This is a genomic window from Bacillus sp. SRL543 (assembly GCF_984799205.1).
The window spans coordinates 1,464,341-1,522,011 of sequence record NZ_OZ481794.1 but is presented as its reverse complement, the minus strand read 5'-3'; the positions used below and the strand labels follow the sequence as shown (position 1 = coordinate 1,522,011).

The following is a 57,671-nucleotide window of genomic DNA, read 5'->3' as shown; positions in this document are numbered from 1 at the left end:
TGTATTGTAGCATACTCCATTCCCCTTATCTAAACCTTATTTCTTATTACTCAACAATGTGCCATTTGTAGAACTCATCTGTGCCGCCTGGAGTTACTTTAACTCCGCCAACACGTTTGTTGATTGCCCATGCATCTTCCCTTTGGTCGAAGAAGATTACAGGAAGCTCTTCGTTAACAAGTTTCTGCCACTCATTGTATACTTCTTTACGGTATTCGATTACATCCTGGTCTTTATCTTCAGGGAATTGAACACCCTTCTTGATAAGTGCATCGGACTCTTCACTCAACCAGCGCCACATATTCCACTTGTCAGTTGACAGCCAGATGCCGGATGGATCTGGATCATATGACAGTCCCCATGCACCGTGGAAAGTTTCAACAGATGGATCATCTGCTTCGATAGTGTCATAGAACAGGTTGAAGTCTTTCAGGGAACCGCCGTTAAGCTGAGCCTTGACTCCAACTTCACCCCATGATTGAAGGATGAACTGGGCACGTGCTTCAGATGTTTCCGCACTTGCCATTGCATCGAAATTGATTGAGAAAGGCTTTCCGTCTGGATCTTCACGGAATCCGTCGCCGTCAACATCTTTATAGCCGGCTTCGTCTAACAGGCTCTTTGCCTTTTCTGGATCATAGTCATAAGTGTTGATTTCTGAATCGTCGATCTTAGCCCATGAAACGGATGGGAATGGAACGTTAAGCGGTTTACCTAAACCGTTTGTGAAAGCATCGATATAAGCCTGGCGGTCCAATGCATAAACCAATGCCTGGCGTACGCGCTTATCAGAGAATTTAGGATTGTCCATTACAATTTTTCCTGCTTTTGCATCATAGCGCCCTTGGTCGATACCGATGTAGCTGTAAGACATAGCATCGATTGTTACAGGATTGATATTGCCAAGTTCTTTGATTTGTCCCCACTGGTCAGAAGGAGCCTGGATGACATCAACTTCACCGTTTTCAATCAGACCGGCAGCAAGTGATGGATCAATGATTTTGTAGACAACGCCGTCAAGCTTGGCAGGGCCTTTCCAATAATCATCATAACGCTCGTATTCGATCATTTCGCCAGGAACGATATTTGTTACTTTAAATGGTCCGACACCGATTGGGTTTTTACGGACTTGGTCAGAGTCAGGAAGTTCTTTAGAAGAAATATCCCCATAATAATGCTTTGGTTCTGGAATAGACCAGATGTTGTCAATCAGGTTTACAGCAGGTTCTGTAACTGTTACTTCTACTGTCAGGTCATCAATAACCTTAATACCTTCGATCTTGTCAGCTTTTCCGTCTTTGTATTCCTGTGCACCCTTGATCATCGCCACGTTTGCGAAACGCGCTCCCTCATATGTAGGATCTGCGATCAGGTACCAGGCATATTCCATATCTTCAGCAGTTAATGGTTCGCCGTCATGCCATTTTACGCCGTCCTCGAACTTGAATGTGACAACAGTGTTATCATCATTAAACTCCCAAGATGCGAGGTTAGGGATCGGCTGCAGTTCATCATTGTAAGCAACCATTCCTTCGTGCATGAACTGAAGGGCATTTGCATCATCTTCCCCTTCGTAATAGGCATAAGATAAAACGCCTTTAAACGCCTGAGTGTAACCAAATGTTACTTTTCCGCCTTCTACTTCAGTTGTTTCTGCATCTTTGTCGTCGTCTTTTTTCCCAGTATCAGTGCCCGACGTCTCTTTATCTCCAGAGCAGGCAGCAAGGAACATGGACATTACCAGCAGGACTGAAAATAGCCAAAATGCTGATTTCTTCATCGTTTTCCCCCCATAATTATCGTTTCTTTTTTTTCAAAATGGCCAAGCTTAGTTATATAAGTGACATGCAACCCTATGCCCAGGCTTCACCTCCTTTAATTGAGGCTTGATCTTGGAGCACTCCGGCATTGCATGGGCGCAGCGCGGATGGAATGTGCAGCCGGAAGGCGGGTCGATCGGACTTGGGACGTCGCCTTCAAGGATGATCCGGTCTTTCTTCTTGCGGGGATCAGCCTCAGGAATAGCCGAAATCAGAGCCTGTGTATATGGGTGGAGCGGCTCTGCATATAAACTGGACTTATCAGCGACTTCCACAAGGCCGCCAAGGTACATGACGCCAATCCGGTCGCTCATATGCTTCACGACGCTCAAGTCGTGGGCAATGAACAGGAATGTAAGGTCAAACTCCTCCTGAAGCTCTTTCAAAAGGTTCAGCACCTGCGACTGGACTGATACATCCAGGGCCGAGACCGGTTCATCGGCGATGATGAGCTTTGGCCTCAGTGCCAGGGCCCGTGCAATCCCGATCCTCTGCCTCTGCCCGCCGGAGAATTCATGCGGATATTTATAATAGGCGTCTTCCGGAAGGCCTACCTTTGCCAGGAGTTCCATGACCTCTGGCTTCAGGTCCTTTTCTGAGCGTTTTGTATAGTTGCGTATCGGCTCGGATATAAGATTGCCTACCATCATCATCGGATTCAGAGAAGCATATGGATCCTGAAAGACCATCTGGAAGTCCTTGCGAATCTTCCTGAGATTCGTTCCCCGGAGGTTTGTAATATCCTGGCCGTCGAAAATAATTTCTCCTTCAGTAGGCTCCAGAAGCCTCAGGATCGTTCTTCCTGTTGTCGACTTCCCGCAGCCGGACTCGCCGACAAGGCCGAGGGTCTCGCCTTTTTTGATTTCAAAAGATACATCATCTACTGCTTTTACGGCAGCTACTGTCCTTCTCAGGATTCCGCCTTTGATAGGATAGTAGGTTTTCAGATTCTTGACTTCAAGCAGCGTTTCATTGGCGCTTTTGTCTTTTTTCAGTGCCGGAGCTGTTGCTGGTGTCGTCATTATACTGTCACTCCTTCTTTCGGCCTGCTAGTTTCGTAGAGCAGGCATGCTACCTCATGCCCTTCTTCATTTTCAGCCAGCAGCGGGGTGACGGACGTGCATTCCGGCATTGCCTTAGGGCACCTTGCTGCAAACTTGCATCCCGTTTTAGGCATATTCTTAAGGGATGGGACAATTCCCTTTATTGTGCTTAGCGATTCGACTTCTTCATCCATTTTTGGGATGGCGCCCATCAGAAGCGTTGTATATGGGTGCTTCGGATTATGGAAAAGGGTGTCGACATCTGTGCGTTCCACAATTCTTCCGGCATACATTACAAAGACATCATCGCACATTTCTGCCACTACCCCCAGATCATGCGTGATCAGGATGATCGACATATCATTTACTTCCTGGATTTCTTTCAGGAGCTCAAGGATCTGGGCTTGTACGGTTACATCCAAGGCGGTCGTCGGCTCATCTGCGATCAGAAGCTTCGGCTGGCAGGCAATCGCCATGGCAATCATGACCCTTTGCCTCATTCCTCCGGACAGCTGATGCGGATATTCGTCGACTATCTTTTCCGGCCGGGAGATGCCGACGCTCTTCAAAAGGGCGACGCTTTTCTGCCTGGCTTCCTTTTTTGATATTTTCATATGATTGAAGAGCACTTCCTGCAGCTGGAACCCTATTGAAAATACCGGGTTTAGCGAGGTCATCGGCTCTTGGAAGATCATTGCAATATCCTTGCCCCGTATTTTATTGATCTGGCGCTCGCCCATGTCTTCGAGATGAACTCCGTCGAAGACAACCTCTCCTGATTTGATCTTGCCGATCCCTTTCGGAAGCAGCTTCATGACGGAAAGGCTCATAACAGATTTTCCGCAGCCGGATTCCCCAACAATGCCTACTACCTGGCGGGGCTTGACTTTAAAAGAAACATTATCGACTGCATTGTAGTATTGTCCATCGATTGAAAAAGCAGTCTCTAAATTATTCACCTCTAGCAAAGGTGCATCTGAATTGGAGTGTGATTTAAAGCTCATGGGACACCTCTTACCTTTTTGAATTGTCTGTTAATTCATTGTATTTGATTAAAATACTATTACAGATTTATTACAATTGCAAGATTTTTTTAAAATTTATTAACTTTCACTATTTCAGAAAAAACAGAAAGCCCTTAGTTTAGGGCTTTAAAGCGTTTAATATACTAAATAATTTTGATTTGTTTTTCCAAGTTTCCGGGTTCCAGGGTAAAAGAAACTTTTGTAGAAAAGTTATTTTTACCGAAATATTGTTTCACGATCCAATACCCTGCAGCATATCCGAGCAAATCCGGGTATCTGCCTCTTCCGAAAAGGATCTGATCATGTGCAGGCTCTTTTTTCGTTTTTCCCAGATGTTCTTTAATGTATTTGCCCCACCATTTTCGAAGCTCTTTTTCTGAATATCGGCCGCACCAGGATGCAAGATAGTCATTGCCGCAATTTATTTCAACGGCATATTCCGCCATCCCTTCCAGCACGATCGAATCCAGAAGGGTATAGTCCTGAAGCTTTTTCTTTTGCTCCCTGATCCGGCAGACATGATGGTACTCATGGACAAAGAGTGATTCCAGCTCTTTCTCATCCTTGGCATGCTCAAAGAAAAGAAACATCTTATCGGGAAATGAAACTCCTGATTTCACCGTCCCTGAACGCCCGGCCCTGCTCCCGCTCCTATTCACCGGGAAGATATAAACGGGGATATCCGGCCCGTTCCACTTTTTCCGGTACTTCTTTAACAGACGGCCTGCTGATTCCCATATTCCTTCTCCTGCCAATTCTTCGTACACCCTGAAATTCATACGGTCCGGCCTGTACATCCCAAATCGTGCCAAATAACCGTAAATAGGCTCCGGCTCTTGTTCCCCGAACTCATCCAGAAGCCGGCTGCAAATTTTCTCAGGCTCCCAGAAATCCTTTTCAAGCCATTTATCTGTTTCCATGATCCCCAAAGCCCTGCGCCTCCCTGTAAGATGATCTTTACATTCTATTGGCAGGCGGCAGGAATGTTTCCCGGAAGACTTATAGAAACGCAAAAAAAGGCAGGACAGGCCGGGTAATCATCCGGCTTGTCCTGCCTTTTTTGTTTGTGTGATTTATTCTGTATACTGTTTAAAAACGATGGTGGCATTATGGCCGCCGAAGCCCAGAGAGTTGCTCATGGCAGCTCTGATATCCTTCTTTCTGGATTCATTCGGCACATAGTCCAGATCGCATTCTGGATCAGGAGTCTCATAATTGATTGTTGGAGGGAGAATAGCATCCTTCATCGCAAGAAGCGTAAAGATTGCCTCTACCCCGCCTGCTGCCCCAAGGAGATGGCCTGTCATTGATTTGGTGGAGCTGACTGCCAGTTTGTAGGCATGGTCACCGAACACTTCCTTGATGGCAAGCGTTTCAAATTTGTCATTATAATCTGTGCTTGTGCCATGCGCATTGATATAGTCGATATCCTGCGGCGAGAGGCCGGCATCATCAATAGCCATTTTCATCGCCCTCGCGCCTCCCTCACCGGCAGGCGCTGGAGCTGTAATATGATAGGCATCCCCTGTTGAGCCGTATCCGACGATTTCCGCATAAATTCTGGCGCCTCTTGCCTTTGCATGCTCAAGCTCTTCCAAAACAATGATTCCAGCGCCTTCCCCTATGACGAATCCATCTCTGTTCTTGTCAAAAGGACGGCTGGCTGTTTTCGGATCGGGATTTGTCGATAATGCAGTATTGGCACAGAAACCGGCAACAGACATGCGGGTAATCGGTGCTTCTGCCCCTCCTGTTACCATGGCGTCCGCATCGCCCCGCTGGATGACCTTGAATGCATCTCCAATGGAGTTGGTCCCTGTCGCACAGGCTGTGACTGTACAGGAATTAAAGCCTTTCGCACCAAGGGTAATCGATACCTGGCCTGTCGCCATATCCGGAATCATCATTGGGACAAAGAAAGGGCTCACCCTTCTGTATCCTCTGTTGAGGAAGGTTTCAAACTGGTTCTCGAAAGTCTCCATCCCGCCGATCCCTGAACCGATCCAGACGCCTACCCTGGGCGCATTCTCATCAGTGATCGTTAAATCTGCATCCTTAACTGCCATCAGTGCCGATGCTACGGCATAATGTGTAAAGCGGTCCATCTTCCTTGCTTCTTTTTTATCAATATATTCATGAGGATCAAAATCCTTGATTTCGGCTGCAACCTTTGCAGGATACTCATCGCTGTTCAGCCTTGTCAGAGGCCCGATACCCGAAACTCCCTCTGTTATATTCTTCCATGCAGTTTCTGCATTATTACCGACCGGAGTTACAGCTCCGATTCCTGTTACGACAACTCTTCTATTTTCCATCATTTACACATCTCCTTCTTTGCCAAGGATAACTTTCCTGCATATATTCTTCAGCCCGGCCTTGCTTTCAGGCAGGCATTTTGCTATCTGCCCCAGCGCATCGCGATGGCGCCCCATGTAAGTCCGCCCCCGAAGCCCACCATGACGAGGAGATCCCCGTCCTTGATTTTTCCGGCTTCCAATTCATCGGCGATTGAGATCGGAATGGAGGCTGCCGATGTATTTCCATACTTATGAACAGTTTTGGACATTTTCTCTTCAGGGAGCTCAAGGCGCTGGCGCGCTGCTTCCATGATTCTTATATTAGCCTGGTGCGGGATAAGGAAATCAACATCTTCCTTTGAAAGCCCTGCTTTTTCCAGGACATTCAGGCTGCTTTCCCCCATTTGCCTGACAGCGAATTTGAAAACTTCGCGACCGTTCATGTAAATATGATCATTTCTATTCTGATACAAGTGCTTTCCGCCGGTGCCGTCCGCCCCAAGCTCGAAGGACAGGATCCCCCTATCATCCGAAACCGGGCCGATCACTGCGGCTCCTGCGCCGTCGCCAAAAAGGACTGCAGTGTTGCGGTCTTCCCAGTCGGTTATCTTTGACAGCTTCTCCACGCCTATGACAAGAATATGCTTATATGCGCCGGTTTCAATGAATTGCTTCGCTGTTATCATACCATACATAAAACCGGCACAGGCAGCGCTTATATCCATAGCGGCAGCCTTGACGGCTCCAAGCCTTTCCTGCAGCATACAGGCAACCGTTGGGAATGGCTGGTCCGGAGTGACAGTTGCAACAAGAATCATATCCAGGCTCTCAGCAGAGACACCTGCATTTTTGAGGGCTGCTTCTGCCGCATTAAAGGCCATATCGGATGTATCCATATCGTCACCCGCGATCCGCCTCTCTTCTATCCCTGTTCTTGTTCTGATCCATTCATCGTTTGTATCCACCATTTTTTCCAAATCAAAATTAGTCAATTTCTTTTCCGGAACGAACTTTCCGATTCCTAGTATGCCTGCATTCATGGAAACCCACTCCTTTTCACATTTTCATAGCCTGCCGGCTGTTCAGCCGTATTTATACACATATTATTATCAATTATTATGACTTGGTACTAATTTTAGCAAAAAAATTAAGAATTAGGCAACCTTTTTACTTTAAAATTTCTTCCACACCTTGGCTTCTGCCCTATTCACCGGGATATTCCCGAGCATAGCTTATTATATATAGACATTTAGGGAAGGGGAAAGCAGATGGACACGGACAGCAGGGAAGAAAAGCAGCATACGGAGCTGGACGGATTCTCCAGGTTCATGTTCGGCCCAAGACAAAGGATGCAGGATGAATCTGCGGCAAGTGAGATTCCGGAAGGCAAAGACCCATCAGCAAGGCCGATGGGTGATTGGATTTTAGGCGGACCGGAGCGTGTGCCAGCAAGCAGCCGGGAAGACGCCCGGGAGCCAGGACAGATTGAAAAGATTCTCGACGGTGTTGATCTCGGACAGCTGATGGACAATATTGATTCACTGATGACTTCAGCTGGGCAGCTGAAACCTCTTTTTAAAAAAGTGACGCCTTTATTTCAGCAAATCCTGAAAAAAGGATAATGTGCTTTTCTTAATCAAAAACTAAAGAGGTCTTCATCTCATTGCATCAAAAAAACAAGCTGCCGGGTTAAGGGCAGCTTGTTTTATGTATGGATCCGTTCTTATTCCCCGCTTTGGGCGTCCTGCCTGCCAAGCTCATATGCCTCATTCATCACTTTAGTGAAAAGTGTCATAAAAGGCTGGATCATCTCGAGCGACAGCTCGATTCCTGCCTGTTCCAGCTCTTGCTGGGCTTCAGGCATATATTTCATGGCTATTTGCATAAACTCCATCGTTTTATCATTGGATTGCATAAGTGCAATTCCTCCTTTTCTTCAACTTTGGCCAGGCAATTTGCCTGTTTCCTTATACCTTTCAATAGATGAGTTTAGCTTATCCCGATAATTTGGGTCAACATCCGGGCTGTATTTTCCAAGCGAAATCACACCATCATCAAAATCAAATGACAGATTTCCCGATTTAAGCTCCCCGTTATTCACCCTTTCAGCCACCAGCTCATAAAGTGCATCAACATGCTGGATCGTACTCGTAAGGACGGTCGATTCCCCGAGGTCTGACTGGTCGGAAATATAGCCGATCGCATACAAACCCAGTTCTTTCACTTTTTCAATCACTGGCACATTAAAGCCGTCGCCGGCAGGGTAAATCACATCAGAATGATTCCTGGCCATAACATCGAGAAGCTCCAAGGCCCTCTGTTCATTATCCCATTCACCGACATAGCGGATTTCCACCTCGGTATCTTCATTCTGATAGATCGCTCCTTCATAAAAACCCTCGACCTCCGGCTGCCATTCAAAGGCTGCCATCACCCCGACTTTATTTGTTTCTGACATCTCTGAGGCAAGCATCCCTGCAAAATAACCCATGGCATACCCCTCAAAGTTCAAGCTGGTGGTGTTTTCATTATTGGCATCTCCATTAAAGCTGACAAAATGGATATCAGGATATTCATCCGAAATTTCATTAAAATACAGGGCATATTCATTTCCGTGGCCAAAAATAAGATTTACCCCTTTCTGGGCGTACTCCCTTACAGCACGCTTAACAACAGGAAGAGAGTTCATCCCTTCTTTGTAGAATACATCCACATCGAATTTTGATTGAATCTTCAGCATTCCTTTATAGCCCTTCGTGCCCCAGACCTGGTCATTGATCGTATCGGGCACCAGCAGTCCTGCTTTCTTCAGCTCTCCGCTGGGAGATGCCTGTCCGCAGGAAGACAGCACCAGAAAGAGCAGCAGTATTGGACTTATGAGTTTTATTAATCGGAGCATGTATATCTGACCGCCTTTCCAAGCGCACTGATAAAGGCTCTATAAATGGTGCCGCTGGCCGGGAAGGCAGGCCAGCAAAAAAGGCAGTAGTGCAGCTTCAGTATTTAAGGGATGGCACCGGCTGTTCCGGGACCTGATAAAAGAGCCATAAGACCCATTATTTCTTTTTCTTTTTTCATTTTACCCTTAATTCAGCGGAATGAAAATATATTTCCTCCATTAGAAATCTTTGGGGCTGACTGGCCCGCTTGGCCGGCTGAAAGGATCATGACCTCTTTTCACATATTCCAGCTGCTTATCCAGCACAGTGTGATAAGGGGTTTGTTCTTTGATGATTTTCTTTTCTGCTTCGGGAAAAATCACGGAGCTGCAATTGGCGGGCTCCTTCATGCCAAGATGTTTCGCACATTTTCCCCAGCGCCCTTCTTCCCCGCTTGAGAACAAGAGAGTCCCGGACTTTGTTTCTGCCGCTTCAATGATCCCTGCTGCCGCTTCCGCAGCATATATTGCATCGCCTTTATGCTCAAGCCTGGTATTATCCTTATTGTCCAGCCCCTCGATAACCTGCTGAAAAGCAAAAGCTGAAGGCTGCCAGCGGCCGAACAGGGTAGGAAGGTAAATTTTCAGAGCACCAGATTGACAGCGGCTTCCCTCTGCACTGCCTTTATAAAATTGGACCGGCATCAGGATAACAGGCTTGGAGCCTGTTTCTTCTATAGCTCCCTTGAAATGGCCGAACAGTCCTTCCCATGACGGGAGTTCCGGTTCTTCCCTGAAATAATAATCATAAAGTGAAACAAAAATGAAATGCGGTTCTCCCACGGAGCCCTTATCCTTCCAGTCTTCTGCACTGTACTCTTTAAAATTTGCATTCCGTCCAACCAAAAGTCTTTTTTCTGCTGTATACCTATCATCCTCCCGGGAGCCGGGAATAATCCCTGCCACTTCCAGGCCCAGGTCAAGCAGCTGCATTGTCAAATGAAAACCTAAAAATTCATATGCGCCCACCACAATTGCCCGATTCATTGCAAATCCTCCCTGATACACTCACTTTTAGTATCCTATGCCGGGAAAATGGAAATATTTCTTGGAATGGCGGCCCCTTCCCTGCAGGCTCCTGCGATAAAAAAAGAAACCTATTGGATAATAGGCCCCTATAATATCTTTTCGTATGATTTTAAAAATTTGGCCATCTGGCTTCCCAGCTGCTGTTTTTTGTCAGGGAGCATATAGCAGATCGATATGGGCGCCTTTTCATCCTTCCACTTAACAGAAAGTTCGTTCAGCAGGCTTGACTGCTTATATGCCCTGCCTCCTGACAGTACATGGATGATTTTCACAGGAATCAACGTGCGGTCCATTATTTCCTCCGCCGGCATGCTTCGTTCCGCCAAAGCCCGGGGCGAATCAGACTCGTGTGATACGGCAAGCTCCTTAAGAAGCTTTTTATAAAAGAATTTATGTTCTTTTTCCTGCTCCAGATGGTCCTTGAGAGAAAGAATAGGGTTCAGCAGGATGACAGAGCGTATTTTCCCTTCCATTTCCTTCATGAGCTTCAGGGCAGCCAGTGCTCCCATACCTTCTGCGATAATATGAATTTTTTCATTGATGATTTCTGTCCTCAGGATATGCTCGTATAAATTTCTCGCCATCTCTACTGCTTTATCACTGCCCCAATTCCTTCCATACAGATTGGAATAGAACACTGTATATCCGGCTCTCCTCAGAAGGCGGATGATCGCTGCCTTCCCTTCATTCTGCGTCCAGAAGCTGCTCTTTTCGTCAACGAAATGCCTCTCATCCCCAATGATCAAGATACCGAAACCTTTTGGCCGTTCAGGATAGTGGATCATATTCCATTCGGTATCAAGTTTGAAGTTTCGGTGTTCCATTATAAAAAACTCCTTTTACATATGTGATCATAATTAATGTATGAAAAGCATGGATAAATGCAAGGGAATTTGCCCACCATCAGCGAAAAAGAGGAAACAGCCCCCGGCCCTTGAATAGCCATGGCTAAAAGGCGTTTATTATTTTTTCAGGTTGTGGTAATATGATATAAGATTACATAATGAGGTGAAAACAGTGAAATACTTTTGGACTCTTTTCTGGACTTTCCTGCTTGTAGAAATGCTGACATATGTAGTCAGTTCCATGATTGGCTCAACATTCGATTTTGTAACCGGTGCCATCCTCGCTGCAGGTGCCACTATCCTTATCCTTGTTCTAACTGCCGTTATCCCTGAGGAATCAGCAGGCAAACAAGGCTTGCATTAATAGGCCGCCAAAAAAACCAGGTCATCCTGCTTGAAGCAGGATGACTTTTTTTTGGCTGCGGCCCATCAGGACTTCCGGGAGACCGTAAGTCTGATTTCCCCATCTCCAATTCCAATTTCGACAGTGCTGTTATCCCTGACCTTTCCCGAAATGATCTCCTTCGCCAGCCTGGTTTCTATATTCCTTTGGATGAATCGTTTGAGCGGCCGCGCCCCATATACTGGATCAAATCCATTTTGTGCAATATATTCTTTTGCTTCATCCTTTATACTTATTTTAATATGCTGGTCCTCAAGCCTCTTCTGCAGGTCTGCCATCAGCTTTCCTACAATCCCTTTAATGTCTGCGAGCGACAGGGGCTTGAACAGGATCATTTCATCGACTCTGTTAAGAAATTCAGGGCGGAACCGGCTTCGCAATTCCGTCATGACCCTGTCCCTTGCATCACCGGAGATTTCATCGCCTGCCTGTTCGAGCAGGTAAGCAGAGCCGATATTGGAAGTCATAATGATGACTGTATTCTTAAAATCAACCGTCCGCCCCTGAGAATCTGTTACACGGCCATCATCGAGCATCTGCAGGAGCACATTGAAAACCTCCGGATGAGCCTTTTCGATTTCATCAAGAAGAATCACTGAGTACGGCTTCCTCCTTACTGCTTCTGTAAGCTGTCCGCCTTCCTCATATCCTACATACCCGGGAGGTGCGCCGATTAGTCTTGAAACTGCATGTTTTTCCATATATTCGGACATATCGATCCGGATCAGCTGTTCTTCATTATCAAAAAGAGAATGGGCGAGCGCCTTCGCCAGCTCAGTCTTGCCCACTCCAGTAGGGCCCAGGAAAATGAACGAACCGATCGGCCGGTTCGGATCCTGTATGCCGGCTCTTGCACGGAGGACCGCATCTGCTACAAGGCTGACCGCTTCATCCTGCCCGATCACGCGCTGATGAAGGGTGTCTTCAAGCTTGAGGAGCTTTTCCCTTTCGCCTTCTACAAGTTTTGTTACAGGAATTCCGGTCCATCTAGCCACAATGCCGGCTATTTCATCCTCTGTCACCTCTTCGCGCAGAAGGCGCTCTCCCTGCTTCCGGCTTTCCTCCGACTCCAGCTGCCTCAATTCTTTCTCCAGTGCCGGGATAGAACCGTGCCGCAATTCAGCTGCTTTATTGAGATCGTAATTATTCTCAGCTTCCTGAAGGTCCAGGCGGTATTTTTCCAATTGCTCTCTTTTTTCCTGAACCTTATGGATGGCTTCTTTTTCAAGCTCCCATTTCGATTTCATGGAGTATGCCTTTTCTTTCAACCCTGCCAGTTCTTTCTGGAGGGCTTGGAGGCGTTCGCGGCTTGCATCATCGTTTTCTTTTGCAAGAGCCGCCTCTTCAATTTCAAGCTGCATGACGCGGCGAGACACTTCGTCAAGCTCAGCAGGCATAGAATCTATTTCTGTCCGTATCATGGCGCATGCCTCGTCAACAAGGTCAATCGCTTTGTCAGGCAGGAAGCGGTCTGTGATATATCTGTCAGAAAGGGCTGCCGCAGCGACCAGGGCACGGTCATGGATATTGACGCCATGATGGATTTCAAACCTTTCCTTAAGGCCCCTCAGAATGGAAATGGAATCCTCCACATCCGGTTCGCTAACAAGCACCTGCTGGAACCTGCGCTCAAGCGCCGGATCTTTTTCAATATATTTTCGATGCTCGTTAAGTGTAGTGGCACCGATGCAGTGCAGCTCTCCGCGCGCGAGCATAGGCTTCAGCATATTCCCTGCATCCATCGCCCCTTCGGTCTTACCCGCCCCTACAATCGTATGAAGTTCATCAATGAACAGAAGAATCCTGCCCTCACTTTTTTTCACTTCATTCAATACCGCTTTTAGCCTTTCTTCAAACTCGCCCCTGAATTTTGCACCTGCAACAAGGGAGCTCATATCGAGTGAAAATATCGTTTTATCTTTCAGGCCTTCCGGCACATCCCTGCGCACGATCCGCTGGGCCAGCCCTTCTACGATGGCAGTTTTGCCAACCCCCGGCTCGCCGATCAGCACAGGATTGTTTTTCGTTTTCCTGGAAAGGATGCGGATGACATTCCTGATTTCGCTGTCCCTCCCAATCACAGGATCCACTTTCCCTGACTTCACTTCAGCTACAAGATCTCTGCCATATTTCTTCAATGCTTCATAAGAAGCTTCCGGATTTTGCGAGGTCACTTTTTGATTCCCCCTGATAGCCATTATGGCTGTATTTAATTCGTCGGGACCAGCCCCAAGACCGGCCAGAAGCTTGCCCGCCTGAGTATTCCCCCGGGCTGCGGCTAGCATCAGATGCTCTGCTGAAAGATAAAGATCTTCAAGCTCCTGCATCATTTTCTCTGCCTCAGCAAGAAGCCTTTGCAGGGCAGCTGTTATATAAAGCTTGCCTTGTTCGGCTCCTCCCCCTGATACCTGGGGCTTCTTTGCGAGGCTGTCCTCGAGTCCGCTGCTGAAGCTTTCAGCAGAAGCCCCTGCTCTCTCAAGGATGCTGCTGACAAGGCTGTCTTCCTGTTCCATCAGGCTCAGGAATAGATGCGCTTCATCAACTTCCTGATGATGCATGATTGCAGCCTTTGACTGGGCATTCATGAAGCCCTGCTGCATCCTCTCCGTCATTCTGTTCAGATCCATGCATAATCCCCCTTTGACCTTTATTGACCTTTATCTATATTATAGACTTTTGTACATTTATGTAAAGAATTTAGGTGCCCTCTTATCTATTGCCTTTTCACTCCCGTTAAAAACAAGCTTTTACAGATTGGGCACCAGTAAAGCATACGGGGCGGGCAGCTATGGGAACATATGAAAAAACGAGGGGAATGATCCCCCCGCTTCTTAAGGTTTTCGCTGGTATGTCCAGATCCGGTTATGATTGGAAGCTTCCGGAAATGTGTCTCCCGCTTTCATTTTCAGCTGCTTCGGGTTATTGACATTGCTCCCGGTTTCACCGATTTCGATATATATCCCGTTATTGGGAGCCTTCTGGCCCGGACGGAATTGGCGGTTCTGCCCCATCGTGCAACTCCTCCTTTTAATTCAAAATCATTAATTATTATGCCCATCGGCAGCCTTGTTAAAGGAAGAAACAATTCCCACGCCCTGATATCGCTTTACACATCAAGCCGGTTATAGTTAAATGAAAAAGGATAAATTAGAAAATTGGAGGATAAACATTTGGAGGATTTTTACGATTTAGTCAAGTATCTGTTTTTAGGATTATTCCAGGGATTCACTGAGCCCATTCCCATCTCCTCCAGCGGTCATTTGGAAATAGCCGAGCATTTCCTGGGATTAAAAATAGAAGGCATGAGCTTCGCCCTGCTTGTTAATGCCGCTTCTTTGATCGCGGTACTGATCATTTACAGGGAAGACATCATAAGGCTTGTTAAAAACGGCCTCGTTTACATAACAACCAAGGATAAAAGGGCAGAAGCTGATTTCCGTTTTATCATTTATCTGATCATCGGCACCATTCCTGCCGGCGTCATCGGCATCCTGTTTGAGGATTACATCGATGAGCACCTTGCCAATATCAAGACAGTCGGGATCACCCTTGTAGTTACAGGACTTGCTTTATGGCTGATCCGCAATATGAAGGGGCAGAAAAATGATGCCGGGCTTACAGTCAAAGATGCCATTATTGTCGGAATCGCACAGGCGGTTGCACTCATTCCCGGAATCAGCCGGTCAGGGGCAACCATCGTTGCTTCCATGGGTCTTGGGATGAAGCAGGAAACCGCGCTCAGATTTTCATTCTTGCTGTATATTCCAGTCAGTGCCGGAGGAATGATCCTTGGCCTGAAGGACCTGCTTGGCGATCCGAATTTAAGCTCACTGGCCATTCCATATGCCATTGCCTTCATTGCTTCTTTAGTGGCATCCTATTTTTCACTGAAGTGGTTTATGAATATCATGGCTAAAGGGAATCTGATCTATTTTGCCATCTACTGCTTCATTGTTGGACCAATAGTCTATTTTCTCTCATAAAGAGAACAGGATTCACCATCTTAAAAAATTTGACAGTACACAAAAACCCAGAGTCCGCGGACTCTGGGTTTTAAGCGTTTATAAAAGCTCCGCAAGCAGCGCCTTCTGGGCATGGAGACGATTCCCCGCCTGCTGGAACACCGCAGAATGGCTGCCATCGATGATATCGGCAGCAACTTCCTCACCCCTGTGCGCCGGGAGACAATGGAGAAAAATATAATCTTGTTTTGCCGATGCTGCAAGCTGGCCATTTACCTGGTAAGACTTGAATATCTCAAGCCGCTCGGCATTTTCTTCTTCCTGGCCCATGCTGGTCCAAACGTCAGTATAAAGGATGTCAGCGCCTGCAGCTGCTTCAAAGGGATTATTCACTACTTCAATTTCCGCGCCGGTTTCTTTGCCAAACTGCTTTGCCAGTGCCAGCACCTTTTCCTGGGGTTCATATCCAGGCGGTGCTGCAATTGTCAGATTCATACCTACCTTGGCTGCTGCAATCATCAGGGAGTGGGCTACATTATTCCCATCACCTGCATAAACAAGCTTTAGTCCTTCAAGCCTTCCTTTCACTTCATAGATGGTCAGCAAGTCGGCCAGCGCCTGGCAGGGATGGTAAAGATCCGTCAGACCGTTGATTACCGGAATATCAGCATGCAGTGCAAGCTCCTCAGCCATCCCATGGGTAAAGGTCCTGATCATAATCGCATCAACATACTGGGAAAGAACTTTTGCTGTATCTGCAACTGTTTCCCCGCGTCCTATCTGAAGATCATTGCTGTTCAGATATAATGCGCTCCCGCCCAGCTGTATCATGCCTGCCTCAAACGACACCCTCGTTCTTGTTGATGGCTTTTCAAAAATCATCCCTAGTATCTTTCCGTTCAGAGGCTTTGAATCCTTGCCGAGCAGGGAGGCATTCTTCATCTTCTTTGCCTTCTGGACAAGGCCGGTAATCGTATCTTTTGAAAAATCAGCCAAAGTCAAAAAGTCCTTCCCTTGTATGTTAAGGCTCTTATCTGATGTTTGCGCGGTTATCATACTAGTGTCACATCCTTATTGAGTTGGTTATGCCATTCCTGCAGCGGGCATACTGCCCATTCCTTGACCTGGAGGGATTCCAGGAAGACATAGAGCGTTTCCGGCTGTGTAAAGACAGGGAGACGGTTTTTGACGGCAAATTCCCTCAGCAGAAAATCTTCTTGTGCTTCTCCCATGCTGAAGACAGCGAGTATGTTTGCATCCATATCCCGGTCTTCACCTGCCTTCTGAAGACTTATTCCAAAATTGGCCAATGTCTCATCAAGACCTTCCATACTATCTGTTTCGCCTCTTCCCGTCATGATTACAGGTGCTGCTGCAGGCTTCATTTCTTTATGAAATGCTTTTTTAACAGCTTCATTCAAGGAAGGGGCCAAGGCTATTCCTTCCCCTGTCGACCTCATTTCCGGTGAAGTTTTCGGATCCAGCCCTTTAAGCGCATAATTGGAAAACACCGGATACTTTACGCAGACGAACGGCAGATGATCGTACAAAGGCCCTTCTGAGTGGGGCAGTTTATATTTCCCAAGCAATATTTTTGTCGCAATTTGTACGAGAGGAACATTTGCCACCTTGCTGACAATCGGCACAGTCCTGCTTGCCCGCGGATTTACTTCAAGGAGATATACATTCTCACCGTCAACGATATACTGGATATTCATCAAGCCTTTATACGCCAGATGCTTGACGATTTTTTTGCCATAGTCGAACATTTTTTTCTTAGCTGCCCCTGAAAATGACTGTGCAGGCAATAAGGAGAGGCTGTCTCCGGAATGGACCCCGGTTTTTTCGATATGCTCCATGATGACTGGGACAAGTATGTTGTCCCCGTCAGCTGCAAGATCCAGTTCCGCTTCTGCTGCATGCAAAAATTGATCACAAAGCACCGGGTAGATGATTTCCTTTTTTCCCAGTAAGCCTGAAAGCTCGCTGCTGCTCCTGATTATGTGCATCCCTTTTCCGCCGATGACAAAAGACGGCCTGATCAGGATAGGATAGCCGATCCTTTCTGCTGCTTCTTTCAGCTCTGTATCCGATGAGGCAGTCTCCCCCTTGATCCGGGGGATCTCGAGAAAATCGAGGAGGCGGTAGAACAGATCCCGGTCCTCCAGGTCATCAATGACCGCCGAACGGCTGCCGAGAAGGTTGAGACCTGCCTTCTCCAGCTTGTCGGCCAGGTTAAGCGCGGTCTGCCCCCCAAGCTGGACAATGACATCTTTGATGCCTTCAGATTCTGCCACATTGAGGACAGCTTCCGGTGTGAGCGGTTCAAAATACAGGCGGTCGGCTGTGGCAAAATCTGTACTGACCGTTTCAGGGTTATTATTGATCATCACTGTTTCAATGCCTTCTGCTTTCAAGGCAAATACCCCGTGGACAGAGCAATAATCGAACTCGATTCCCTGCCCGATGCGTATCGGCCCGCTGCCGATGATCAGCACCTTCTTGTTTTCGCTCGGCAGCTGTTCGTTTTCCCCATAATAACTTGAGTAATAATAATTGGACTGTGCCTCAAATTCAGCTGCACAAGTATCCACCATTTTGTAAGAAGGCAGTATCCCAAATTGCTTTCGCTTCATCCTGACTGACAGGGCCTCTTCCTTCCACTCAGACGCAAGGTATTCATCGCTGAATCCTTTTTCCTTGAAAAGCTGCAGCTGTTCTTTACTTACAGTTTCAAGGGAACAGGATTCAATTTCCTTTTCCAGGCTGGCAAGGCTGGCAAAGCATTGAAGATAAAAGAGATCGATTTTTGTCAGCTCATGGATAAACTGGATATCATACCCTCTGCGCAGAAGCTCCATCACAATAAAGAAACGTTCATCTGTCTGACCCTTCATCCTGGTGACGAGGCTATCATCCGCCAAGCCTGCCAGCCCCGGGCTCTTCAGATCCAGATTGTCAGATTCAAGCGACTGTACTGCTTTCAGCAGGGCCCTTTCGATATTGCGGTCGATCCCCATCACTTCCCCTGTTGCCTTCATCTGGGTGCCAAGCCTGCGGTCCGCTCCTGAAAACTTATCAAATGGCCATCTTGGGAATTTCACAACCATATAATCAAGTGCTGGCTCAAAGCTTGCATACGTATCGCCTGTAACCGGGTTGATGAGCTCGGACAGGCTGTATCCTGCTGCCAGTTTGGCAGCCATCCGGGCTATCGGATACCCTGTTGCTTTAGAAGCAAGGGCAGAAGACCTGCTGACCCTCGGATTGACTTCTATCAGGTAATATTTTCTGCTTTCGGGATCAAGGGCAAATTGAATATTGCAGCCTCCGATAATCCCGAGTGCTGAGATAATTTTAATAGAGGCAGAGCGAAGCATCTGATATTCTTCATCAGTCAGAGTCTGGGAAGGTGCGATGACAATTGAATCCCCGGTATGGACGCCGACAGGGTCGATGTTTTCCATATTGCAGATGGTGATGCATGTGTTATCTTTGTCGCGCATCACTTCATACTCAATCTCTTTATAGCCGGCAATGCTTTTTTCCACAAGGCATTGGGAAATCGGGCTTTCGAGGAGCCCTCCCTCGACGAGAAGCATGAATTCTTCCATTGAATGGGCAATTCCGCCGCCTGAGCCGCCGAGCGTGTAAGCAGGGCGGACAATGATTGGAAAGCCGGAAGCTTCGGCAAACCGCTTCGCTTCTTTTGCTTCCCTGACGATTTCGCTGTCAGGGACAGGCTCATCAAGCTCTTTCATCAGCTGGCGGAATTCCTCCCTGTCCTCGCCCTTTTTGATGCTTGCAATCGGGCTGCCGAGCATTTTGACTTTATATTTTTCCAGCACCCCTGTTTCGCTCAGTTCCATTGCCAGATTCAGGCCGGTCTGTCCTCCAAGGGAAGCCAGCACGCCGTCCGGGCGTTCTTTTATAATGATTTTTTCAAGTGAATCCGCAGTGAGCGGCTCAAAATAAATGGTATCCGCATAGCTGTGGTCTGTCATGATTGTCGCAGGGTTGTTATTCACCAGGATGACTTTATAGCCTTCCTCTTTCAGCGCCATGCAGGCCTGTGTCCCCGCGTAATCAAACTCTGCGGCCTGCCCGATGACAATAGGGCCTGATCCTATTACAAGTATTGAAGTGATCGTCTGGTCTTTAGGCATAAGCTGTTACTCTCCCATGTGCTGCATTGATTATTTCGATAAACTCATCAAATATATACTCTGCATCCTGCGGCCCGGGATGTGCTTCCGGATGGAATTGGACTGTGCTGAGCGGAAGTGACTGATGGACAAGGCCTTCAACCGACCGGTCATGAAGATTATGGAATCTTGTCTTTAAGCCGGTTCCCTTCAGGCTTTTTTCATCCACAACATAACTATGATTCTGAGATGACATCATGACTTTTCCTGTCCGGGCATCTGCTATTGGATGGTTGGCCCCCCTATGGCCAAAAGCAAGCTTCTTTGTGTCTGCACCAAGCGCCAGGGCTGCAAGCTGATGGCCCAGGCAAATTCCCAGTACCGGAAAGTTGAAAATCAGCTTCTTGATATCCGGGAGCATCTCTGTCAGCTGCTTTGGATCTCCAGGTCCATTTGAAAGCAGGATAGCATCCGGCTGCATAGCCTTGATTGCCTCAAAGGTTGTGTTGTAAGGAACAGTGGTGATCCGGCATCCGCGCTTCAGCAGCGATTCAGCAATCGACTTCTTGTTTCCATAGTCGATGAGGACGATATGGATGCTGCCGCTGCCAGCCGGATGATGCCCGGCAGGGGACACGGCACTCACCTTCATTGCACTTTTTTCCTGTAAACTGCCGGCTTTTTCTTTTTGAAGTGACATAACTGCCGGCATGGTGCCCGCATTTCTGATTTTTTTTACGACAGATCTTGTATCTATATGGCCAAGGAGCGGTATGCCCCATTTATCCAAATACGCTTTAAGGCTGTATTTCGACTGATAATGGTAGGCCTCTGCAGGAGTACCATAGACAATGACTCCCGCCGCATGCGGCTTTCGGCTCTCAAAATCTGATTCATTGACTCCGTAGTTGCCTATTTGCGGATATGTGAACACAATAATCTGGTCTTTATAGGATGGATCTGTCAAAACTTCCTGGTAGCCGGTCATACCCGTGAAAAAGACGATTTCCCCTTCTGTATGAACCGGCTTGGATTCAGAAATCCAGTTGCCTTCATATGTTTCTCCGCTGTTTAAATGTAGGTAGCCCTTCATTATGCACACACCTCTTCTGACGCATAAATATTATTTTAAATTTATTTTTATACATTATCATTAAAAGAAAACAGCCTTGTCAGCTGCAGATTACACTTTCTTGCTTTTTATGAAAGGATAGAGGCAGATGCACGCAAAGTATCTGCAATTTTGCCTGCCGCTTTTTTTATCTGTTCCGCTGTGCAAGTTAGAGGAGGAAGAAGCCTGATGACATGTGCTCCAGCCGGGAGGGCAATCAATCCTTTATCCCTCAGCTCCTGAAGGACAGGCTGTGCTTCAGCAGCCAGCTCGATTCCTGCCATCATTCCAAAAATGCGGATATCCTTCACACCTGGAATATCGGCCAGCTCCTTCAGCAAGATGTTTTTGAAGCTGCCGCTAAGTTCAGCAAGGCTTGACTTGAATCCTTCATCCATTACGGCCTCCAAGGTCGCTGAAGCCGCTGCGATGGCTATCGGGTTCCCCCCAAAGGTGGATCCATGGCTCCCCGGCCCAAATGCCTCTGCCAGATGGTCTTTTCCAAGCATGGCACCGATCGGCAATCCGCTGCCCAGCCCTTTTGCCGATGTTACAATATCAGGCTGGATGCCAAAGTGCATATATGCAAAAGGCTTCGCCGTCCTTCCAATCCCTGTCTGGATTTCATCGATGATCAGGAGGATGCCCTTATCTTTGCAAAATGCAGCAAGCTCACTGACAAAATCTTCATCTGCTATATGGATGCCGCCCTCTCCCTGCACCATTTCGAGCATGATGGCTGCTGTTTCCCCATCCGCTGCCTTTTTCACTTCATCTATATCATTGAACGGAACATATACAAATGTATCCAGCATCGGTCCATAGCCGTGTTTGATTTTCTCCTGCCCTGTTGCGGACATGGCCGCAAAGGTCCTGCCATGGAATGAGTTTAGAAAGGTAATGATTTTCGTTTTTCCGGTCGCCTTTCGTGCCAGTTTGATCGCTGCTTCATTTGCCTCGGCCCCGCTGTTGGCAAAATACGCCCGGTCCATTCCGGCATATTCACATAACAGAGAGGCTGCTTTCTCCTGGCCTGATTGTTCAAAAAGATTGGATACATGCCAGAAGTTTTCGAGCTGTTCCTTGACAGCTGCTTCTACCGCCTCTGGACGATGCCCCAGATTGCAGACGCCGATCCCTGATGTGAAATCGAGATATTCTTTTCCGGCCTTGTCGATGAGTATGCACCCACTTGCTTCTGCTGGTTCGATATCCCAGCGCTGGTATACAGGAAACAGATTGCTCATGCCATGGTCCTCTCTTTGCAGTTGATTTGTGTTCCTCCCCAGGCACCGCCTGTATAAAATGGCTTCACACCTGAAATGATCCGGACGCTTTTGACTCCCTGCCGGATGGCTGCCAGGGCCGATTCCACCTTTGGAATCATCCCCCCTGAGATGGTCCCATCCTGAATATAGGCTGAAGCCTTTTCATCATCCAGCTTATCTATTAAAGCCCCCTCTGCCTTAATGCCTTCAACATCAGTCACAAACAGGCACTGCTCTGCATTCAGGGCCTGGGCCACTGCCGCCGCCGCATAGTCTGCATTAACATTCAGCTTCAGGCCTTCCCCCGTTTTTGCCAAAGGAGTAAGAACAGGCAGATACCCGTTATCCAAGAGAAGCTGCAGCAATTCTGCCGAAACATGGTCAATTCTGCCGACAAAGCCCAGCTTATCCTTATCAACGAAGTCGGCGTAGAGGATGCCGTCCGGCCCATTAAGCCCAAGGGCATTAAATCCGTTCTGCTGCAGGAGATCCGCCAATTTCCGGTTGGACTGTCCGGCAAGGACCATTTCAGCTGTTTCAAGTGTTCTTTCATCCGTTTTTCTCAGCCCCTGGACAAATTGGGGCTCTATGCCTTTAAGCCTCAGCATATCATTGATCTCCGGACCGCCTCCATGGACAAAAATGATTTGATAGCCCTGCACATTGAGATTCCTCAAGCTGCCAAAAAAATCACTTGTCAGCCTGTCTAGGATGCTGCCTCCGCATTTAATGACAATTAACTTCATCACTTCCCCCTTATGTGCGATAGCTCGCATTGATTTTGACATAATCATAGGAAAGGTCACAGCCCCATGCTTTTCCGCTTCCTTTTCCAGAATGAAGGTCGACCAAAATTTTTATAGTTTCCTGCTGGAGATAGGCATTTGCCTCTTCCTCGGAAAAAGCCTGCAGCTCACTATTTTTCAGCATGCATATCGGGCCGATCCAGATATCCACGGTATCAGGATTCAAGCTGATGCTGCTCTGGCCGAGGGCGCCGATAATCCTGCCCCAGTTCGCATCAGCACCATAGACAGCTGTCTTCACCAGATTCGAACCTACGATCTGCTTTGCTGCTGCTGCTGCCTCCTGATCGGACACAGCACCAGCCACTTCTGCCTCTATCAGCTTAGTCGCCCCTTCACCGTCCCTTGCGATCTGCTTTGCAAGGCTTTCACAGCAGGAACATAGGAGGTCGAGGAATACATTCCATTCAGCGTGCTCAGGAGACAGGGGCTGATTCCCGGCAAGTCCGTTGGCCATCACCAGGACCATATCATTTGTGGAAGTATCTCCATCAACAGTGATCTGGTTGAAGGTGCTGTCCGTCACTTCCTTCAATGCCTGCTGCAGGACTGGAGGGGAGATGCTTGCATCGGTTGTAAGGAATCCAAGCATTGTGGCCATATTAGGATGGATCATGCCGGAGCCTTTGGCTGCTCCGCCCATCCTGATGACCACCCCGTCGATTTCCGCTTCATACGCACAGCTTTTCATGACTGTGTCGGTTGTTAATATAGCAGTCTGGAAGTCTTCGGCACTATCTGCCCCGCTTCCTGGGTCCAGTGCCTTGATACCCTCCTGGATCTTCTCCATCTGCAAATATTCGCCAATCACCCCAGTTGAGGCAACTGCTACTGAATATTCCTCAAGGTCAAATTCCAAAGCGGCCAGCTTCCTCATCTCAAGTGCATCCTTATACCCCCGCTGCCCGGTGCAGGCATTTGCGCAGGCACTGTTCACGATCACTGCCTGCAGCACTCCTCCTCCATCCAGGCTTTCCTGCGTCACCTTCAAAGGTGCTGCCTGAAACAGGCTTGTTGTATAAACAGCTGCACTGCTGGCCGGGACAGTGCTGATGATGGCCCCGACATCCTTTTTGCTGTATCTCAGTCCGGCATGTACGCCTGCAGCTTTATATCCTTTGGGACTGGTAATGCTTCCATCCAAGATTTTTTTTACTGCACTTTCTTGTGACAATGCTTGCATGATTTACCTCCTCAGAAATTCCTATTAAAAGAACCCGCTGTGCTGATAGGGCACTGGGATTTAACCAGTTGAAATACAAGCGTTCATCTTTCTTTTGAAAAAGGCGGCCGGCCAGCCTATGCGTTATGGGTATACAGGGATGAACCCAAGCCCCGCATTTTCCGGCAGGCCGAACATCAGATTGGCATTCTGTACTGCCTGGCCGGCAGCCCCTTTCATCAGGTTATCAATGACTGCTACAATGGTAAGCCTTCCGGTCCTTTTATCTGCACTAAGGCCGATATCACAGTAATTGCTTCCTGTTACTTCCTTGGTGGCAGGAAAATTGCCCGGCGGCCTTATCCTTACGAACTGGGCATTTTCATAGGCTTCCCGGTAAGCCGAGACAGCGGCTTCTGCTGAAACGCCTTCCATCAGTTCTCCATACATGGTCGCCATGATTCCCCGCACTGCCGGGATCAAGTGGGTACTGAAAGTAACCGGGGATGCGTCTTTATTCCACAGCTTCAGCTGCTGTTCAATTTCCGGTGTGTGCTGGTGCTCATTCACTTTATAGATCTTGAAGTTTTCGCTCATTTCAGCAAACATGGTCCCTTTTGAAGGCGAACGGCCGGCACCCGAAATCCCTGACTTTGCGTCGATGATGATGCCGCTGGGCTTTATCAGCCCCCCTTTGAGCGCCGGGGCAAGTCCGAGCAAGGCTGCTGTCGGATAGCATCCGGGATTTGCAATGATGTCTGCCTCCTCAATTTTCTCCCTGTTCCATTCGCTCAAACCGTAAACAGCTTTCTCTATCACTGAACGGTCTGCCGATTCCTTCTTGTACCAGGTTTCATACTGATCCACCGGAAGCCTCAGATCCCCGGACAGATCGATGACTTTGATATTTCTTCCTGCAAACTGGCCGGCAAGCTTTCCGGATGCACCGGAAGGAGTTGCCAGGAAGACCACATCAGATTGCTCTGCAATCTTTTCTGTATCAATTCCTTCTAAAGTCTGGGTGTTTATATTCAGCAGATGAGGATATTCATACGAAACTGGAGCTTCACCTCTGGTCGAGTGTACCGATTGAATCTGGAAATTAGGATGGTGCTGCAAAATGCGGAGAAGCTCTGCCCCGCCGTATCCTGTCGTCCCGATGATGGATGCCTTCATGGGATCCCCCCTCATAAGTTGTATATTTAATCAAATATATTAATAATTATGTATAATGTTTCTCTTATTATAGGAATTTAGCATACCAAAATCAACCTTAATCATGTTATTTTTTTATTAAATATTCAAAAACTTGAATTAAAATGCACACAACCTGATTTTTTGAAATAAAAAAAGCCACCCGCAGGCGGCTTTTCAGCAAACTATTTACAATGACTTATGATATAAGATGCTAACTTCTCAGCCGCCTCTGAAATCGGCAAAAGCGGAACTTGTTCAAAGTAGGGCTGGGCCTCCCCGGGGAGGAGGGGAGTTATGACAGCATGGATATTTTCCAGACTGGACAGCTGGCTTGCCTCATCCAAATCCCGGACGATTACAGCTTTCGGATAACACTCCTTTTTATATCCTTCAATAAGTATGATGTCCGGCCCGAATACACTCATAAGCCCAATAAGCTGCTCCAGCGGCCAGTCCAGCCTGTCAGCCTGCATGAGGATGCTTCCTCCTCCTTCTGTAAGGCTGGCCATTGCACCCGCTTTGATATGCAAGGAGGAATCTTTATCCTCAAGAACATCAGGTTTTCCTCCATGTCCATGATGCTTGATCGTCACGGCTGCCATCCCCTGCTTTTGGATCTCTCTGATCACAGCCTGTACAAGCGTTGTCTTGCCGCTATTCTTAAAGCCCACAATCTGAAAAACAGAAGGCTTTACCACGGCTGGCTGCTCCCTTGATCATCTTCAAGCAGCAGCACCTGTACATCATCGCCTTTCTGGTATCCTCTTGTGCCGCCGGGAAGCACCATAAGAGCATCAGCTCCTGCCAGGCTCATGACTATATTTGATTTATCCACACCGCTTGGCCGTGCAATCAGCCTGCCATTTTCATATTCCAGCCTGCTCCGCACAAACCTTGTAAATGGATTGGGCTTTGGAAAATCTTCCCCAAGAGCAGCCTGCTCCATCCGCAGATGAACTCTATCAGTAAATAGCATCCCCCGGATCACCGGCCTTACGAACAGCTCAAACCCCACATAGCAGGCAGATGGATTGCCTGACAGCCCGAATAACATCTTTCCGCCAAGGCGCGCTACAGTTGTGACGCTCCCGGGGCGCATGGCCACCTTGTTAAAAAGCACTTCAGCTCCAAGCTTTTTGTATATCGCCGGCAGATAGTCATAATCCCCTACCGACACACCACCTGTAGTAACAAGGATGTCCGTTCTTCCAAGCGCCGCTTCTATGGCAGTAAAGCAGGTATCAAAATCGTCCGGCAGCTTCCCATAATATTCGCAGGCTGCGCCGGCGCGTTCAATCTGTGCCATCACCATATGGGAATTGCTGTTTCTGATCCGTCCCGGTTTAAGGTCTTCTTCCACATCAAGAAGTTCCGTGCCTGTCGCAAACAGCCCGATGGCAGGCTTTTTGGCAACAGGCACAGAACTGCAGCCGAAGGTGGCAAGCATAGCGATCACACCTGGATTAATCTTCTTCCCCTTACCGAGAAGAGTATCTCCTTTTTTTGCATCCTCACCCTGAAAAGAAACATTATCTCCGGATTTAAATGCTCTCTTTAAGCTCATATAATTTTTCCCGTCCCGCTCCTCTGTCCCGGCAAGCTCCAGCATCACAACAGCATCGCATTCTGCCGGCATTTGGGCGCCGGTCATGATCCTTGCAGCCTGGTATGCTCCCACCTGCACCTTTGCCACATGGCCTGCCCCTATATGGTCCACAACCTCAAATTCCACAGGAGTGCTGCTTGATGCCCCTTCTGTGTCTGCAGCCCTGACAGCAAATCCGTCATACGGAGAGCGATCAAAATGGGGCACATCATGGGCTGCCTTTAAATCTTCCGCCAAATAACGGCCATAGCTTTCATTGATCGGGACCCATTCAGCTGTCCCGGCAAAATCCATCTGCAGAATTTTATCAATAGCTTCCCCAACCGGGATAGGCTTTCTCCTTTCAACCACGTCTTTCCACTCCTTATGTATTTTTTTGCTGAAGCTAAAAAACAGCAGGATGCCCCGCTGTTTTTTTTGCTTCTTATTTAAGAAATCGTCAGAACCTCATGGCTGGCGGCAAGTTCGACAAAATGGGCCATTCCGCTGATTTTGCCGGCATACAGCTTGTCCCCAAGGCCATAGTGGTCCACGCATGTCTTGCATGCCAGGATGTCGACTCCTTTTTCCTCCAGCTCTTTTGCATGAACGGAGACAAACGAATCCTCTGTCAGGGCATTTACGCCGCTATTCATGAAAAAGACTGCTGCAGGAAGCTCCTTCTGCTGCTTCAGTACGGTGAAAAAAGTTTCCAGCACACCTGTGCCAAGCTCTGCATCCCCTCTGCCGAGCTGGTCCGAGCTGACCAGCACAACCTTGTTTTTCATATTATTGGACGCCCAGGGCTATCTTAGCGTAGCGGGACATCTTATCTTTCGTCCATGGCGGGCTCCAGACAATGTTGACCTCTGTATTTTTCACTTCCGGTATATCTGACAGTGAAGCCTTCACCTGGTCGACAATCGTCCCGGCAAGCGGGCAGCCCATTGAAGTAAGCGTCATATCGACTATTGCCGTACCTTCTTCTTCCATCTTGACATCGTATACCAGTCCAAGATTGACTATATCTACACCAAGTTCAGGGTCGACCACAAGCTCGAGGGCCCCCATGATGCTGTCTTTTAAATCCTGATCCATGCTAATCACTCCTTAGCCTTTTTTATTATGCTGATTATATGATAACAAAAAGCCGCGCTCTTGAAAAAACTTATGACTCCAAACCGGCCGGTCCATCTCCTAAATATGCCTCAAACCATTCAACTGTTTTGAGCAGCCCTTCCCTTGATACTTTATGCCCGGCATTTTCATCCGTCAAAAAGACAAGTTTCTCGGGCATCTTCTCATAGTTTGTTCTAATCGATTCATAAAAATGATAAGTATAGTGATAAGGGACAACCTGGTCGTTCTTTCCGTGCCAGAATAATATCGGCCTCCCGGCAAGCTTCTCAGGCTGCTGGCTGATATCAAGCTCTTTCAGTTTTTGAAGCAGCCCTGCCAGTTCAGCTTCTTTGAATGGAAGATCGATTCCGTGCTTTTTAAGCTCATCGATCTGCCAGAGGGCAAACTTCTCATAATAAGGCATGCCCATCAAGCTGACTGCCGTTTTAATCCAATCATAGCGAGTCAGCGCGCCCATTGTAACAATGCCGCCCATCGAAGTTCCCGCAAGACCTATTTTCCCTTCATCAATCAAGCCCTCGGAAGCAAAGGCAGTTTTGAGTGTGTTCAGCTCTTCTATCTCTGTAAGGACAATTTCCCAGAATTTCACGTTCAGGTCATTCCCGGATAGGCCTGTGCTTCTTTCCCCGTGGTAGAGCGCCTCCGGAAGGACAACTCGAAACCCTTTCTCGGCAAGCAGATAGGCATAATGGAGATTATGCTCCTTTGCACTTGTAAAACCATGTACAAATATAATGAATGGCAGCTTTTCACTGAACTTCTCTTTTGCGGCAAGATGCAGTACAGGAATTCCTTCCACTTTTCTGTTTTCAATTATGATCATGGTGCAGCCCCCAAATTCTCTAAAAATAAACTTTTTTCTTTAATAATGCGATATTTTTTACAAAATAAATATTAAATTGTTACGATAGTGGTAAATACACATACAGGAACGGCTGGATTGTGCACTTCCGTAAAAAGCCATCCACGGATTTCCCTTATGTAAATTCTTTCTATATTCTTAGTGTAGCATGATGACATTTATTTGCCTAAAGCTTTACACTGAGATTATCCTAATACAGAAATGAGAAGGAGACTTTATGGCAGAAAAACATTTAATTGCATTGGACTTAGATGGAACCTTATTAAAAGACGATAAAACCATTTCTGCAAAAACGAAGCATGTGATCCAAAAAGCCCGCGAGGCGGGGCATGTTGTCATGATTGCAACAGGAAGACCTTTCAGATCAAGCCAGATGTATTACCATGAGATGGGGCTGGATACTCCTATTGTTAACTTTAACGGTGCCTTTATCCACCATCCAAAGGACAGAAATTGGGGCATGTACCATACGCCGATGGATATAAAGGTAGCAAAGGAGATTGTAGAAGCCTGCAGCGGCTTTTCATTCCACAATATCATTGCAGAAGTGATCGATGAGGTATACTTCCACTACCACGATGAGAAGCTGCTTGACATTTTTGGCATGGGAGACCCAGAAATAACGACGGGAGATTTGAGGAGATTCCTCACAGATTCACCGACCAGTATGCTGATCCATACAGATGAGGAACAAGTCAAGACCATCCGGAATCATTTATCAGATGTACACGCCGAGGTGATCGATCACAGGCGGTGGGCGGCGCCATGGCATGTCATTGAGATCGTAAAATCCGGACTTAACAAAGCGGTTGGATTGAAAAAAGCTTCAGATCATTTCGGGATTCCTCCTGAAAGGATCATTGCTTTCGGGGATGAAGATAATGACCTTGAAATGCTTGAATATGCCGGTCGCGGAATTGCCATGGGCAATGCCATCGATGTGGTGAAAAATGTCGCCAATGAGATGACGCTGACCAATGAGCAGGATGGAATCGGCGTTTATCTGAATGATCTGCTGGGCCTGAACGCAATGAAATAACGAAACCTGGGCCCTGCCGCTGACCGGCAGGGCTTTTCCTCTTGTTCCCTCCTTTAATTAAACATGCCCTGGCGCATAATAAAAAGGAGGCAGCAGAGCTGTTTCATATTTCCTTAGGAGGGGATCCGAATGGGCAAACGCAACAAATCGAAACGCTTTGTACAGCAAGGTGCAGATACAGTAAGCAAGCATGATTCCCGCATACCTTATCACACCACATATGCTGAAGCTGAAGCGAGGAAGATGGCGAATGTACAGGAATCTTCTCTTGGAGGAATTTAAAGATGGGCAACAGGCTTTATCAGGAAGCGCAGAGATTTGTCCAGATGGCTTCACAAGCAGGACCGTCTGAACAGCAGCAGACAATTGCGAAGGCCAAAAATGCACTTCATTCAGCCTATGCCAACTCCACAAGGGCCGAACAGGAGCAGCTTCGCGAGCTGCAGGGCCAGCTGGACCAGCTGACTGGCCGCTGACAAAAAAGAGCATGCCCGGAAACAGGGCATGCTCTTTTTTCTGGTTACCGGAAGTGCTGCAATACAGCCGGATAAGAATGGATGCTTCTGCCTTCCTCATCCTTCTCGTAAAGGTTTAGGATGACCGTACCATTCTCCGGCAATGAATGTTCCGGTATATTAATTTTCACGCGGAAAGGGGACCACTTTTGTTTAGAATCAGAAGGATATTCCGCCGCGGCAAGCACCCTATGGCCGTCTTCGGCTGTATAATTAAATTCCCCTGACATTGTCCTTGCCTCCCCTTTCACCTCATAAACACCATTACCCCCGCTTATCTCCACCTTCCTGAAAGCAGGGTTCTCCTTTGGGACATACAGTACGGCCTTTTTCCTCAGCACTTCTGCTGCATGGGTTTCACCTTTCCTTTTGAGCGGGATGGACAGCTCGACTGAATAGGACCCTTCCTTGATCCTTCCGGCTGCAGTCTCATAGTCCCAGGAGTCCGTCCAGGAAACAAATTCTCCAGGATCCAGCTTCAAGTACTGTATGGCCTGCAGAAAAGACTTTCCTGCCGCGGCATCATAAACAGTTTCCCCGTCCTTATCGCGGATGATCAGATCATATCTTTGCGAGGTTGGGAATTCAAAGGTCTGCACCTGATCAGAGCTGTTGGTAATCCCCACTTGGATATCAGCCGATTCCTGGCCGGGATCCACGGTCAAGGAAACTTCAGGGCCGCCTTCTGCACCGGCGCTTGAGCCATTCATCGGAAGTGAAGCGAATATCATGAACAAAACTGCTGCAATCCTTAACATGCCAAACCCTCCTCTTTTTGTTAATCTTTCCTGAAGAAACCGAAAATCCCGGCTGTCTCAACGATATTCGTAAACGCATACGGATCGACATCCTTTATGATCCTTTCAAGGTCAAAAAGCTCATAGCGGGTGATGACAATAATCATCATTTCTTTATTTTCATTTGTAAAAGCCCCTTTGGCGGGAAGGGTCGTAATGCCGCGCACCATCTTATCGTGGATGGCCTGCCTAAGCTCCGCCGATTTTTTCGTAACGATCATCGCCGTCAGCTTTTCATGCCTTGTATGGATAGCATCGATCACCCTTGTTGAAGCATAAAGCGTCACAAGCGTGTACAATGCTTTTTCCCAGCCGTAAAGAAATCCGGCTGTAATGATGATGATGGCGTTCAAGGTAAAGAAATATGTACCCACAGGACGGTCTTTCATCCGTGACAGAAGCATGGCGACAATATCCATGCCCCCTGTGGATGCCCCCCATTTCAGTGTCATGCCCACGCCTACCGCCGCAATGACGCCTCCAAAAACAGCATTCAGAAGAATATCCTCTGATACATGGATGACGGGAATGAGCTCCAGGAACAGAGACATAAGGAACACGCTTAAAAAGCTGTAAACCGTAAAAGATCTGCCCACCTTTTTCCACGCGAGAATTGTTACAGGTATATTCAGGACGAACAATAAAATACCTGTTGACGCATAGCCTCCGAGAATGCTGGAAAGCAGCTGTGCCACACCGGTAAACCCGCTGGCATAGACATTGGCCGGAATCAGGAAAAAGTTCATCGCAATCGCATTGAGCACGGCGCCTATCAGCACCACAATAAATTTCTTCGTTTCTAATAAAAACATACCGAACCCCCTTAAAACACTTGGTGTTTCTTTACCCTATATTGTGTTTTTTCAACACATTTCATTGTATTTTTTCCCTTGTTTCTATAAACTAAAAGCATATTAATGGGCTGAAAGCAGGTGACCTATATGTCAGTAAAAATTATGGCTGACAGTGCAAGTGATTTACCGTTGCAGTTTTTCAAGGACAATGATGTCCTGCTCTTTCCTCTGCAGGTTCTGTTGGATGGGCAGGAATACAAAGATTTGATCACAATCGATCCAAAGAAAGTTTATGATAGCATCAGAAGCGGGCATATCCCGAAAACCTCCCAGGTATCCCCGGTTGACTTTGAAAGGGAATTCAGGGAGCTTGCCGAAAACGGCCGGGAAGGCATCTATATCGCATTCTCTTCCCAGCTGTCCGGCACATACCAGACGGCTGCCATGGTGCGGGACCAGGTAAAAGAAGAATATCCTGACCTTAGCTTGTCCATTATAGACACAAAATGCGCATCTCTTGGAGCCGGATTGATCGTTAAAGAAGCGGCCAGGCTATCTGCCGAAGGCGCATCCATGGAAGATATCGAAAAAGATATCCTTTTCCGGAGCCGCCATATGGAGCATCTTTTCACTGTCGAAGATCTGGATCATCTTGCCAAAGGCGGGCGTGTTTCCAAGGCTTCAGCTTTTCTCGGCGGCCTGCTGAATATCAAGCCTCTCCTTCATGTGGAAGACGGGAAGCTTGTCCCCATTGAAAAGATCCGAGGGAAAAAGAAGGTCCTGCGCCGTATGATCGAGGTTGCGAAAGAACGCGGCAAAGGCTTTTCCGGGCAGACGATTGCCATCAGCCATGCTGACAATCCTGAGACGGCCGAGGAAGTCAAAGCGATGCTGATCGAAGAGCTTGGCCCCAGAGAAATATTGATATCAGATATTGGGGCAGCCATAGGATCCCATACCGGGGCCGGCACCATCGCACTCTTCTTTTTGAATGAAATAGCATTATAATCCTACATACTCCTTCTGTTTGCGGCAGACACTAAACCGACGGCGACCAAGCCGGAATAAAGGAGGTTTTTTCTATGCCGCACACTTCAGACAATGATAAAAAAGCACAGGATAATAATGCCTTGAGGCATGAAAAAAATATGATGCGCGAGAAAAACAGAAAAGCCGGGAAGCATCAATACTCCAAAAAAACGGATCATCTCTAAAACAGCAGGGCTCTATTTAGATGACTTCCTGAAAAACAAAAAAGCAAGCGCCCGGCGCTTGCTTTTTTTCTATGATTGCTTGATATATGTCCAGCCGTCCTCCTGGTAGACCTTTCCTTCTTTCATCAGCCTGCCGAGGGCACGCTTGAATGAAGATTTGCTCATTTGGAATCGCTCCTGGATGTCCTCTGCCATGCTTTTGTCCCCATAAGGCATAGAGCCGTTCCGCTCTTCAAGATAGGAAAGGACTTTTTGCGAATCAGCGTCAAGTGCTTCCTCTTTCCGCGGCAAAAGGGAAAGATTGACTGTTCCATCTTCTTTTACATCAATGATCCGCCCTTCTATTTTTTCGCCAAGGCGCGGCTCTGTCTTCCTCTGGGATTCATGGATAAAGCCTTTGAATCCTTCTGCCGTATAGGCCCAGCTCCCGACTTTCGCGGTCCTGTAAATATGCCCGTGGACGTTCTTGTTGAAGTCCTTCCGTGTCGCTTTAATGGAAATCTCCTCAATGATCGGATCCTTCGCGTGCTTTACATACACCCGATTATTCCTGTTTACACGGAGGGTGATGTAGAGAAGATCGCCTTTCTGCGGCCAGACAGAAAGGTGCAGGGGCAAATCCTCCTGTCCTAGGAGCATCTCCTTCTGTATTCCGATGTCAATGAATACGCCAAGATCTTCCCTTACATCGCTGACCTTTGCCCAGCCATACACCCCTACCCGGATTTCCGGAAGGGTATCAGTTGCAGAGATGCGTTCCCTTGAATCTGTGTAAAGGAATACTTCTACTTTTTCATCCAAATCATACTCTTTTGCCGCTTCATTTATATGCAATAATACATCCTCATCACCGTCTGTCAGAAAATAACCGAAAGATGATTTTCTTGATACGGTTAAAGTTGTGACTTGTCCGATATAGTCTGCCAAAGGCATGCAATTTCCTCCTCAATGGCTTTATTGTCTGCTGACAATATGAAAGTTGTTTGAACTGCTATATTTTACTATAATAAACGAATAAGGTAAAACGGTTTCGGGGCAGGAGCGGCCGGCTGCAGGAATATAACCGGCCCCCGGCTTCAAAACAGTGGCTAAATACAAGGATTAACGGAGGTCAAGATATGTCAAAAGAAAGCTCATTTGATATTGTATCCAAAGTAGAATTATCTGAAGTAACAAATGCAATCAGTATTGCAATGAAAGAAGTCAAGACCCGCTACGACTTCAAGGGAAGCAAAAGTAATGTAACCCTTGATAAGGAAGAGCTTGTCCTGGTTTCGGATGATGAATATAAGCTTGAACAGCTGAAAGATGTACTGCTCAGCAAAATGATCAAACGCGGAATTCCCATCAAGAACCTTGATTATGGAAAAGTGGAAGCAGCTTCCGGCGGGACTGTCAGGCAGCGTGCCAAACTTATGCAGGGAATCGATAAGGAAAATGCAAAGAAAATCAACACCCTCATCAAAAACAGCGGCTTAAAAGTAAAGAGCCAGGTACAGGACGACCAGGTCCGTGTCACAGGAAAGAACAGGGACGACCTTCAGCAGGTAATAGCTGCCGTAAGAGAAGCCGACCTGACAGTTGAAGTACAGTTTATAAACTATCGATAGAAAAGCGGAAGGCGCTTGCCCAGCCCCGACAAGCATAAGACGCTTCAGGATAGAAGGCGTTCTTTGCCTTCAATCCTGAAGTGGCTTATGACTCGAGGGGCTAGCGCCTGGAGCTGGACAAATAGAAAAGCGGAAAAGCCTTGCTCAGGCCCGACAAGCTTAAGACAAGCAGAGCGGAAGGTTGTTCTTTAACCTTTTGATCTGATTGACTTAAGACTCGAGGGCCTAGGCTTTGGAGCTGGACAAGAAGAAAAGCGGAAGGCGCTTGCCCAGCCCCCGACAAGCTTAAGACGCTTCAGAATAAAAGGCGTTCTTTGCCTTTAATTCTGGCGCTTCTTATGACTCGAGGCTCTAGCCGCTGGAGCTGGACAATAGAAAAAAGCGGAAGACGCTTGCCCAATAAATAACCCCGGATGCCAGAGGCATGCCGGGGTTATTTATTAAACAAACACATACATCAGCAGCTCATCTGAATAGGAGCCATCACAATTCCTCACATGCCTGATCCTTCTGCCTTCCTCCTGGAATCCCATTTTCTTATATAAATGAATGCCCCGCTCGTTATGGGAGAACACTTCCAGGCACACTTTTTCAATGCCCTGCTCCGCTTTCGCCCATTCCAGGCAGGTGCCGATCAGCTGCTTCCCGATGCCTTGATTGCAATATTTTTCTTTAATGGATATGCCGAACATTCCGATATGGCTGACTTTTTTGCGTGTTTTCCGGGTAAAGTTCAAAACTCCGGCAAGCTCTTTCCCGCTCCAGGCAGTCAAAAGCAGATTTCCCGGCCGGTCATGCATAAGGATCCATTCACGTTCTTCTTCAACGGTTGCCTTAAATTCCTCTGGAACAGTCAGCATGTTCTCGGATTCCTGCAAAATCTGCACAGTATGGTTAAGCAGCGCCTCAGCATCCTCCGGCCTTCCCCGCCTGATGGTTATCATATTGATGTCTCCCCTTTTTAGCAAAAGAAATTTTTTCCATGTTTTTATCACATACTAGCATGGAATACACCTAATATCTATTAAAAATTGGAGGTTTTGCATAATGGCAAAAGAACAAAACAATAACCAGAATGGATTCGTCCCGCAGCACCAGAACCAGCAGCCGGGTGTAGAAGATAAAATGACTCCGGAGCCTACTTATATCGATCCAAATTTTAAGGGCTCTGGAAAACTCGAAGGCAAGGTGGCCATTATTACTGGCGGAGACAGTGGAATCGGCAAATCTGTTGCTATATATTTTGCAAAAGAAGGAGCTGATGTCGCTGTCGTTTATCTGGAGGAGACTGATGATGCAAAGGAAACGAAACAGGAAGTCGAAGCCGCAGGCCGCAAATGCCTCCTGCTTGCTGGCGACCTCGGAGATGAAAGCTTTGCAAAAGAAGTAGTTTCCAAGACGCTGGATGAGTTTGGCAAAGTGAATATCCTTGTCAATAATGCCGGTGAGCAGCATCCGCAGACAAGCCTGCTCGATATCAGCACAGAACAGCTTGAAAAAACATTCAGGACGAATATTTTCTCTATGTTCCACCTGACAAAAGCTGTACTGCCGCATCTGGACAAAGGAAGCTCTATCATCAATACGGCATCCATCACAGCGTATGCAGGACATCCTAAGCTGATTGACTATTCTTCCACTAAGGGAGCGATCGTTACATTCACCCGCTCCCTGTCAACAAACCTGGCTGATTCCGGCATCAGGGTAAATGCCGTTGCACCCGGCCCCATCTGGACGCCGCTCATCCCTTCTACCTTCACAGAAGAAGATGTCGCCAAATTCGGAACCGACACACCGCTTGGCAGGGCCGGACAGCCGTACGAACTGGCACCAGGCTATGTATATCTCGCAAGCGACGACTCATCCTACGTATCCGGCCAGATGCTTCACATCAATGGCGGGAAGATTGTTAATGGCTAAAATCAGTCATAACAAACGAAGAAAATAACAGAAAACCAGCCGGATGCCAGACGTCCTCCGGCTGGTTTTTTTATGCGCTGTGAGTAAAAACAAGCGGTATCCTCCCTGAATCCCCGTCAGACCCTCCAGATTTAACCATATAAAACTGCCTTTTTCTCTTAAAAACTATGCTCTGTAAAAGTCTATTGTTAAGTCTTATCCTTATTTGAGTGACCAGCAAGCCTTAAAATAAGCGGAGATTCTCCTGTTAAACTGCAGAATATGGCACGGGTGGGAATAAATAAGGGGAGATTTGAGACTGTCGATTAAGTTGTTGTTTATTCCTCTTCTACGCCTTATTTCACAGACTTTGTGAATTTTATCGTTTTTTTTCACAAACTATCATTATTTTATTGGTTTTTCCTCTTTTGAGGACCCTCTGTTTGTTCTCATTTCCCTAATTTGGACAGACGGGGGCCTTTACCCGATTTTCGCATTTTTTGTAGCGGTAAAAGGGCGGGATGTATTCAGCTACTTTTTTAACCATGATTTTCACATTAATGACCATGGCCGTCAACTTGGACGCAATCCTTAATGATTCCCTCCCTCTTGTTCTTGGCTTTCTGAGCCCGTGATGGTTGGCAGCTTCATGATTCGTCCTCTCCACATCGTACCTGGCCCTTAATGAGTTTTTTCCTTCATCGGTTTGATTATAGGATCTTCCTTGTTCCATAATTTCGTAAAAATCACTGATAAAGACGGTCCGCCCTTTTTCATTGGTCGTACATTGGGCAAACATGGGGCAGGCTTGACACGTTTGCCCTTGAAATTTGAATTGATAGCCCTGACTTTTGTTATTGCGTACTTTTTTAGAAGTCGAGTATCCAAGAGGGCAGGTGACCTCATTCAATTTTGGATCATAAACAAACCAATCGCTTTCTATTAATCCTGTCGGATTTGTACTTCTTTGTATGGGGGCGCTCAGTGAAATCTGCATCTCTGTTATTTTCTGACGATTCTCCCCTGTGCCATAAGCCGTATCCCCGATGACTTGCTTCGGCAATACAAGGTAGCGGCTGACCATTTCCTCCACCATTGGGACAAGGCGGTCTCCATCCCATTCGTTACCCGGAATGGGTTCGGTATTCAGGATTAATCCATTCTGCCTCGACTCCAGGACCTGGATTTTATCTCCAGTAAACTTCATGGATTTCGTTTTGTGCCCACCCCTGATTTCCGGGTCATAGGCGCTCCGGATGCGATCCGCCGGCTTTTCTTTTTTGGGCAATTCCTTGTATTGGGGTTGTGTCTGTCCAGCGCCGTCAGGCTTAACCGGTTTGGTGTTCTCTTGCAGGATCTGATAAAGAATTCCTTGAAGTTCTAAACAGCGAAGCTGTTGTTTATCGTTCTCCCATGCCCAGAATAAAGGCTTCACCCTCTCATTTTCCAGCCAATGTAACAGGCTGTAGGCTTCCACTGCCAGGCCGCTGAATAATACCAGTCGATCCCCTTCAGGGGCTTGGTCGGAGAGCCGTTTCAGGAAGCTTTTGAGGGGACAGTCCTGGGAAAGATGGGTATATAACTTCGGATATGTCCGTTTGATGTGTTGAATGATCTGGAGGATTCCCTGTTGGATTAGACGGTAGGCGCCCACCTTCGCAATATTGGCGTAAGTATGGAAGGAATCGATAAGCCAGCGGTCATCTTCCTTTCCCCATAGCCCTTTCGCCAAAGCCTGGGAAAGGATATGGTGATGACACGCATCAAAAAGCTCAGAACCCATGCGGTTCCGATCGAGACCCAAGGTACTGTGATCAAAACCATTGAAAGAAACGGGCACTCCCAAAAAACGTTTTAAATGCAGATGATAAAGAATGGCCTCTTCCATTTCACGGTCAGAATAATTGTGATAGCGTTGTACAAAATGGATTTTTAATTTTAAGGAGGGAGCATAAGGGCGTTGTCCCTTTGTGGAATACAGGGGGGCACAGAGTTGATCGGCAAAGGAAAAGTCAACTACCTGCTCTACCCGGCTCCAGAAAGGATGGGCAGGAACCGAAGAGAAAACTTCGTAATCTGATAAAGTTAGCTGGCCAAATGTTTTATATTGAATGTTTGCCATCATGATCACTCCATACGTAAGAATATCTTTATTTTACCGAACATATGGAGTGAAGTGATGAGGAATTTATAGAATGTAGAAAAGTGTGTGAAAAACGAGATTATCTTGAATTAATCGACAGTCTCGATTTTCCGGTTAAGCGGAGGGAAGTTGCCCATTTTCCTGCTTTTTAAGTCGTTAGCCGGAATTTCTCCCTCTATTTGAGCTGTTTTTAGAGTGTTTTTGAAATTAGGGGGAATTTTTCCGCTTATTTTTCTGCCTGTCCCCGAATCCCTCAGTCAGGTCCGGGAAGGTCCGCTCCCTATATGGGTGGGAGCGGACTGCTCTTAAATAGAGTTTGCCTATCGGGTCCGTCATTTAACAAGAAAATATTGCAAAACCAAACATCCGCAAATCATATAGTTCCATTATAGGTAATATTAACATTGAATATTAATAGAGCTAAAAACTAAAAAAAGCCGCCCCGGCAGAATACCGGGAGACAGCTTTTGAAACGTTATTTTGCAGTAGCACTGCAGGTATGCCTTTTAATGATTTGATGAGGAATGATGATCCTTTTGGTCGGCTCTTTCGGATCTTCCACCATTTGGATCAGGCTTTTAGCTGCCTGGTATCCGAGGTCGAAGATATTAATATCGACCGATGTCAGCGGCGGCCGGGACATTTCTGACAGTAGGACATTATTGAAGCTGATGATAGAAATATCATCAGGCACGGATATCCCCATTTCATCCAATGTATTCAGTACGCCGAGTGCCATAAGGTCGTCAGCCACCACCAGGGCGGTCGGGGGCTTTTCAAGAGAGAGAAGCTCCCTTACCGCCTCCTGGCCGCCTTCCTTGAGAAATTCTTCATGGATAACATAATCATTGTCCAGCTCTATGTCCGCAGCTCTCAGGGCTTTTTCATAGCCCAGCAGGCGCTCTACAGTAACTACAAGATTCAAGTCTCCCCCGACAAAGGCAATATGGGTATGCCCAAGTTCGATTAAATAATCGGTCGCTTCTTTCGCAGCCCGGAAATTGTCGTTATCAACATGTGTGATTTCCTCTACATTGCGGAACGGTTTTCCGATAACAACGAAAGGATAATGCCCATCCTGTAAAAATGACAGGACCTTGTCTTCAATCTTTGAATACAGCAGGACAACACCATCCACCCTGCCGCCCTGTACCATCTGGACAACTCCGTTATAGATTTCCTCGTCTGTTTTGCCTGTCGTCATATGAAGGGCATAATGCTTTTCATGGGCACCTTCGCTGATGCCCCTCAGAACAGTCGGGAAAAAAGGATTTTGGAATACGACGTCGGTGGAGCTGGGCATAATTAGTCCGATTGCCTGTGTTGACTGGCTGGCAAGGCTCCTGGCGATGAAATTCGGATGGTACCCCAATTTTCCCATCGCTTTCCTGACTTTTTGCTTCGTCTTTTCGCTGATCCGCGGGCTATTTGCTATCACGCGGGAAACTGTAGAAGGGGCCACATTCGCCAGTTTTGCCACGTCTTTAATGGTAACGGCCATTCCCTTCCCCCCTTATCCATAAGAGTAAACCGCTGCTGTTTCTGTTTATGAAATTATAAAGTAATGGCGGCCTTCCTCAATTTTTTCAGGGAGCAGCGTGCTGCTTCCTTTCTTTAACCGGACATCTTCTCTGCTGTGCACGGCAAGCTGGACTGTGCTCCAGCCAGGCTCAAAAGTGCCGGTGTCTGTCGAGTTCAGATATACCGTTCCTTCCTCACACTTCACTTCAAAGCAAATCTCCCTGTATTCCCCTTTTTCGTATGCGAAAGTTTCCCCATCATCTTCATACAAAGTATAAGAGCATTCAGCACCTTCTTCATAATAGAGATGAAGTGTCAGTGCACCAGCTTCCCCATGGGCAGCCATTGTCCCTTTTTTGATGAAAATCGGCAGCGTTTCCAAAGGAGCATGGATCAGATGGTGCTTCCCTCCCTCATAGGTACTGCCGGTCCAATAATCTACCCACATGCCTTCAGGCAGATAGACAGCTCTATGGAAAGTCCCCGGCTGCATGATCGGGGCAATGATGACATTGTCGCCAATCAGGAATTGATCAGAAAGATTCCAGGTATGTTCGTCCTCCGGAAATTCGAGGAATAATGGCCTCATAACAGGAGTGCCCTCTTTATGAGCCTCGGCAAATAAAGAATAAAGATGGGGCATCCATGTATGCCGGAGCTCAATGTATTTTTTAACGATGGCTTCATATTTCTCTCCGAATGCCCATGGCTCCTGCCTTGCTGATCCGAGCACGCTGTGATTCCTGAAAAATGGGGTGAATGCACCTGCCTGTGTCCATCTGGCGAGAAGCTCCCCATTGGAATCATGGGCGAAGCCGCCTACATCCGGACCTGAAAAAGGAATGCCGGAGACGCCAAGGTTCATGACCATTGGCAGCGACATTTGCAGATGCTCCCAAAAGCTCCGGTTATCCCCTGTCCATACAGCCGCATACCGCTGGACACCGGAATATCCTGCACGCGTAAGCAGGAAAGGCCGCTTCCCTTTCAAATTGCTCTTCATGCCTTCATATGTCGATTTCCCCATCAGAAGGCCGTAGAGATTATGAAGCTCCTTATGCGTCCGGGGATTTCCATCGTTATCATGCATGACTTTCAAGTCCATTGTTTTACTTTCATTGAAGACTGCCGGTTCATTCATGTCATTCCAGATGCCTTCAATTCCAAGCTCTGTATAGTAAGAGTGGAGGCTTCCCCACCAGTCGCGCACTTTTTCGCTTGTGAAATCAGGAAATGCACTGTTTCCAGGCCAGACGTCTCCGTAGTAAACATTGCCTTCCAGGTACTTGCAGAAGAGGTCTTCCTGGATGCCCTGTTTATAGACCATATATTCCGGGTCTTCCTTGACACCCGGATCAACGATCGGAACAATGTGTATGCCCATTTTTTTCAGATCACTGACCATTTTCCCAGGATCAGGAAATTTGTTTTTGTCAAATGTAAATACCCTGTACTCGTCCATATAGTGGATATCCAGATGGATGCTATCCAGCGGAATGCCTTTTTCCTTGAATGTCTCCGCCAGCTCCATCACTTCCTGCTGGCTTTCATAGCTGTACCGCGATTGATGGTAGCCGATTGCCCACTTGGCCGGCAAGGGCATCCTGCCTGTCAGCGAGGTGTATTGGCGGATAACATCCTTCGGCGCAGGTCCAGCCATTATATAATAATCAAGCTGGCCGCCATCGGCAGAAAAGGAATAAAACTCTTCTCCGCGCATATCAAACTCTGCCCGGAAAGTATTATCGAAGAATATGCCATGGGCTTTCCCTTCTCTCAAGGTGAGAAAAAACGGGATTGACTGATACAGCGGGTCTGTTTCCGGATTATGCGGAGCATAAACGTCACTATTCCACATAACCAGCTTTTCCCCTCTTTTATTAAGAAAGCCCGTTTTTTCTCCAAAGCCGTAAAACTGGTCCTTCTCCTCCATATTCTTGAAGCAGATGACTTCTTTGGAATGCTTATAGCCCATCCCTTTTTGGTTCTCTCCGGCAAGAATCCTGCCGGCAGCATCCGCCACCGAAACCCGGAGCGGGGATTTGTTAATTTTGACAGTCAGACAAGAGGTCTTTACTTCTGCCTGGCCTCCTGATTCATTATGCTCGAGCGCTGCTTCCTGCAGCCCGCCAATGACGGCAGGGCTTGTTCTCACATCCGCTTCGCCAAAAAAGTTCATAGTGATGCGGACGATATCTTCTGCAAAGAATACAATCCTGAGTTCCCCTGTTTCCGTCCGGACCTTCAGGCCATTCCTGCATTTTTCTATAGCCAGCACATCTCCTGCTTCTTGGTAATCACTGTTTTCTATCTTTCTGCTCTTTCCTGGATGTATGGCAAAACTTGTATCTTCCATATAGCCGACTCCTCCTTCTAATCCCATCTGTCATGACCGGGATATGGAAGCTGCCGGCAGTGCCGGATGTGGTCAGGAAACAGGCTTCCTCTTTTTCGACCTTCTCCAAAGAAGGAAAATAAAGACGATGAAGGCTGCATAGACCAGCCCCATTACTGCCAGATATGGGATATTCAAACCTGTCTTTTCTGACAGCACATAGATTTCGGCTTCCTCACGGTCAACGATCAGCTTGTATGTTCCATTATCAGACCGTACAAGGTCCCCTCCCAAAAGCCCTTTCAGCTGCTTATCTTCTTCAAGCAGGCCAGATTCAAGGGAGACGGTCTGTGTTTTGACTGTATTATTAATGGCTACGACAGTGGTTTCGTCCTCATAAGTCCGCTTGTACACTGCCATGCCATCTTTATTGTATAAAGGCTCCATTGTGCCCCTTGTGAGAGATGGGAGCTGCTGCCTTAATGTCCCGATATCCGAGATATATTCCACAAGCTCCTGGTCTGTCCGGAAGTCCATCTGCCGGCGGTTGTCAGGATCTTCCCCGCCATCAAGCGCTATTTCACTTCCATAATAAACAATGGGAATCCCCGGGGACGTGTACAAATATGTGAGGGCCAGACGCCATCTCGGGCCTGGATGCTCATTGTTGCTGACTGCATCTCGCGTAAAACGGACGGTGTCATGATTGTCCATGAATGTTCCCATTAAAAAAGGATTATCATATTGGGCCTGATTTCTCTCCCAGCTGGCAAACAGCCAGTCAAACGGCTGCCCGGGCTTTTCAAATGCCGTTCTCAAATGCCCGTTCAGCGGATAATCGACAAATCCGTCGATCCCTGCTTTCTCATACTGTGCAATATAAGCAGGATCATCTGTCCATACTTCACCGAGAAGATAGAACTCCTCCTTGGCGCTTTTTACTTCTTTCGCGAAATCCTCCCAGAAGTCAACAGGCACATGCTTGACCGTATCCAGGCGGTATCCGTCAATATCGGTCTCTTCTATCCACCATTTGGCTGCATCCAGAAGGTATTTCCTCGTTTCCGGGTTTTCCTGTGCAAGGTCCGGAAGATTATAGATCCAGCCATTTTCAAGCTCGTCCTGATTTTCCCAGTTGGTTATTTCCTTCTGTTCATGGAACCAGTCCTGCTTGTCCGGATCATTCACCCAGGGATGATTCGGTCCTACATGATTGACAACAAAGTCAAGTATGATTTTCATATCACGCTTATGGGCTTCTTTTACAAGCTTTTTAAACGTTTCGATAGATCCGAAGTTTTCCTCTGTTTTATAAAAATCATTGATCCAATAGCCATGGTAGCCGCCGGCTTCGTTTTCAAAAATCGGCGTCAGCCAGATGGCTGTAAAGCCCATATCCTTCAAATAGTCAAGCTCGTCAATGATCCCCTTGAAGTCCCCTCCATGATAAGCTTTCGGATCACTTGCGTTTGTTTCCAGATCATTGCTGAAATCACCGTTATTAAAACGGTCGACCATTAGAAAATAAATTGTTTCATCCTGCCATTTACGCTCTTCTTTTTCAACTGCTCCTACCGGTAGGGCGCAAAAAAGAAGAAACGGAATTAAGATGAGAGCCATGACTCCTTTTTTCATCTCCGCTCCTCCTTAAATATCAAGCTGAGCTGCCATAAGGAAATAACCCTTTAAGCAGCCCAGCCCTAAAGTCACTAACCCTTTAAGATTAGCCTTTTGTGCCCCCGGCAGTCAAACCTGAAACGAAATATTTCTGGAAAGATAAGAATAAAATTGAAATCGGGATCGCAATCAGGACAGATCCGGCAGCGAAAGTAGTAAATTCGGCTCCATACTGCCTTGAAACAAGCTCATACAATCCGACGGCAAGCGTATATTTCTCAGGTGTCCTTAGCATGACCTTTGCCAGGATGAAGTCCGTAAACGGTGCAATGAACGTAAAGAGCGCAACAACTGCAACGATCGGTTTCGCGAGCGGCATGATGATCTGCCAGAAAATCCGGAAGTGGCCTGCGCCATCCATCCTTGCACTTTCATCCAGCTCTTTAGGGATGCTGTCCAGATAGCCTTTCATCAGCCAAGTGTTCATCGGAATTGCTCCGCCTACGTAAATGAGGATGAGCCCAAGATGGGTATCCAGCAGGTTTGTGACCTGGGCAAGTACAAAGATGGCAATCAATGCGGCAAAGTTAGGTACCATCTGAAGGATCAGGAATGTGGTAAGCCCATTTTTCCTGCCGACAAAGCGGTACCGTGAAAAAGAGTACGCCATCAAGCTGATGGTGATGACAGATGCCAGCATGGTGATCACACAAATTTTCAGTGTATTCCAGTACCAGATCAGATAATTGCTTTCCTCTGGATTAAATATCGTCTTATAATGGTCAAATGTCGCATTTTTCGGTATGAGTGATGAATTGGTCAAGCTCGTACCTGGATTCAATGATGCACCAATAGCCCACAGAATCGGATAAATGATAATGACCGCCATAAAAAGAATGACAAGATAAGTCAGTGACAGCCTGATGAATTTTTCTTTTTTGGTCGTCATATCACATCATATCCTCCTCTTTGAAAGCTTTCGTCCTTCTGAATTGCCATAAAGCCACACTAATGACAATGGCTGATAGAATCATGGTGATGGCTGCAGCCATGCCATATTCCGATTTCGTGACAGTAAGGTTATAAATCCACGAAATCAGTATATCGGTTCCTCCTGCATTTTGATCCGAGATAGCAGGGCCTCCCATATTGAACAGGTAAATAATATTGAAGTTATTAAAGTTAAATGTATATTGCGTAATCAGGATCGGTGCAATGGACAGCATGATCAGCGGGAAGGTAATATTCTTAAACTTCTGCCAGATCGTTGCCCCATCCACCGTTGCCGCTTCATAAAGCTCATCCGGAATAGCCTGGAGTACACCTGTGACCATCGCAAAGATGAACGGGAAGCCAAGCCAGGTCTGAATCATGATAAGAGCGATCCTTGTCCACAGGGCCTCAGTCATCCACGGGATTGGACCGATGCCAATGAAATCAAGCACTACATTATTGATGGCACCGAACGTTTCATTGAACAGGCCGGAAAAAATAAGGATGGATACAAATGCCGGTACGGCCCATGGCAGGATCAGGATCGTCCTTATAATGGCCTTCCCCTTTAGATCCTTCTGGTTGACAAGAACTGCCAGGAACACTCCGAGGGCGATCTGGAACGTTGTCGCACCAAATGTCCAGATGATCGTCCAGGCAAACACGTTTACGAAGGTATCGCGCCAGATATCCAATGTCACCAGTTTGGCGAAGTTCTCCAACGCCACCCAGTCCATCAGCTTCGCGGGCCATTGATGATACAGATTGTAGTTAGTGAACGAAAGCAAAAGCACAAACACAATTGGCAGGATGACAACGAACACTAGAAGAAAGAATCCCGGAGTTATCATCAAGTATGGGAACCCGGAATCTATCAATGTATGATATTGCTCTTTAATCGAGCTCAGGTGCTGGCCCAAGTCCCGTTTCTTTCCATTTTTATAGGCGTCGCGGAGATTGATGAACATAAACCCTGCCGCAAACAAAATCAGGATGACGGAAATGATTCCGTATACCAGGAGGAAGATGGAATTATCCCTCGGCAGCTTTTCTCCGAGAGTGACAAGTCCCCAAAGACCGATGTTGAGGAAGTCTTTAAACGCAACGATGAATGATAAAGACAGGATTAAAAAGGCGATGCCTTTGACAAATTGTTTATTATACATTTGGCCGAGTCCCGGGATGATGGACAGGCCTGCAGCAATTTTCCGATGGTTTGAACGGTATGCTTCTTCCATTGAAAGGATGCCCCTTTCTATCTGATTCCCATAAAGGGCGATTTTTTAGTGGATTTTTCTTTGCGGCACTATTGTCTTCTTAAAGAGCAAAGAGCATTTCTCTTAAATTATGACTCTCTTTGGCTGCTTAATAAAATGGGAGGCAGTACTCCACCAAGGAGTACCGCCTTTTCCCTTTATTGCTATAGATCAGTTTCCGCTGTGGTTTGCTTCAATCTGCTGTTCAATAGTTTTCACAGCATTATCAAGCGCTTTTTTGGATTCTGATTTACCTGTAATGATCGTTTCAACCGCTTTTTTCATTGGATCCCAAACCTCAGCCATTTCCGGTACACTTGGCATTGGAACAGCATACTGTGACTGTGCCATTACGGCTGCAGCACCTTCGTTATTCTTAACGAATTCAGGATCTTCCATCAGTGACTTCAGCGGCGGGATTTCGCCAGTCAGCTCAAAGCGCTTCTTGGCATTTTCTTCATTTGTAATGAATTCAACAAATTTCTGGGCCCATTCCTGGTTTTTGCTGAAGTTAGTAACGAACCAGCCTTTAACACCCATGAATGTCTTGACAGGCTCGCCATTTGGAAGCTTCGGCATAGCCGCTACACCATAATCGATGCCTGCATCTTTATAATCCTGGAACGCCCAAGGGCCGTTTTGGACCGCAATGGCTTTTCCTTCTTTAAAGAGGCCGTTCATATTGTCGTTTGATTTTTCTCCGATGATTCCTTTCGGGAACAGCCCTTCTGCATACCACTTTTTGATATACTCTGCTGCTTCTACAGAAGCATCGTTATTCAGGCCGATGTCAGTTACGTCCACCTTGCTGTCTTTCTCGCCGAATACATATCCGCCGTATCCGGAGAATACACCGTGAGCATGGTAGAAGTCATCCCAGATTGCCAGGAATCCGTAGTTGCCGTCTTTAGTTACTTCCTGTGATTTTGCATAGAGATCTTCCAGGTTTTCTGGAACCTCAGGAAGCAATGCTTTGTTATAAATGAAAACCGGTGTTTCAGTAGCTTTCGGAAGTCCGTAAAGCTTGCCTTCATATTTCAGTGCATCTACTGAAGAGCTTGTAAATTGATCAAGGATCTCGTCGCTTACTTCAAGCTCCTTAATATAACCTTTTACCATCGCAGGGCCAGTGCCGTCATGAGACATTGTGATAACATCCGGAGCATTGGCTGTATTGCCGTCAAGTGCAAGGTTTTCCTGCATCTTTGTTATGTTCAATTCCTTGAATTCAATTTTGATTCCGTGTTCTGCTTCAAACTTGTCAGCCGCATCTTTAAGAGCGACTCCTTTATCTGTATCTTCCCAGACAATCAGCTTTTCCGGTTTTTCTGAACCGCCTTCTGTTTTTTCTCCTGCAGTGCCCTTTTCTTCATCTTTAGGACCGCAAGCAGCCAGCACTCCAAAAACCAGGACGATCATCATAAATAATGATAAAGCCTTCTTCATTTTGACCCCTCCAAAGAATTTATATTTTTCTAGTACAACCGTTTGCACAAATCGCTGCAAAAAAAGGCCGCTGAAAGCGTTATCAGCATATTCAAAAAAAATAACAGCTGATCATTTTCAGGACAGCCGCCTGTGAAAACGATTGCACAAACTTTAACTTTATTATACTTGCTATTTTCATTTTGACAACCCCCTTTTTAACATTATGCCGAAAAAGTTTTTATCGCATAAAAGTGCTCCAGCTTGAATGACAGCGCATTATTTGATAAATTTTAAAAAAGTCAACTTGCAATGCAATCGATTGCACCAGAGAGGGGAAAACTTATGCTTGAAAGGTCGTCAATCTTTCACCGTCCTTCTGACAGCTTTGCGTATGCTTATAAGGAAAATACACTACATATCAGGCTGAAAGCCAAGAAAGGCAATATTGAAGAAGCTGAGCTTATTTACGGAGACCAATATGAATGGAATGAAGACGGCTGGGCAAACCGCCGGATCCCGATGAAAAAAACAGGTTCGGACGAATTATTTGATTACTGGCTGGCTGAGCCAGAGCCTGAGTTCAAAAGGACACGGTATGGCTTTTGCCTGAAGTCAGGGGACGAGGAGGCAGTTTATACAGAAAAAGGCTTCTTTGATAAGGTTCCCGAAGATCCCGGAAGCCTTTTCTGCTTCCCCTATCTTCATGCAAGCGAGGTTTTCAGGGCTCCGGAATGGGTGAAGGATACTGTATGGTATCAAATTTTCCCGGAGAGATTCGCTAATGGTGATGAATCATTGAATCCGCCGGATACGAAGCCTTGGAGAAGCGAGGAGCCAAAGCCTGATAATTTCTTTGGCGGGGATTTCCGGGGTATCATCGACCATATAGACTACCTTGCCGGCCTGGGCATTACTGGGATTTACTTCACACCTATATTCAAGGCATTTTCCAATCATAAATATGATACAATAGACTATTATGAAATCGACCCGCAGTTCGGGGATAAAGAAACCTTCCGCGAGCTTGTGAAGATTTGCCATGAAAAAGGAATCAAAGTCATGCTCGATGCTGTCTTTAATCACAGCGGCTATCATTTTGCCCCCTTCCAGGACCTCCTGGAGAATCAGGCGGAATCAAAATATAAAGACTGGTTCCATGCTGAAAAATTCCCCCTTGAAGGCGGGGAACGCCCCAACTATTCCACCTTTGCGTTTGTCGAGTCCATGCCAAAGCTCAATACGCAGCATCCGGAAGCAAAGGAATACCTCCTGGAAGTCGGCCGCTATTGGGTCCGGGAATTCGATATCGATGGCTGGAGGCTGGATGTCGCCAATGAAATCGACCATCAGTTCTGGCGCGAATTCCGGGCTGAAGTGAAGAGCATCAAGCCAGATCTTTATATACTCGGGGAAATCTGGCATGATAGCATGCCTTGGCTCAGGGGCGACCAGTTCGATGCTGTCATGAATTACCCGTTCCTGACGAATGTTCTTAATCTGTTTGCGAAAGAATCGATCAGCCCCCGGCAATTTGCCGAGAATATGGCTTCTGTCATTCATATGTATCCTGATAATGTCAATGAGGCTGCTTTCAATCTGGCTGGAAGCCATGATACTCCGAGGGTCCTGACCGAGTGCGGGGGTTCGCTTGAGAAGGCAAAGCTGATTTTCACATTTATGATGACTTATATCGGGACTCCCTGCATTTATTATGGAGATGAAGCGGGACTTTCCGGCGGCATGGACCCGGGATGCCGGGAATGTATGCCATGGAATGAAGAAGAATACAGCATGGAGATGTACAATCATACAAAAAAGCTCATTCAATTGCGCAAATCCGAGCCGCTGCTGGCAAATGAGGGAGTTCTGGAGTTCCTGGAGCTTCCCGAGGAAAGTACGGTTGTCGCATTTGCCAGGAGTTCAGGGAACAGGAAGATTGTCATTCTCTTGAATGCCTCAAGTGAAGAAGCATCATTCTCCCTCCCGTTTGCTCTAAAAGGGAAAAAAATCACCGATCTGCTGACGGAAAAAGAATATGGTGCTGAAGCAGATTCCCTGTCTGCAGAATTGGAAGGCTACGGGGCAGCCATATTGTCCTTTGAACTTTAAAAATTTCAAAACACAGTTTATATGGCTGGCACTTTTGCCAGCCCTTTCTTTGCGCAAAATGACTTCCCGGAGGAGGCTCACTTTTATTTCAAAGAATTACACCGAATTGTTTAGGAGATATACATTATGAAACAACCGAAACAAAATTTGACATTATTTGCTCTTACCTGGCCTATTTTCATTGAAATACTGCTTCATATGCTGATGGGGAATGCTGACACGCTGATGCTATCGCAGTATTCCGACAACTCTGTTGCTGCCGTCGGGGTTTCCAACCAAATCCTTTCCCTCATCATTGTGATGTTTGGATTTGTAGCAACAGGCACCTCCATCCTTGTGGCTCAGAACCTGGGGGCAAAACAGCCTGGGAAAGCCGCTGAAATTTCGGTGGTTTCGCTTGGGACCAACCTTTGCTTCGGCATACTGCTCAGTGCCGTCTTGATCATTTTTGGCAAGCCTTTGCTGAAGCTGATGGATCTGCCGCCGGAACTGATGGATGAAGCAAACGTTTATCTCGTCATTGTTGGAGGCTTTTCCTTTGTCCAGGCACTCATCATGACCATCGGGGCCGTCATCAGAAGCTATGGATTTACGAGAGATGTTATGTATATAACGATCGGTATGAATATTTTGAACGTCATCGGGAATTATCTTTTCATCTTCGGTCCTTTTGGGTTTCCTGTATTGGGCGTAGAGGGTGTTGCCATTTCTACTGCTGTCAGCAGATCGATCGGCCTTCTGGCTTCAATTGCGGTTCTCATCAGGCGTACGGAAGGAGAGCTGCCTTTCGGGCTCCTTTTCCGCTTCCCCAAAGAACATCTTCGGAACCTGCTGCAAATCGGCATTCCCTCAGCAGGAGAGCAGCTTTCTTATAATGCCTCCCAGATGGTCATCACGTATTTTGTTGCGATGATTGGGACAGAAGCTTTGACGGCAAAGGTATATGCCCAGAATCTGATGATGTTCATTTTCTTATTCAGCCTCGCCATCAGCCAGGGAACCCAAATAATGATCGGACATATGATCGGGGCAAGAGAATTCTCATCGGCCTATCAAAGGTGCATCAGGAGCTTGAAGCTCGCTATTTCGATTTCATTGGGAGCAGCTGTTGTTTTCACCTTTTTCTCAGAATCATTGCTGGGCATCTTTACGGAAAATCAGGATATCATCAAGGTTGGAAGCACACTGATATTATTGACCATCATTCTTGAACCCGGCCGCTCCTTCAATCTGGTTGTCATCAGCTCGCTGAGGGCAGCCGGCGATGTAAAGTTCCCTGTCTATATGGGCATCTTGTCCATGTGGGGTGTTTCTGTCACCATTTCTTATATAGCCGGGATCCACTTCGGCCTCGGGCTTATCGGGGTATGGATTGCCTTTATTGCAGATGAATGGCTGAGGGGCATCCTCATGCTGTGGCGGTGGCGCTCCAAAGTATGGATGGAAAAATCGTTCATCGGCAGGGCCGGCAAGAAAAAAGAAACTTCCGGATAAAGAGACAGAAAGGCCTGGCGGCAGCCAGGCCTTTCTTTTAAGATAAGAAAATATATTTTTATACTACGATTACTGTCCAGCAGCTGCGCCTCCCCCCTCGAGGTCACAAGCCCCCCGGATGCTGGTCATGCAGACGTTGCCAAAGGGCGTGGCGATCTTAGTCTGCGTTCCTTAAGGGTGACCAAGACGCTTGCGCTTTTCTTAAATTGTAGCGAGGAGCCTCGCTTTTTCTTCCTTCGTCACATAATTTCTTGCGCGGAATGAGTTGTAGCCATTGTTCCGGATTTTATTGAGGATGGCCCTGTAAAGGATGGCAGCCCCCTTGACCGGCGTCCTCGAAGAAGGGGGATACAAGTGGACTGTTTCCAGCGCCTCTTCATAATATTTCTCTGCGATTTCCGCCAGCTCCTCAAACAGCCCGATGAAAGCGGCATTCAGCTGGCCTGACTGCAGATCTTCCTTCTTGTATCCGTGCTTCTCCATCAAAGCTTCAGGAAGGTAGACCCGATCCCTTTTGAGGTCATCGCCAATATCGCGCAGTATATTGGTGATCTGCATAGCCTGCCCCAGCTTAATGGCGCCATGCTTAAGCTTTTCCGCATTTTCAGGTGCAAGGACAGGAAGCAGCATCAGGCCGACTGTACTCGCGACATGATAGGAATAATGAAGAAGTTCATCGACAGTATAGTATCTTGATTTGTACAGATCCATCTTCTGACCTGCAATCATTTCAAAAAAAGGAGTGCTGTCCATGTCAAAGCGGCCGAACACGTCCCTGAGGGCCGTCCACAGCATAACATCTTGATCGGGCATCCTGCCTTTGAGAAATACGGCAAAACCTTTTTCAAAAGCTGCCACCTCCTCCGCCGGACACGCTCCTTCGTCCACAATATCATCCACCTTGCGGCAAAAAGCATAAATGGCCCATACAGCTTTTTTCTTCTCAGGCGGCAGGAACGAAAAAGCACGGTAAAATGTGGCTGAGTTATTTTTAATGACCTCTTCACAATATTGATAGGCTTCTGCAGCTTTATCCAACGACCGGCACTCCTTCCATTTGTGAATCCTTCTTGTGTTCAAGCTTTATATGGTCAGCCAGCATCTTTGCTCCCTGCAGGACAATCGGGATTCCCCCGCCAGGATGGACGCTTGCCCCGACAGCATAGATATTTTTTTCCCTGAAAGGCTTCAGCTGGGGGCGGAAGGTGCCTGATTGGAACAGAGAAGGCGCTATCCCGAAGCTTCCTCCTCCATACAGTCCTTCGCGGCGTGCATCCTCAGGAGTCCTGACCTTCATCCATTCTATATGCTTTCGCAGCCCGGGGAAGCTGTCCTTTTCAATCCGGCTGATGATTCTGTCAACGTACTCATCCTTGCTGCTCCAGTCGATATGATCACCCGATGGTGCGGGGATAAGGGCATACAGGACGCTTTTCCCTTCAGGTGCAAGAGAGTCATCGATCGCTGAAGGATAGAAAGTATAATAAGAGGGGTCTTCAGGCAGCTGCTGCTGTTTGAAGATTTCATCCATGCTTTTATTGAAATCACTGCCGATGAAAAACTGGTGCACCATGGCTTCTTCATATATTTTGTCTATCCCGAAGTAGAGGAGCAGACAGCCGGAAGAGGCTTTGTAATTTTTCCTGCGGTCCATCAGCTCTTTTTCTGCTACCGGAAAATCGCCGTTGAGGATGAAGGAATCATATTTTTCCTCCTGGCCATTGATGATGGCTCCCTTGGCCTCGCTGCCATCCGTCAGCAGCTTCTCAACACGGCTCTCAAGGCGTATTTCTATTCCCTTTTTCTTAAGCAGCCCTTCAAGCTTGCCGATCAGGCTGGCATAGCCCCCTTTAACATAAAAAATGCCGTGCTTGTGCTCACTATAAGACACAAGGCTGTATATAGCAGGAGTGCTCAGCGGATTGCCCCCGATATATAGAGTCTGAAGAGCATAAGCAATCCTCAGTCTGTCATCTTTAAAATAAGACGAAAGCTGCTTATCCACACTTTTATGGGCATTCATTTTTGCCAGAGAGGATAGTGTCTCCTTATTCCAGAAATCTCCCTTCTCCAAAAAGGGACGCTCCAGGAACTGCGGTCTGCCCGTATGGAAACGATAGTCCATATCCTTCATGAATCGCTGAAACCCTGCGAGGCTTTCGGGGAATTTCCGGCTGATTTCCCGCTCCTGCTCGCCGATGTCCGCATGCTTTATATAGTCGGTTCCGTCCGGAAAAGTAATTTTATAGAGCGGGTCCAGCCTTATCATTTCAAACTGGTCTTTCTCAAGCCCCGCTTCTGCCAGAATACTCTCGATCATATCAGGGAGCAGGACGATGGTTGGCCCCTGATCGATCCGGAAGCCGCTCTCCTCCATAAATGAAAGCCTTCCTCCAAGCCTATTTTCCTTTTCGAAGATGACGACTTCATGGCCGTCGTTTGCCAGCAGCAAAGCGGTTGTCATACCGCCGATCCCTCCGCCGATAACCGCCGTTTTCATAGTGCTTCCTCCAGTCCCGGTAAGCTGCGCCCATCTTCAGCGAATTTCAGTCCGTCTTTCTCCAATATCATCTTCGCCGTAATCCTGGCCGACTCCAATATGGTCGGCAGCCCGCTGCCAGGGTGGGTCCCTCCGCCGACGAGCCATGTATTCCCCGCTTCCTCAAAGCGATTATGGGGTCTCAGCACCATCATTTGCGAAAGCTGATGCCCAAGATTGAAGGTCGCCCCTTTATAGACATGCAGATCATCTTCCCAGTTTCTAGGGCTGATGATTTTTTCAAATTCAATATGATTCCTCAAGCCTTTAAAGCCCGTCTTTTTTTCCACAATATCCATAACAAGGCCCCTGAACTCACCCTGCTTCTGATCCCAGTCAATGCCGCTGAAGTTATTCGGCACAGGTGCAAGGATATAAAGAGCTGATTTTCCTTCCGGCGCCAGCGTCGGGTCGGTTGCGGAGGGATTCTGGATATAGATGGAAGGGTCCCCGGATAAGCTGAGTGTTTTCGTGATTTCTTCTACATTCCTTTTGTAATCTTCGGCAAAGCAGATGGTATGATGCGGAAGATCGTACTGTTTATCCAGACCGAGATAGATCATGAACGTTGAGCAGGAATATTTCTTTTTCTCCAGTTTGCGGGTTTTATACTTTTTCAGATTCCCCTCATTCAGGACAGTGCTCATCGCCTTGGCAAAGTCGGCATTGATGATGACTTCATCAGCAGGCACCTTCTCGCCTGATTCAAGGATGATGCCCTTTGCATCCCGGCCTTCCATCCAAAGGCCCTTCACACCATTTCCGAGGTGTATCCTGCCTCCATGCTCCCTGGTGACTTTCGCCATCGCTTCCGGCAGCTGGTTCAGTCCGCCGATAGGATGGTAGATGCCATACTCGTGCTCCATAAAGGAAAGAATTGAAAATGCACCCGGGCAATCCCATGGAGACATCCCAAGATATTTTGATTGGAAAGTGAAGGCCAGACGAAGCGTTTCACTGTCAAAATAACGGGAAAGGACATCGTAGAGGCTTTTTCCAAGAGACAGTTCAGGCAGCGCTTTAATGACCTTCCAGCTTAGATAGTGCCGGTACCTGTCCATCCTTGATTGCAGGATGGGCATCAATGCTGACATTTTCCTTTCTGTATCTTCCATGAAACGAAGATAGCCGCTGCCATTCCCCGGAAAACTCTCTTCTATCCTGCGGACCATTTCTTTCCGGTCACTTGTGATATGAATTCCGGCATCTTCGAAGATCAGTTCATACATTTCTTTTAATTCCTTGAGGTCCAGGTAATCAGAGAGCCTGCGGCCGCTGGCAGCAAAAAGCTCTTCGGCAATATGCGGCATGCTGAGAAAAGTAGGGCCGATGTCAAAAGTAAAACCGTTCTCCCTTATGCTGCCTGTCCTGCCGCCCAGATATGGCTGCTTTTCATAAACACCCACCTCATACCCACGGCTGGATAGGAGCATGGATGCAGCAAGCCCCCCGGGCCCTGCCCCAATGATCACGATTTTTTTAGCCATCTTCTGGCCTCCTTTCTAATTCTTTTATTATACATAAGTTATACAAATATTATACAGTCAGACTCTTAAACTGGCAATCTTTAAGGCATCCGCCTCTTCCGGCACAAAAGAAAAAAGCCTGCTTAAAGCAGGCTCCAGGGTCAATCAGCAATATTAATGTTGTATTCTTTAAACCATATTTCCATCTGGACAAGATGGGCAAGAAGCTGGGGCCCTGTCATAAGCTGGCCGAACCATGGCTCCTTAAAGGATGTCCCCTCCGTTTCGGTTATGTTCTTCAACTGGTCTTCATCAAAAAATTCATAAAGGGCAGAGCTTCTGTCAGCCAGTATTTCGGAGAGCATGCCCTTTACAGCTTTTGTATATTCCGGATTATGGGTTTTCGGATACGGACTCTTTTTGCGGTATAAAACTTCGTCCGGAAGGATCCCTTCAAGCGCCTTGCGCAGGATTCCTTTTTCCCGGCCGCCGAGCATCTTCATCTCCCATGGGATATTCCATGCATATTCGACCAGCCTGTGGTCAGCAAATGGGACCCTTACCTCAAGGCTCGCTCCCATGCTCATCCTGTCTTTGCGGTCAAGCAGCGTCGTCATGAACCAGATCATATTGAGGTAGAAGAGCTCTCTCCTCCTGGCCTCCTGAGTGCTTTCCCCTTCAAGGACAGGCGTTTCTGCAACAGTTTCCCTGTACTTGCTGTGCATATATTCTTCAAGCTGAAGCTTCTTCCGCCAATGCGGCTTCAGCAATTGCTGCCTTTCCTGAATCGAGCGCATCCACGGAAAGCCGCTGCGGTTCAAATCATCCTGCCGGTGAAACCATGGATAGCCCCCGAATATCTCATCAGCGCATTCCCCCGAAAGACTTACGGTAAAGTCTCTTTTGATTTCTTTACAAAACCACAGCAGCGAAGAATCGACATCAGCCATGCCCGGCAGATCCCTGACACGGACAGCCTCCTTCAAATGTTCGGCCAGCTCGCCTTGAGAAATGATGCTGCTGTGATGGATGGTCTGGAATTTTTCGGTCATCTTCCTGATAAAGGCTCCGTCGGAATTTGGCTGGAATTCATTTGCCTTGAAATGTTTATCATTGCCTTCATAATCAATGGAATACGTGTGGAGGGGCCCTTTCCCCTCTTCTTCATAGACTCGGGAAGCTACCGCCGTAATGGCACTCGAATCGACCCCGCCGGACAGGAAGGTGCATAAGGGCACATCTGATACGAGCTGCCTTGTGACTGCATCAGTAAATAAATGCCTCACTTTTTCCGACGTATCCTCCAAGTTGTCCGTATGCTCCGCACTCTTCACATTCCAATAGCGCCAGATTTTCAGGCCTTCCCTTGATAATGCCAGGGCATGCGCGGGTCTCAGTTCTTTTATCCCTTTAAAGACTCCGCTGCCCGGAGAACGGGACGGGCCCAGCCCAAATATTTCAGCCAGCCCTTCGCGGTCTATTTCAGCGCGGACTTCCGGATGGGCCAGGACCGCTTTAAGCTCGGAGCCGAAAATGATGCCTTTTGCGGTCTCTTTATAGAAAAGCGGCTTAACACCCAGCCGGTCCCTTGCAATGAACAGGCGGCTTTCCTCCTGGTCCCATACCGCAAAGGCAAATATCCCATTCAGGTGATCCAGGCAATTTTCTTTCCATTCTATATAAGCTGTCAGCAGAACTTCTGTATCAGAATGAGTGCTGAAAGAATATCCTTTTATAAGGAGTTCTTTTCGGATGTCTTCTGTATTATAAAGCTCGCCATTATAGCAAATTGTATAAACGCTGCCTTTTGCCTGCCTGGACATCGGCTGTTTGCCTCCGGCAGGGTCGACGACGGACAGCCGTTTATGGCCGAATCCCGCATGGATGCCGGTCCATACGTTTGTGTCATCCGGACCGCGCTTTGCAAGTGTTTCCGCCATTTTCCCAACTGCTGCAGCCTCTTTTCGCAAATCTCTGCTAAAATCAATCCAGCCCGTTATTCCACACATTCTTCATCATCCTTTCGTCAGCGGAAATCAAATAACATCCTTGTGCATGATGCATTGTATGCACAGCCTAGGAAATGGTTAATTGTCCCGAACAGATGATTATTCAAACATAATATTGTCAGAAAATCTGACCGTCTTATTGATAAAGGCAGAAAGTCCAGAGCCATCTTTGACAGAAAGTTAGATTGACGGCATTTAACTCATTACTCTAATCATGAGCTCCTTTTTAATATTTCTGCCCTTTAGGGGCTGCAT

52 protein-coding genes (1 of these 52 cut by a window edge) are annotated in these 57,671 nt (G+C 47.2%); 12 read left to right on the top strand and 40 right to left on the bottom strand.

The annotated features are described in order from the left end of the window. From opp4B to AC4E8B_RS07720, 7 genes are all read right to left on the bottom strand, one after another. Positions 1 to 13: the beginning of an oligopeptide ABC transporter permease gene (opp4B, locus tag AC4E8B_RS07750; RefSeq protein WP_490218001.1), read on the bottom strand. The gene continues 953 nt to the left of window position 1, outside the view; the window shows 13 of its 966 coding nt (coding positions 1-13); its start codon is at positions 11 to 13; the stop codon falls past the left edge of the window. A 33-nt stretch (positions 14 to 46) separates the two neighbouring features. Then, the gene (gene opp4A / locus AC4E8B_RS07745; protein WP_490218000.1) at positions 47 to 1,780 is read right to left on the bottom strand and encodes an oligopeptide ABC transporter substrate-binding protein; all 1,734 of its coding nucleotides are present in this window, start codon (positions 1,778 to 1,780) and stop codon (positions 47 to 49) included. 48 nt (positions 1,781 to 1,828) lie between these two features. Beyond that, entirely contained in the window at positions 1,829 to 2,842 is a 1,014-nt protein-coding gene (locus AC4E8B_RS07740; RefSeq protein WP_490217999.1) for an ABC transporter ATP-binding protein, read from the bottom strand. Beyond that, the gene (locus AC4E8B_RS07735) at positions 2,842 to 3,867 is read right to left on the bottom strand and encodes an ABC transporter ATP-binding protein (protein WP_490217998.1); all 1,026 of its coding nucleotides are present in this window, start codon (positions 3,865 to 3,867) and stop codon (positions 2,842 to 2,844) included. Before AC4E8B_RS07735 ends, AC4E8B_RS07740 begins: the two co-directional genes overlap by 1 nt. A gap of 164 nt (positions 3,868 to 4,031) precedes the next feature. Further along, positions 4,032 to 4,808 carry a DUF2268 domain-containing putative Zn-dependent protease gene (locus AC4E8B_RS07730; protein ID WP_490219566.1) on the bottom strand — a complete coding sequence of 259 codons (777 nt, stop codon included), beginning with the start codon at positions 4,806 to 4,808 and terminating at the stop codon, positions 4,032 to 4,034. A gap of 153 nt (positions 4,809 to 4,961) precedes the next feature. Next, positions 4,962 to 6,203 (bottom strand): beta-ketoacyl-ACP synthase II, encoded by a 1,242-nt coding sequence (fabF, locus tag AC4E8B_RS07725; RefSeq protein WP_490219564.1) that lies wholly within the window; start codon positions 6,201 to 6,203, stop codon positions 4,962 to 4,964. A gap of 83 nt (positions 6,204 to 6,286) precedes the next feature. Then, the gene (locus AC4E8B_RS07720) at positions 6,287 to 7,225 is read right to left on the bottom strand and encodes a beta-ketoacyl-ACP synthase III (RefSeq protein WP_490217997.1); all 939 of its coding nucleotides are present in this window, start codon (positions 7,223 to 7,225) and stop codon (positions 6,287 to 6,289) included. 228 nt (positions 7,226 to 7,453) lie between these two features. Between AC4E8B_RS07720 and AC4E8B_RS07715 the strand changes: the two genes are divergently transcribed. Further along, positions 7,454 to 7,807, top strand: a complete 354-nt coding sequence (locus tag AC4E8B_RS07715; RefSeq protein WP_490217996.1) for a hypothetical protein — start codon at positions 7,454 to 7,456, stop codon at positions 7,805 to 7,807. A gap of 101 nt (positions 7,808 to 7,908) precedes the next feature. On the opposite strand, the gene AC4E8B_RS07710 is transcribed toward AC4E8B_RS07715, so the two are convergent. From AC4E8B_RS07710 to AC4E8B_RS07695, 4 genes are all read right to left on the bottom strand, one after another. After that, positions 7,909 to 8,100: a ComZ family protein gene (locus tag AC4E8B_RS07710; RefSeq protein WP_490217995.1), complete on the bottom strand. Its 192-nt coding sequence runs from the start codon at positions 8,098 to 8,100 to the stop codon at positions 7,909 to 7,911. Positions 8,101 to 8,121: 21 nt separating this feature from the next. After that, on the bottom strand, positions 8,122 to 9,084 hold the full coding sequence (locus tag AC4E8B_RS07705; RefSeq protein ID WP_490217994.1) for a BMP family ABC transporter substrate-binding protein: 963 nt from the start codon (positions 9,082 to 9,084) through the stop codon (positions 8,122 to 8,124). Positions 9,085 to 9,303: 219 nt separating this feature from the next. Continuing rightward, a complete protein-coding gene (locus tag AC4E8B_RS07700; protein WP_490217993.1) occupies positions 9,304 to 10,110 on the bottom strand; it encodes a hypothetical protein in 807 nt (268 codons plus the stop codon). Between the two features lie 128 nt (positions 10,111 to 10,238). Then, a complete protein-coding gene (locus AC4E8B_RS07695) occupies positions 10,239 to 10,976 on the bottom strand; it encodes a lipase family protein (protein WP_490217992.1) in 738 nt (245 codons plus the stop codon). A gap of 193 nt (positions 10,977 to 11,169) precedes the next feature. On the opposite strand from AC4E8B_RS07695, the gene AC4E8B_RS07690 reads away from it, so the two are divergent. Then, a complete protein-coding gene (locus AC4E8B_RS07690; protein WP_490217991.1) occupies positions 11,170 to 11,361 on the top strand; it encodes a YjzD family protein in 192 nt (63 codons plus the stop codon). 65 nt (positions 11,362 to 11,426) lie between these two features. Here AC4E8B_RS07690 and clpB read toward each other — a convergent pair whose 3' ends face one another. Next, entirely contained in the window at positions 11,427 to 14,027 is a 2,601-nt protein-coding gene (clpB, locus tag AC4E8B_RS07685) for an ATP-dependent chaperone ClpB (RefSeq protein ID WP_490217990.1), read from the bottom strand. 204 nt (positions 14,028 to 14,231) lie between these two features. Then, positions 14,232 to 14,411 carry a YjzC family protein gene (locus tag AC4E8B_RS07680; protein ID WP_009794074.1) on the bottom strand — a complete coding sequence of 60 codons (180 nt, stop codon included), beginning with the start codon at positions 14,409 to 14,411 and terminating at the stop codon, positions 14,232 to 14,234. A gap of 159 nt (positions 14,412 to 14,570) precedes the next feature. Here AC4E8B_RS07680 and AC4E8B_RS07675 point away from each other — a divergent pair, with 159 nt between their 5' ends. Further along, on the top strand, positions 14,571 to 15,383 hold the full coding sequence (locus tag AC4E8B_RS07675) for an undecaprenyl-diphosphate phosphatase (RefSeq protein ID WP_490217989.1): 813 nt from the start codon (positions 14,571 to 14,573) through the stop codon (positions 15,381 to 15,383). 78 nt (positions 15,384 to 15,461) lie between these two features. On the opposite strand, the gene argF is transcribed toward AC4E8B_RS07675, so the two are convergent. From argF to AC4E8B_RS07615, 12 genes are all read right to left on the bottom strand, one after another. Continuing rightward, a complete protein-coding gene (gene argF / locus AC4E8B_RS07670) occupies positions 15,462 to 16,418 on the bottom strand; it encodes an ornithine carbamoyltransferase (protein ID WP_490217988.1) in 957 nt (318 codons plus the stop codon). Next, positions 16,415 to 19,528, bottom strand: a complete 3,114-nt coding sequence (carB, locus tag AC4E8B_RS07665; protein ID WP_490217987.1) for a carbamoyl-phosphate synthase (glutamine-hydrolyzing) large subunit — start codon at positions 19,526 to 19,528, stop codon at positions 16,415 to 16,417. The genes argF and carB overlap by 4 nt, the downstream gene beginning before the upstream one ends. Then, on the bottom strand, positions 19,521 to 20,600 hold the full coding sequence (locus AC4E8B_RS07660) for a carbamoyl phosphate synthase small subunit (protein ID WP_490217986.1): 1,080 nt from the start codon (positions 20,598 to 20,600) through the stop codon (positions 19,521 to 19,523). The genes carB and AC4E8B_RS07660 overlap by 8 nt, the downstream gene beginning before the upstream one ends. Before the next feature lie 107 nt (positions 20,601 to 20,707). Next, positions 20,708 to 21,865 carry an acetylornithine transaminase gene (gene argD, locus AC4E8B_RS07655; RefSeq protein WP_490217985.1) on the bottom strand — a complete coding sequence of 386 codons (1,158 nt, stop codon included), beginning with the start codon at positions 21,863 to 21,865 and terminating at the stop codon, positions 20,708 to 20,710. Next, positions 21,862 to 22,632: an acetylglutamate kinase gene (argB, locus tag AC4E8B_RS07650; RefSeq protein WP_490217984.1), complete on the bottom strand. Its 771-nt coding sequence runs from the start codon at positions 22,630 to 22,632 to the stop codon at positions 21,862 to 21,864. The genes argD and argB overlap by 4 nt, the downstream gene beginning before the upstream one ends. A gap of 10 nt (positions 22,633 to 22,642) precedes the next feature. Then, positions 22,643 to 23,875, bottom strand: coding sequence for a bifunctional ornithine acetyltransferase/N-acetylglutamate synthase (gene argJ, locus AC4E8B_RS07645; protein ID WP_490217983.1), 1,233 nt, complete (start codon positions 23,873 to 23,875; stop codon positions 22,643 to 22,645). 123 nt (positions 23,876 to 23,998) lie between these two features. Further along, positions 23,999 to 25,030, bottom strand: a complete 1,032-nt coding sequence (gene argC / locus AC4E8B_RS07640; RefSeq protein ID WP_490217982.1) for an N-acetyl-gamma-glutamyl-phosphate reductase — start codon at positions 25,028 to 25,030, stop codon at positions 23,999 to 24,001. Positions 25,031 to 25,233: 203 nt separating this feature from the next. Further along, a complete protein-coding gene (gene mobB, locus AC4E8B_RS07635) occupies positions 25,234 to 25,749 on the bottom strand; it encodes a molybdopterin-guanine dinucleotide biosynthesis protein B (RefSeq protein WP_490217981.1) in 516 nt (171 codons plus the stop codon). Continuing rightward, on the bottom strand, positions 25,743 to 27,008 hold the full coding sequence (locus tag AC4E8B_RS07630; protein ID WP_490217980.1) for a molybdopterin molybdotransferase MoeA: 1,266 nt from the start codon (positions 27,006 to 27,008) through the stop codon (positions 25,743 to 25,745). The genes mobB and AC4E8B_RS07630 overlap by 7 nt, the downstream gene beginning before the upstream one ends. Before the next feature lie 77 nt (positions 27,009 to 27,085). Continuing rightward, complete coding sequence (locus AC4E8B_RS07625; RefSeq protein ID WP_490217979.1) at positions 27,086 to 27,424, bottom strand: DsrE family protein; 339 nt, start codon at positions 27,422 to 27,424, stop codon at positions 27,086 to 27,088. A gap of 1 nt (position 27,425) precedes the next feature. After that, entirely contained in the window at positions 27,426 to 27,734 is a 309-nt protein-coding gene (locus tag AC4E8B_RS07620; RefSeq protein WP_490217978.1) for a metal-sulfur cluster assembly factor, read from the bottom strand. Positions 27,735 to 27,804: 70 nt separating this feature from the next. Further along, on the bottom strand, positions 27,805 to 28,599 hold the full coding sequence (locus AC4E8B_RS07615) for a prolyl oligopeptidase family serine peptidase (protein ID WP_490217977.1): 795 nt from the start codon (positions 28,597 to 28,599) through the stop codon (positions 27,805 to 27,807). 256 nt (positions 28,600 to 28,855) lie between these two features. Between AC4E8B_RS07615 and AC4E8B_RS07610 the strand changes: the two genes are divergently transcribed. From AC4E8B_RS07610 to AC4E8B_RS07600, 3 genes are all read left to right on the top strand, one after another. Next, positions 28,856 to 29,677: a Cof-type HAD-IIB family hydrolase gene (locus tag AC4E8B_RS07610; protein WP_490217976.1), complete on the top strand. Its 822-nt coding sequence runs from the start codon at positions 28,856 to 28,858 to the stop codon at positions 29,675 to 29,677. Between the two features lie 129 nt (positions 29,678 to 29,806). Beyond that, a complete protein-coding gene (locus AC4E8B_RS07605; RefSeq protein WP_009794059.1) occupies positions 29,807 to 29,959 on the top strand; it encodes a hypothetical protein in 153 nt (50 codons plus the stop codon). Positions 29,960 to 29,961: 2 nt separating this feature from the next. After that, complete coding sequence (locus AC4E8B_RS07600; RefSeq protein ID WP_490217975.1) at positions 29,962 to 30,153, top strand: DUF3813 domain-containing protein; 192 nt, start codon at positions 29,962 to 29,964, stop codon at positions 30,151 to 30,153. 44 nt (positions 30,154 to 30,197) lie between these two features. On the opposite strand, the gene AC4E8B_RS07595 is transcribed toward AC4E8B_RS07600, so the two are convergent. Continuing rightward, complete coding sequence (locus AC4E8B_RS07595; RefSeq protein WP_490217974.1) at positions 30,198 to 30,950, bottom strand: BsuPI-related putative proteinase inhibitor; 753 nt, start codon at positions 30,948 to 30,950, stop codon at positions 30,198 to 30,200. 20 nt (positions 30,951 to 30,970) lie between these two features. After that, positions 30,971 to 31,801, bottom strand: coding sequence for a YitT family protein (locus AC4E8B_RS07590; protein WP_490217973.1), 831 nt, complete (start codon positions 31,799 to 31,801; stop codon positions 30,971 to 30,973). Positions 31,802 to 31,930: 129 nt separating this feature from the next. Between AC4E8B_RS07590 and AC4E8B_RS07585 the strand changes: the two genes are divergently transcribed. After that, positions 31,931 to 32,791 (top strand): DegV family protein, encoded by an 861-nt coding sequence (locus AC4E8B_RS07585; protein WP_490217972.1) that lies wholly within the window; start codon positions 31,931 to 31,933, stop codon positions 32,789 to 32,791. 74 nt (positions 32,792 to 32,865) lie between these two features. Then, a complete protein-coding gene (locus AC4E8B_RS07580) occupies positions 32,866 to 32,997 on the top strand; it encodes a DUF3941 domain-containing protein (protein ID WP_009794054.1) in 132 nt (43 codons plus the stop codon). 69 nt (positions 32,998 to 33,066) lie between these two features. On the opposite strand, the gene AC4E8B_RS07575 is transcribed toward AC4E8B_RS07580, so the two are convergent. After that, complete coding sequence (locus AC4E8B_RS07575; RefSeq protein WP_490217971.1) at positions 33,067 to 33,930, bottom strand: CvfB family protein; 864 nt, start codon at positions 33,928 to 33,930, stop codon at positions 33,067 to 33,069. A gap of 185 nt (positions 33,931 to 34,115) precedes the next feature. On the opposite strand from AC4E8B_RS07575, the gene AC4E8B_RS07570 reads away from it, so the two are divergent. Continuing rightward, positions 34,116 to 34,607, top strand: a complete 492-nt coding sequence (locus AC4E8B_RS07570) for a YajQ family cyclic di-GMP-binding protein (protein WP_490217970.1) — start codon at positions 34,116 to 34,118, stop codon at positions 34,605 to 34,607. Between the two features lie 440 nt (positions 34,608 to 35,047). On the opposite strand, the gene AC4E8B_RS07565 is transcribed toward AC4E8B_RS07570, so the two are convergent. Next, complete coding sequence (locus tag AC4E8B_RS07565) at positions 35,048 to 35,551, bottom strand: GNAT family N-acetyltransferase (RefSeq protein ID WP_490217969.1); 504 nt, start codon at positions 35,549 to 35,551, stop codon at positions 35,048 to 35,050. A 103-nt stretch (positions 35,552 to 35,654) separates the two neighbouring features. Here AC4E8B_RS07565 and AC4E8B_RS07560 point away from each other — a divergent pair, with 103 nt between their 5' ends. Beyond that, entirely contained in the window at positions 35,655 to 36,527 is an 873-nt protein-coding gene (locus AC4E8B_RS07560; protein ID WP_490217968.1) for an SDR family oxidoreductase, read from the top strand. 436 nt (positions 36,528 to 36,963) lie between these two features. Here the strand turns inward: AC4E8B_RS07560 and AC4E8B_RS07555 are convergent, their stop codons facing one another. The 7 genes from AC4E8B_RS07555 to AC4E8B_RS07525 form a co-directional block, all read right to left on the bottom strand. After that, positions 36,964 to 38,631 (bottom strand): transposase, encoded by a 1,668-nt coding sequence (locus tag AC4E8B_RS07555; protein ID WP_490217967.1) that lies wholly within the window; start codon positions 38,629 to 38,631, stop codon positions 36,964 to 36,966. Positions 38,632 to 39,124: 493 nt separating this feature from the next. Then, positions 39,125 to 40,150 (bottom strand): LacI family DNA-binding transcriptional regulator, encoded by a 1,026-nt coding sequence (locus AC4E8B_RS07550; RefSeq protein WP_490217966.1) that lies wholly within the window; start codon positions 40,148 to 40,150, stop codon positions 39,125 to 39,127. Between the two features lie 45 nt (positions 40,151 to 40,195). Continuing rightward, complete coding sequence (locus AC4E8B_RS07545) at positions 40,196 to 42,553, bottom strand: glycoside hydrolase family 31 protein (RefSeq protein WP_490217965.1); 2,358 nt, start codon at positions 42,551 to 42,553, stop codon at positions 40,196 to 40,198. Positions 42,554 to 42,598: 45 nt separating this feature from the next. Beyond that, positions 42,599 to 44,140, bottom strand: coding sequence for an alpha-amylase family glycosyl hydrolase (locus AC4E8B_RS07540; protein WP_490217964.1), 1,542 nt, complete (start codon positions 44,138 to 44,140; stop codon positions 42,599 to 42,601). 88 nt (positions 44,141 to 44,228) lie between these two features. Further along, a complete protein-coding gene (locus AC4E8B_RS07535; protein ID WP_490217963.1) occupies positions 44,229 to 45,071 on the bottom strand; it encodes a sugar ABC transporter permease in 843 nt (280 codons plus the stop codon). Between the two features lies 1 nt (position 45,072). Beyond that, the gene (locus AC4E8B_RS07530) at positions 45,073 to 46,374 is read right to left on the bottom strand and encodes a carbohydrate ABC transporter permease (RefSeq protein WP_490219562.1); all 1,302 of its coding nucleotides are present in this window, start codon (positions 46,372 to 46,374) and stop codon (positions 45,073 to 45,075) included. A gap of 168 nt (positions 46,375 to 46,542) precedes the next feature. Beyond that, positions 46,543 to 47,817, bottom strand: coding sequence for an extracellular solute-binding protein (locus AC4E8B_RS07525; protein WP_490217962.1), 1,275 nt, complete (start codon positions 47,815 to 47,817; stop codon positions 46,543 to 46,545). A gap of 324 nt (positions 47,818 to 48,141) precedes the next feature. On the opposite strand from AC4E8B_RS07525, the gene AC4E8B_RS07520 reads away from it, so the two are divergent. Then, the gene (locus tag AC4E8B_RS07520) at positions 48,142 to 49,908 is read left to right on the top strand and encodes an alpha-glycosidase (RefSeq protein WP_490217961.1); all 1,767 of its coding nucleotides are present in this window, start codon (positions 48,142 to 48,144) and stop codon (positions 49,906 to 49,908) included. 126 nt (positions 49,909 to 50,034) lie between these two features. Next, on the top strand, positions 50,035 to 51,402 hold the full coding sequence (locus AC4E8B_RS07515; RefSeq protein ID WP_490217960.1) for an MATE family efflux transporter: 1,368 nt from the start codon (positions 50,035 to 50,037) through the stop codon (positions 51,400 to 51,402). Between the two features lie 201 nt (positions 51,403 to 51,603). On the opposite strand, the gene AC4E8B_RS07510 is transcribed toward AC4E8B_RS07515, so the two are convergent. From AC4E8B_RS07510 to asnB, 4 genes are all read right to left on the bottom strand, one after another. Continuing rightward, positions 51,604 to 52,440, bottom strand: a complete 837-nt coding sequence (locus tag AC4E8B_RS07510; protein WP_490217959.1) for a phytoene/squalene synthase family protein — start codon at positions 52,438 to 52,440, stop codon at positions 51,604 to 51,606. Next, positions 52,433 to 53,902, bottom strand: coding sequence for a phytoene desaturase family protein (locus AC4E8B_RS07505; RefSeq protein ID WP_490217958.1), 1,470 nt, complete (start codon positions 53,900 to 53,902; stop codon positions 52,433 to 52,435). Before AC4E8B_RS07505 ends, AC4E8B_RS07510 begins: the two co-directional genes overlap by 8 nt. Continuing rightward, a complete protein-coding gene (locus tag AC4E8B_RS07500) occupies positions 53,899 to 55,428 on the bottom strand; it encodes a phytoene desaturase family protein (protein ID WP_490217957.1) in 1,530 nt (509 codons plus the stop codon). Before AC4E8B_RS07500 ends, AC4E8B_RS07505 begins: the two co-directional genes overlap by 4 nt. 140 nt (positions 55,429 to 55,568) lie before the next feature. After that, positions 55,569 to 57,416 (bottom strand): asparagine synthase (glutamine-hydrolyzing), encoded by a 1,848-nt coding sequence (gene asnB, locus AC4E8B_RS07495; RefSeq protein WP_490217956.1) that lies wholly within the window; start codon positions 57,414 to 57,416, stop codon positions 55,569 to 55,571. Between the last annotated feature and the right edge of the window lie 255 nt (positions 57,417 to 57,671).

Coding starts and splice junctions, on each gene's coding strand:
- opp4A (WP_490218000.1), bottom strand. CDS start 1,780: ATGAAGAAATCAGCATTTTGGCTATTTTCAGTCCTGCTGGTAATGTCC.
- AC4E8B_RS07740 (WP_490217999.1), bottom strand. CDS start 2,842: ATGACGACACCAGCAACAGCTCCGGCACTGAAAAAAGACAAAAGCGCC.
- AC4E8B_RS07735 (WP_490217998.1), bottom strand. CDS start 3,867: ATGAGCTTTAAATCACACTCCAATTCAGATGCACCTTTGCTAGAGGTG.
- AC4E8B_RS07730 (WP_490219566.1), bottom strand. CDS start 4,808: ATGGAAACAGATAAATGGCTTGAAAAGGATTTCTGGGAGCCTGAGAAA.
- fabF (WP_490219564.1), bottom strand. CDS start 6,203: ATGGAAAATAGAAGAGTTGTCGTAACAGGAATCGGAGCTGTAACTCCG.
- AC4E8B_RS07720 (WP_490217997.1), bottom strand. CDS start 7,225: ATGAATGCAGGCATACTAGGAATCGGAAAGTTCGTTCCGGAAAAGAAA.
- AC4E8B_RS07715 (WP_490217996.1), top strand. CDS start 7,454: ATGGACACGGACAGCAGGGAAGAAAAGCAGCATACGGAGCTGGACGGA.
- AC4E8B_RS07710 (WP_490217995.1), bottom strand. CDS start 8,100: ATGCAATCCAATGATAAAACGATGGAGTTTATGCAAATAGCCATGAAA.
- AC4E8B_RS07705 (WP_490217994.1), bottom strand. CDS start 9,084: ATGCTCCGATTAATAAAACTCATAAGTCCAATACTGCTGCTCTTTCTG.
- AC4E8B_RS07700 (WP_490217993.1), bottom strand. CDS start 10,110: ATGAATCGGGCAATTGTGGTGGGCGCATATGAATTTTTAGGTTTTCAT.
- AC4E8B_RS07695 (WP_490217992.1), bottom strand. CDS start 10,976: ATGGAACACCGAAACTTCAAACTTGATACCGAATGGAATATGATCCAC.
- clpB (WP_490217990.1), bottom strand. CDS start 14,027: ATGGATCTGAACAGAATGACGGAGAGGATGCAGCAGGGCTTCATGAAT.
- AC4E8B_RS07680 (WP_009794074.1), bottom strand. CDS start 14,411: ATGGGGCAGAACCGCCAATTCCGTCCGGGCCAGAAGGCTCCCAATAAC.
- argF (WP_490217988.1), bottom strand. CDS start 16,418: ATGATAACCGCGCAAACATCAGATAAGAGCCTTAACATACAAGGGAAG.
- carB (WP_490217987.1), bottom strand. CDS start 19,528: ATGCCTAAAGACCAGACGATCACTTCAATACTTGTAATAGGATCAGGC.
- AC4E8B_RS07660 (WP_490217986.1), bottom strand. CDS start 20,600: ATGAAGGGCTACCTACATTTAAACAGCGGAGAAACATATGAAGGCAAC.
- argD (WP_490217985.1), bottom strand. CDS start 21,865: ATGAGCAATCTGTTTCCTGTATACCAGCGCTGGGATATCGAACCAGCA.
- argB (WP_490217984.1), bottom strand. CDS start 22,632: ATGAAGTTAATTGTCATTAAATGCGGAGGCAGCATCCTAGACAGGCTG.
- argJ (WP_490217983.1), bottom strand. CDS start 23,875: ATGCAAGCATTGTCACAAGAAAGTGCAGTAAAAAAAATCTTGGATGGA.
- argC (WP_490217982.1), bottom strand. CDS start 25,030: ATGAAGGCATCCATCATCGGGACGACAGGATACGGCGGGGCAGAGCTT.
- AC4E8B_RS07625 (WP_490217979.1), bottom strand. CDS start 27,424: ATGAAAAACAAGGTTGTGCTGGTCAGCTCGGACCAGCTCGGCAGAGGG.
- AC4E8B_RS07620 (WP_490217978.1), bottom strand. CDS start 27,734: ATGGATCAGGATTTAAAAGACAGCATCATGGGGGCCCTCGAGCTTGTG.
- AC4E8B_RS07615 (WP_490217977.1), bottom strand. CDS start 28,599: ATGATCATAATTGAAAACAGAAAAGTGGAAGGAATTCCTGTACTGCAT.
- AC4E8B_RS07610 (WP_490217976.1), top strand. CDS start 28,856: ATGGCAGAAAAACATTTAATTGCATTGGACTTAGATGGAACCTTATTA.
- AC4E8B_RS07605 (WP_009794059.1), top strand. CDS start 29,807: ATGGGCAAACGCAACAAATCGAAACGCTTTGTACAGCAAGGTGCAGAT.
- AC4E8B_RS07600 (WP_490217975.1), top strand. CDS start 29,962: ATGGGCAACAGGCTTTATCAGGAAGCGCAGAGATTTGTCCAGATGGCT.
- AC4E8B_RS07595 (WP_490217974.1), bottom strand. CDS start 30,950: ATGTTAAGGATTGCAGCAGTTTTGTTCATGATATTCGCTTCACTTCCG.
- AC4E8B_RS07590 (WP_490217973.1), bottom strand. CDS start 31,801: ATGTTTTTATTAGAAACGAAGAAATTTATTGTGGTGCTGATAGGCGCC.
- AC4E8B_RS07585 (WP_490217972.1), top strand. CDS start 31,931: ATGTCAGTAAAAATTATGGCTGACAGTGCAAGTGATTTACCGTTGCAG.
- AC4E8B_RS07580 (WP_009794054.1), top strand. CDS start 32,866: ATGCCGCACACTTCAGACAATGATAAAAAAGCACAGGATAATAATGCC.
- AC4E8B_RS07575 (WP_490217971.1), bottom strand. CDS start 33,930: ATGCCTTTGGCAGACTATATCGGACAAGTCACAACTTTAACCGTATCA.
- AC4E8B_RS07570 (WP_490217970.1), top strand. CDS start 34,116: ATGTCAAAAGAAAGCTCATTTGATATTGTATCCAAAGTAGAATTATCT.
- AC4E8B_RS07565 (WP_490217969.1), bottom strand. CDS start 35,551: ATGATAACCATCAGGCGGGGAAGGCCGGAGGATGCTGAGGCGCTGCTT.
- AC4E8B_RS07560 (WP_490217968.1), top strand. CDS start 35,655: ATGGCAAAAGAACAAAACAATAACCAGAATGGATTCGTCCCGCAGCAC.
- AC4E8B_RS07555 (WP_490217967.1), bottom strand. CDS start 38,631: ATGATGGCAAACATTCAATATAAAACATTTGGCCAGCTAACTTTATCA.
- AC4E8B_RS07550 (WP_490217966.1), bottom strand. CDS start 40,150: ATGGCCGTTACCATTAAAGACGTGGCAAAACTGGCGAATGTGGCCCCT.
- AC4E8B_RS07545 (WP_490217965.1), bottom strand. CDS start 42,553: ATGGGATTAGAAGGAGGAGTCGGCTATATGGAAGATACAAGTTTTGCC.
- AC4E8B_RS07540 (WP_490217964.1), bottom strand. CDS start 44,140: ATGAAAAAAGGAGTCATGGCTCTCATCTTAATTCCGTTTCTTCTTTTT.
- AC4E8B_RS07535 (WP_490217963.1), bottom strand. CDS start 45,071: ATGACGACCAAAAAAGAAAAATTCATCAGGCTGTCACTGACTTATCTT.
- AC4E8B_RS07525 (WP_490217962.1), bottom strand. CDS start 47,817: ATGAAGAAGGCTTTATCATTATTTATGATGATCGTCCTGGTTTTTGGA.
- AC4E8B_RS07520 (WP_490217961.1), top strand. CDS start 48,142: ATGCTTGAAAGGTCGTCAATCTTTCACCGTCCTTCTGACAGCTTTGCG.
- AC4E8B_RS07515 (WP_490217960.1), top strand. CDS start 50,035: ATGAAACAACCGAAACAAAATTTGACATTATTTGCTCTTACCTGGCCT.
- AC4E8B_RS07505 (WP_490217958.1), bottom strand. CDS start 53,902: ATGAAAACGGCGGTTATCGGCGGAGGGATCGGCGGTATGACAACCGCT.
- AC4E8B_RS07500 (WP_490217957.1), bottom strand. CDS start 55,428: ATGGCTAAAAAAATCGTGATCATTGGGGCAGGGCCCGGGGGGCTTGCT.
- asnB (WP_490217956.1), bottom strand. CDS start 57,416: ATGTGTGGAATAACGGGCTGGATTGATTTTAGCAGAGATTTGCGAAAA.